The sequence below is a fragment of the Paenibacillus sp. SEL3 genome, assembly GCF_054602585.1.
On record NZ_CM137725.1, the window covers coordinates 3,069,216 to 3,126,886 of the forward strand.

Sequence of the window (57,671 nt, forward strand, 5' to 3'; positions counted from 1 at the left end):
ATCTTCCAAGTTAAAGAATGTCCAGGGCATTTCGAGCTATATTTTTGCTGGTTTTGTGTTGACTTTAAGTATACTCCAAGTAGTACATTTAAAGCATGGTGGCCGCCAAATTTAAGAATAATGAAAAGAGGAATCATTCATGACCATTGGGAAAACAGTTCTTATTACTGGGGCCAACAAAGGCATCGGGTATGAAACAGCCAGACAATTGGGCGGTATGGGTTTTACAATCCTGGTTGGCTCACGGAATGAGCAGAGCGGCCGGGAAGCGGTGGCTAAGTTGGCTAATGAGGGAGTAAAAGCCCGATTGATTTTGTTAGACGTGACGAATCAAAGTACGATTGATTCCGCAGCCCATCAGATCAAACAAGAATCCGGTTCCCTTGATGTACTCATCAACAATGCCGGCATATCTTTGGGAGGAGCCACTCCTCCAAGTCAGTTTTCTTTGGACGATTTAAGAGAAACGTATGAAACAAACTTTTTCGGTTTGGTCGCCGTGACGCAAGCCATGCTGCCTTTATTGCAAGAATCTCCATGCGGTAGAATCGTTAACTTGTCGAGTGGCCTTGGTTCATTAACCTATAATAGCGATCCTGAACATGAGCATGCCCAATTTAATTTGCTTGCCTACAATAGTAGCAAAGCAGCGGTTAATATGTTCACCGTCACCCTTGCCAAGGAACTCCAAGACTCACCTCTCAAAGTTAATTCGGCTGATCCTGGCTTTACCGCCACTGACTTAAATGGCTTTACAGGACCGGGTTCGGTACAACAAGCTGCTGCTGTCGTTGTTCGTTTAGCCACTTTAAATAATGACGGGCCGTCAGGAGGGTTTTTCGACGCGAATGGAGAAGTTCCTTGGTAATCGTTACAATTAAGGAGTGGGATACTTTGCAGGAAATTCCGGAGACCATAACCTCTATTAGTCAAGCTGCAGAACTAACAGGTTTAACAGAGGATACCATACGCTACTATGAGCGAATTGGCTTGCTGCCCTATGCAGAACGAAGGGCTAACGGACACAGGTTCTACAGTAGAGATCAGGTTCTGGGGATTATCTTTTTAACCCGATTAAAAGCCACTGGAATGACCATAGAGGAAATGAAGCATTATCGAGAACTTTCGATGCAAGGCAACAGCACCATTCCGATTAGACACTCCTTACTTGAAAAACATAATCAGAAGATTCAACAAGAAATCTCCAGACTGATGGAGACCCAAAAAATTATTGAATATAAGCTCAGCCATTATCGCGACCTCTCTACCAATCCTGATCTTAGCGACACGAATTGTAACCCTACAACCCCCAGCACCAATCCCCTTTTTTAAGGGGTTATTTTCATTTTCAGTGAGAGATTGATCGAACCCTCTTAATTCCCTATAATCCAAATATAGCATGAATTTCTAGGGGGGGGAATAACGGTGATCACCTATATGAGTTGCAATGACGTCAGCATGGAACACATTTTTCAGGCATTTTCGCTTGGGTTCTCGGATTATTCCATTCGCCTGACCACGGATCAGGACGATTTCGCAGCACGTTTTTTTGGTCCAGAGGGTAATACACTGGATCACTCTTTCGTTGCCATGGATGAGGATCAACCGATCGGCTTAATTCTCGGCGGTGCCCGGCAGTTCGACGGGTACAAGACCATGCGTTGCGGCACGCTATGCATCGCCCCGGCTTACCGTGGTCAGGGGATTAGCAACAAGTTACTGGAATTACATAAACAAACAGCCATCTCCGCGGACTGCCAGCAGCTATGGCTCGAAGTCATCAAGGATAATCATCGGGCCGTCAAATTATATAAAAAACATGGCTATCAGCCACGCTATACGCTGAAATACTACAACGGCACTCTGCCATCCGCTGCTGCCCTCTCATCTTCGTATATTCTTAAGGAAGTTACATTTGATGACGTCGCAGCTTTTCGTAAGAACCTCACCGACTGCCACATCCATTGGCAAAGTGACACACCCTATTACGCCACCAGTACACAGGAAGCTTTTCTCGGCATCTACGAAGTGAATCAAACGTGTCTTGGCATGGTAAGCATGAGTGCTCAGGGTAAAATCAACTTTCTTTGGATCGATCCTAAGCATCGCAACCAAGGATTAGGATGCACCCTCCTTCATAGAGCAGCAGAGATCCAAAAGATTGAGAAGGTGTACATTTGTCTGTCCGACAATGACTCTCTTGAAGGATTTATCCAAAAAATTGGTCTCTCGAAAGACCCCATTGAGCAATATGAAATGTGTATGCCGCTTTAACGATAATGGTTCACCACATTTAAATCAAAACCTACATCTATCATTTCTGAGAACGATTGATATACTCTGATTTGACCAATGCGCACATGTAAAGATCATCATATTTCCCGGACGTAAACTCATATTGGGCGAGGAGCCCTTCCTGTCGAAAGCCGGCTTTTTCAAGCAAACGCAGGGATTGCGCATTCTCAGGCTCTACTAGCGCCTGAATGCGGTTCAATGAGAGAGTATTAAACCCATAGTCGATTACAGCTGCAAGTACCTCCGACATTAACCCTCGGCCCCAATAGTCTCTGGACAATTCATAGCCTATTTCTGCCCGGTGATGACGTTGATCCCAGTTATGAAATCCGCAAGAACCGATGATTTTACCTTCCTTCGTTTGAAGAGCCCAGCGTATTCCCTGATCTGTCTCAAAAATCCGATCATACCAACTGATCTCATCCATTGCATCCTGTTCAGACTCAAACGGGCTCAGTCCATAAAACTTCATAACCTGCTCATCTGAAAAGTATTCCAACATGTCCTTGCTGTCCGTCGCCACCATTTTTCGTAATACGAGACGTTTGGTCGTTATAACCGGAAACTCGCCTTTCACATTCTCACCTCTTGCCGCCTTGTTCACTTTTGTCACCTTTTCTTGCATACCTATGCCTCCTGAGTCTATCGTTACTTTCTTCTTCCAATTATAGAGGAAATGAGAGGAAGGGATATTTATAATAATTTCTTTGTTTATAGAATGTTTTCCTAAACATGGATTATAAAATGACCGTTAATATAAGGAGTGTGTTTTTAATTATTAAGAAGAGGTGTATTTTTTGGACGAACAGCACGTATCACACAATCCGCAGGAATCTTCAAGACAGATGTACATTCGGCATGGCCAAAATTATGGGGCAGACACCAATAGGATGGCCGAAATATCAAAAACGTACGGGAATTCTACTCTGTTTAGACGGTGGGGAGCAACGGTTTTTGATTGCATATTTTTTTATCTTGGGTATATTTGTTTTTTTATTTCAGTCATTCAAATAACGGATAGATGGTTTTTGCCTTTAGCGATTGCATCCCGTTGTATTCTGCTTATTGCTTTCTTCAGCTATTATTTGCTTTTGGAAGGTTACACAGGCTATACGCTGGGTAAGTTCGTCTTTCGTATTAAGGTGGTTAACGGAGAAGGTAAGCCTCCTGGTTTTCTTAAATCACTCATTCGTACGCTGCTCAGGCTAATCGACACCAATCCGTTGCTAATGGGTGGGATACCTGCTGGTATCAGCGTGTTAGTAACTGCATCAAGACAACGAATTGGTGATTTAGCTGCAGGTACATATGTTGTAAAGGTACGGGATTTAGAGCCGATTAGCAAAAAGACAATGAAACGTTCGCTGTTTATATTTTTTACCGCCATAGTGATCTTGGGAGCCTCGTTTGTAAATGCTATTTTTATACTGGCAAACAATTACGTGCCTTCTGAAGCTCCGGTGAGCAAGAAAGAGCAAAGCTATGTGAGTAAAGATGGACGATTTCAAATCACGGCCCCACTAGACTGGTCAACAGACCCGGACCGTGAAGGAAAAGCAGAGATTGCGATATTTAATCCGTACATTCAAAAGTCCGTTGTGGTACTATCCCACTCGAAAAAGCAATTGGGCAATATAACTCTCCAACAGTATGGTAAGAAAGCTGAAAATAACTTAACCAAAGAGTGGAACCTGTCCAGTGTAGGACCTGTCTCTAATACAACCATTCATGGATATCCTGCCCTTGAGTTCGTGATTAAAGGCAAAAAAGATGTGGATAAATATATCACCCACGTAGCGATTATAGAGACCGAAAAGAATTACTACCAGGTGCTAGGATATGCACCAGCGTCTAAAGACGGCCGTTTAAAGAAAGAACTGCACGACATTATCTATAGCTTCCGCGAAGTTCTTCATTAGTCAGCGTGGCTGGCAATAAAAAGGATAGACACAAAAGGCAGGTGCTCCTCAGAGCCCTGTTTTTTTTGCGTACAACTATACTCTCCTCCATAGATTACAACTCAATACTAAAATATATAACATCGTCTAATGGATTAACATAATACGCTGCATTTTCACATCTATGATAAAATTGACTGACATGCTCGGCGACCTGCCTTATCATATTGTTCAGATGCACAATAAATTGGAAACCCTTTCATAAAGGTAGTACATTAAGGTACACTATATCACGATAGATAAAGGAGGAATCCGGATTTGTTTCAGCTCTCCGAAAAACAAGCCCAAGACATCGTAGACAAAATGATGAAGGATATTCCATACAATATCAATATTATGAATGAACGAGGCATCATCATTGGCAGCGGCGAGAGTGAACGAATCGGAACCATTCACCAAGGAGCTGTTCAGGCGCTCGAAACCGGCAAAATGATCGAAGTGTGGCAGGACGGCCACTATGAGAAAAAGGGAACCAATGAACCGATTGTCATTCATCATGAGTTAGTTGGCGTGATTGGTATTTCAGGCAATCCCGATGAAGTGCGTCCTTTTTGCAATATTGTTAAAACTACAGTATCTCTCCTGATTGAACAGCGCATCTCCTTGGAGCATCTGGCCCACGAAGCCAACCGCAAAAAATCTGTGCTGGAAATGTTGTTAAATCATCAGGGAGCCTACACGCAAAAAATAAAAAAAGAAGCAGCTCAATATCACATTGATTTGCTTCTAAAAACTTCGGCTGTATATGTAAAGTATCTGCCTGCTGATCCAGCTCATCTAGCTGAGTTGTCCAATATATTCATGCAGCATCCATCCTTTCGTATGGAGGAAGACTGCTATCTCATCCTGATGCAAAATCAGGAACCGACAGACAAACTGCTAGAGCCACTTGTGCGCAGCCATCCCGATGTGCTAATTACGGTCAGCAGACAAGAGCACAACATTGCGGATGTTTATATGCAAGCCAAGTCAGCTATGAATGTTTTACTGGCTTTGCGCCCGCCTGTGCAAAAAATTTCTTTTGCGGAAGTCGAATTTCTGGTCAAATTGAGTCAAACGAACCTGACGAACACGATCTATCTGGTGAGCAAGCTGGAAGATACCGTGGATTTGCTGGATACGCTGCGAAGCTTTATTAACCATAACGGCAGTGTCTCCTTTACCGCAGATGAATTAAATATTCACCGAAATACGCTGCAATACCGCCTGAAGCGCATCCATACCTTAACCGGTAAAGATCCCCGGAATCTCCTTCAGCTTTTTGAGCTTACGCACGGCTTATTGGCACTGTATCAATGAACAGCTTTATCACGTCAGACCATGCGCCAGTAATATCATATTTTCGCTCGCCGTCACTCCCAATCTCTCAGTCAATCTGGCTTTGGCTAAACGCGGGGCTACAGGCGAGCGCTCGTATAATATGGTATCTGTATTATGCCGTTTTGTGTTTATAATCGCTTCTCCATCTGTTCATTTCTCGCTGAATTGAAGTACTCTTGCGATATTCTCGCACGTACGCTCTACATTTTGCGGCCCTTCGGCCAGCAGCTTACCGAGCTCCGAGGCTCCCGGTACGATGCCGAACACCGCATCTATTCCTTCCTTGTACAACGTGTCGATCCCTTCCCCGATATAACCTGCAACCGCAATAACCTTTTTGCCAGACTGTTTGGCCGCCTGAGCTACTCCATAAGGAGTTTTACCGAATTTAGTCTGAAAATCAATACCGCCTTCCCCCGTCAAAACGATATCGGCCGTGGCAAGCTTTTGTTTTAAACCGGTGTATTCAATCACAATTTCAATGCCTTTTTGCAGCGCCGCTTGAGTGAAAATCAATAAGCCCGCACCCAATCCACCTGCTGCGCCTGCGCCTGGGAGATCGCGCACATCCTTGCCTAGTTGCTGCTTCACCACATCGGCATAATGGGCAAGATTGGCATCCAATTGCTGCACCATCTCCGGGGTTGCCCCTTTTTGTGGCCCGAATACTTGAGAGGCCCCATGCTCTCCGCACAGCGGATTTGTCACATCACAGGCTACAATCAGTTGTACCTGCTGCAACCGGTCATCCAGTGATGAAATATCGACACTGGCCAGCTCGCCCAGACTACCGCCACCGCGCGGAAGAGTATTGCCTGTTGCATCCAGAAATCTGGCGCCCAGTGCTTCCGCCATTCCTGTACCGCCATCATTCGTCGCGCTTCCGCCAATGCCGATGATAATTTTTCGAATTCCCTGGTTCAGACATTCACGGATTAACTCCCCTGTACCGTAGGTGGTTGTCTTTAACGGGTTCTTGTTATCCTTGTTAACCAGATGGATTCCACTGGCGGATGCCATCTCGATTGCCGCCGTGGTGCCGTCTCCCAGCAAGCCGTATGCAGCAGTTACAGGTTCTCCAAGTGGTCCTGTCACCTCAATATAACGAACCTGTCCGCCTGTCGCATCCACCAGTGACTGCACCGTTCCTTCACCGCCGTCCGCCATCGGTACGTGGACGTAATTCGCTGCTGGATAGACCTTGCGCAGTCCTTTCTCCATCGCGATACACACTTCTTTAGCCGTCATGCTTTCTTTAAAAGAATCTGGTGCCAGCACAAATGTTTTCTCTCTCATCTTCTCACCCCATTGTAAATATTAAAGTAAAAATCCATACATGAGTGTCGCTACAATTGCCATCGTCCCACCCACAATAGCTTCGTAAGGAATCAATCCCATCCGTTGTTTAATGCTCATTTTCATGCTGTCTGCCGTGACGTGAAAATAGTTGCCCTGCGGCAAGGAATCAATGACTGTAGCTCCTGTATGCACCATCACAGCTGCGGCGAGCGGGGCCGTCCCCATGTTCAGAATGGCTTCCCCAAACGAGCCTGTCGCCAAAATAACTCCCGTCGAGGTGGACGCCGTGGCGGCTGCCATCAGAATACCTGCAAGCGGTGCCAAAAATGTACCGGAAACTCCCGAAGCTTCAATCAGGCCAACCACCTGTGCAGACAAGTTGGAGGCAGAGATCAGACCGGCAATCCCGCCTGCACCGATCAAAATCAGCACAGTCGCTGTCATTTTATTTAAACCGGAGGCCGAATACTTCAGGATATTGCGCCCTTGTCCCATGGCCAGCATACCCACAATCCCGGCGATCGGCAAAATGTACATCGCATCCACCTTGAAACTCGAAAGTGCTTCAATGCCGGAGATGGAACCAATCGGGTTAATCATCAGCAAAATAACAGCTACCAGCGGGGCTACAATCGCCCGTCCCAACGCTGGATATTTCGATGTATCGACATCACTGTCCATAATATCCTGGTCGGACACCTTCACACCTTTGGTTTTCAACATAGATGCCACCAATACAGTCATGATTAAACCGCATATCGCAGGAACCACGCCCGCCAACATCACGTGGCTTAAATCCAGATTAAATCCGCGCGCCGCCGCAATCGTATTAGGATTGGGAGAGATGATGTTCCCCGCTTTTCCGCCTCCAGACAAAGCCAACAGGAGCGCCAGCTTGGAAATCCCCATTTTGTTACCGACCGACAATGCAATAGGTGCCACAATCAGCACGGCAACGGGAATAAATACACCTACCGCCGTAATAATCATCGTCGCTAAGGCTAGTGCGAGTATCGCTTTACTACCGCCAAATTTCTTTACAATAGCCTGCGCAATCGTCTCCGCCGCCCCGGATTCCATCATTACGCCTGCCAATACACCTGCGGCAAGCACACGAATGACCGTCCCCATCACACTTTGCGTACCGCTTATTAACACGCTGATCGTCTGCTCCAGATTGGCTCCGCCCAATAAAGCGCCTACAATAGCTCCCAAAAATAAAGCATAAACCGGATTCAGCTTTCTTAATATCAGAATAATTGCAATAGCCAGCCCTGCCAGAGCCCCTATCCAACTGATCGTCAATCCTTCCATCTGTCTAACCCCCCGGGCAATTTTTGATTACGCTTTCATTATATCGATTGCTGTATGTGAAAAATATTGAAGAACAGACGAAATTGATTGTGCATTTGCACAAAAAAGTCCGAACAGGCTTACAAAACAAATTTAATGAATACGCTTGCAAATTTAAAATTTAAGATTATAATACCTGTATACAAGTATACTTGATTAATTGAGAAGGTGAAATGATGGTCGAATCAGAATTCCTATATCCCTCCAAATGGCTTTTAAAAGCCTCAGCTGGTGATCGCGTAACTTCCGAGCTTAGAATGCGCATTATTTCTGGCGGGATTGAAAGCGGTACCATATTATCTGAAAATAAACTAGCTGCTGATTTCACTGTAAGTCGCTCACCCATTCGTGAAGCGTTAAAAATACTGGCATCCGAAAATATCATTCGATTAGAAAGAATGGGAGCCGTTGTTATTGGTTTATCAGAAAAAGAAATAGAAGAAATTTATGATGTCCGTCTGCTCATAGAATCCTTCGTATTTGAACGTCTTGTAAAGATGGACACTGATGATTTGGCGAAGGAACTTAGTAAAATACTCGAAATGATGAAAGTCGCCATTAAATATGGTGATGCTGATGAGTTTTCATATCAAGATGTCTTATTCCATGAAACGATTATTCGTGCAGTCAATCATTCTCATATTCTGATGATTTGGAATAATCTAAAGCCTGTTATGGAAAGTCTCATTCTTTTGTCGATGCGTATGCGTTTCAAAGAAAAGTATGAAGATTTTACACGGATTATAAACAATCACGAACTTTATATTGAAGCAATCAAAGCAAAAGATAGAGACCTCATGATCAAGTCTTTACATGAAAACTTTGATGATGTTCAAGGTAAAGTAGAAGACCTATGGATGTCACAACAAATGCTATCTAAAGGAGTCGTGCAACCAAATGACTAACTATATGTTGGGTGTAGATATCGGGACCACAAGTACGAAAGCCGTTCTATTTAGCGAAAAGGGCGAAGTCATCCAACAAGAGAATATTGGATACCCGCTTTATACACCGGACATAGCGACAGCTGAACAAAATCCAGAAGAGATATTTCAGGCTGTCCTACAGGCCATTTCGAATATCATGAAACATCACTCACAAAAAAAGCTATCGTTTGTTTCATTTAGCAGTGCCATGCATAGTGTCATTGCGATGGATGAACATGACCTCCCACTTACGTCTTGTATCACTTGGGCAGATAATCGAAGTGAAGCATGGGCACATAAAATAAAAGATGAGCTGAATGGCCATGAAGTCTATAAACGAACAGGAACACCCATTCACCCCATGTCACCCTTAACAAAAATAGCTTGGATTGTGAATGATCTTTCTGAAACCGCTGTCAAGGTTAAAAAGTATATCGGAATTAAAGAATATATTTTCAAAAAGTTCTTTGATCAATATGTAGTGGATTATTCCCTAGCTTCTGCCATGGGCATGATGAATCTAGAAAAATTAGATTGGGATGAAGAAGCATTAAAAATTGCGGGTATAACCCCTTCTCAATTATCTGAGCTCGTGCCAACAACCCAGATATTTACCAACTGTGATTCAGATTTAGCAAAAAAGATGGGGATCGATCCACAAACATCGTTTGTTATTGGAGCTAGCGATGGAGTCCTTTCTAATCTAGGTGTAAATGCGATACGAAAAGGCGAGGTTGCCGTCACAATTGGGACAAGCGGTGCCATTCGAACCATTATAGACAAGCCTCAAACAGACGAAAAGGGAAGAATATTTTGTTATGCCTTAACAGAAAAGCACTGGGTTATTGGGGGGCCGGTGAACAATGGCGGGATGGTCCTTCGCTGGATCCGTGACGAACTTGCCTCATCAGAAGTAGAAACAGCGAAAAGACTAGGAATTGATCCATATGATGTACTAACCAAGATTGCTGAACGTGTAAGACCAGGATCTGACGGATTGTTATTCCATCCATACCTGGCTGGTGAACGTGCGCCATTATGGAATCCAGATGTACGTGGCTCATTCTTCGGTTTGACGATGTCACACAAGAAAGAACATATGATTCGCGCAGCCCTAGAAGGAGTCATTTACAATTTGTACACCGTATTTTTGGCATTAACTGAATGCATGGACGGTCCCGTGACCCGAATTCAAGCTACTGGAGGCTTCGCGAGGTCAGATGTTTGGCGGCAAATGATGTCCGATATATTCGCATCTGAAGTCGTCGTTCCAGAAAGCTACGAAAGTTCTTGTCTAGGAGCTTGTATTTTAGGCTTGTATGCCACCGGAAAAATCCAGTCCTTTGAAGTCGTCTCTGAAATGGTTGGCAGTACCAACAAACATACACCAAAAGAAGAAGCAACCAAGGAATACAGGAAATTGCTGCCGATTTTCATTAACCTATCCAGAGTATTAGAAGACGATTATACACGGATTTCCAATTATCAAAGAAGCTTAATTAAACACTAAAAAGATAAAAAGCAGGGGGTAATTACAATGCCATTAGTTATCGTAGCGATTGGAATTTTAGCATTACTCGTTTTAATCATGGGCTTCAAATTGAACACCTTTATTTCATTAATCATTGTATCGTTCGGTGTCGCTCTAGCACTTGGAATGCCATTAGAGGAAATTGTCAAAACCATCGAAGCCGGATTAGGCGGAACCCTTGGTCACTTAGCGTTAATCTTTGGACTTGGAGCGATGTTAGGTAAGTTGATCGCTGATTCTGGTGGTGCTCAACGAATTGCCATGACCCTCGTAGACAAATTTGGTGAAAAAAATATTCAATGGGCGGTCGTAGCTGCTTCATTCATTATCGGTGTAGCGCTATTTTTTGAAGTAGGATTAGTATTATTAATTCCAATCGTATTTGCCATTTCAAAACAATTAAAGGTTTCTATCTTACATCTCGGTATTCCGATGATTGCAGCTTTATCCGTAACACACGGTTTCTTACCTCCACACCCAGGGCCGACAGTTATTGCCCGTGAATATGGCGCGAACCTTGGTGAGGTTTTACTTTACGGTTTCATTATTGCCATTCCAACCGTTATCTTAGCTGGACCTGTATTTACGAAGCTTGCCAAAAAACTCGTACCTGCATCATTTACGAAAACTGGTAATATTGCCTCTTTAGGTGAACAAAAAGTATTTAAGTCCGAGGAAACTCCTGGATTTGGAATCAGTGTATTTACTGCAATGCTTCCTGTCATTTTAATGTCTATTGCTACGATTATAACTTTGCTTCAAAAAACAATGGGATTTGAAGATAATAGTTTACTAGCAGCGATCCGTTTTATTGGTGATGCATCAACTTCCATGTTAATTTCCTTACTGGTAGCTGTCTACACCATGGGAATAGCAAGAAAAATCCCAATCAAAAATGTAATGGCATCTTGTACAACGGCTATTACTCATATTGGGATGATGCTCTTAATCATTGGGGGCGGCGGAGCCTTCAAACAAGTACTGATTAATGGCGGCGTAGGCGACTATGTAGCTGAATTATTCAATGGAACTACATTATCACCCATTTTACTTGCCTGGATCATCGCTGCAATCTTACGTATTTCCTTAGGTTCTGCAACTGTTGCAGCTTTAACAACCGCTGGTTTAGTTATACCGATGTTAGGACAATCCGACGTTAATCTTGCTTTAGTTGTGCTCGCCACGGGAGCGGGTAGTTTAATAGCTTCACATGTTAACGATGCTGGTTTCTGGATGTTTAAAGAGTATTTTGGTTTAAGCATGAAAGAAACATTTGCAACATGGACATTGCTTGAGACCATCATTTCGGTAGCCGGATTAGGATTTATTTTAGTACTAAGTTTATTCGTATAAACCACGATTCCCGGGCGGTAGATCCCCCACTTATTTTTCTTAGAATCTTCTAAGTTTATAAGTGAGGATCTACGGCCTATTCATTTCAAACAAAAGGAGCAGAAAAAATGTCCAACACAATTGGTGTCATTGGTTTAGGGGTAATGGGCCGTAATATCGCCTTAAACATGGCTGGTAAAGGCGAGCAAGTCGCTGTCTATAATTATACGAGGGATTTAACGGACGATCTTGTCAAAAAAAGTGAAGGTCACTCCATCCATCCCTACTACGAAATTCAAGATTTTGTCTGCTCCTTAAAAACTCCAAGGAAAATTTTCCTTATGGTAACAGCGGGCAAACCGGTTGATTCGGTAATAGGTACATTAGTACCCTTCCTTGAAGCAGGCGATGTGATCATGGACGGTGGTAACTCCCATTACAAAGATACGGAACGTAGATATGATGAATTGAAGTCAAAAGGAATCGGTTATTTAGGAATCGGTATTTCCGGCGGCGAAGTTGGGGCTTTACATGGACCTTCGATCATGCCTGGTGGAGATAAAGACGTATATGAAAAAGCATCTCCTATTCTAACAAAAATAGCAGCCCAAGTGGGCGGAGATCCTTGCTGTGTTTATATGGGTCCAAAAGGATCCGGTCACTTTGTAAAAATGGTACATAACGGAATCGAGTACGCAGATATGCAATTAATCGCAGAAACCTATACATTTTTAAGAAAAAGGTTACGTTTATCTGTGAATGAAGTTGCTGATATCTTTGAAATATGGAATCAAGGGGAACTGAAAAGTTATTTAATCCAAATCACAGCAGAGATTTTACGGAAAAAGGATGATGTAACAGGCTTACCATTAATCGATGTGATTCTGGATAAAACGGGGCAAAAAGGCACAGGTAAATGGACAAGTATTCAAGCAATTGATCATGGAATCCCATCATCCATTATTACAGAGTCATTGTTTGCCCGTTACATCTCCTCTTTAAAAGAGGAACGAGTTTATGCAGAAAATATCCTGACAGGCCCAGAGATTGATCAGCGAAGTTTAGATAAAAATGTGTGGATTGAGTACATTAGACAAGCTTTTTATATGGGTAAAATTTGTGCCTACGCGCAAGGATTTATACAATATAAAATGACTTCTGAGCTTTACGGATGGAATTTACCTTTACAGGATATTGCCCTTATTTTCCGTGGTGGTTGCATCATTCGTGCCGAATTCTTGAATGTAATAAGCGAAACATATCAAGAACAGCCGAATTTGGCTAATCTATTAATCGCCCCGTATTTTGCTGAAAAGGTTAAAGAATATCAATTGGGATTGCGAAAAGTAGTCTGTGAGGGTATTAATTCTGCTATTTCGTTTCCATGTTTAGGTGCTTCACTTACTTATTTCGATAGTTACCGGACAGGCATTTCAAATGCTAACCTTTTGCAAGCACAAAGGGATTATTTTGGTGCCCATACTTATGAACGAAGTGATGCAGCAGGGTCCTTTCATACAAACTGGCAGTGATCGATAGTGGTAGTAAATCTCCAGTGCCCTAATGAAGTGGTTCCTTCCCTTCATTAGGGCACTCCTCGTTTAAGCTAAATAAAAAGAAGCCTTGGGCGTATAACATTTCATCCAAGACTTCTTCAAATAAACATCTACCCAGCCCAGACATTTGGCAAAAGTTCGCATCTGTTGGGGTTTAAGTGCCACCCATAGCTTATCTTTGCAGATATTGTCTCAGCCATTGGAGCGCGGGACGTTCCGTGCCGTTAGAGTTCAGCAGATGTGTGTTCGGCTTCCAAGTTTGCCCCTGGATATATCCCCAGAGCGTAACTCCCTTCACTGAGGAATGTTGCCAGAGTACCGGAAATTTCTCCTTGTATCTGGCAAGCTGGGTGTTGTCGTCGCCAGTTATATCCAGTTCTGACACATAGATTGGCAATCCTGTTGCCGCTAGCTTGTTCAGTACAGTGTTCATCGTGTTAACTGAAACAGTGTCCATGCTAAACTGGTGGCATTGGATACCAATTCCGTCAATCAGGCCTCTGCTCTTGAGCTGATTAATAATATTGACATATTGGTCGGTTAACGAAGGATCATTGATAATTCCATATTCATTGATCAGCAGCTTAGCATTGGGGAAGGCTTGTCTGGCCTGTTGGAACGACCATATGACCCAATCCCATCCGGTCGACCCGTCACCACCAATGGCATTGCGATAGGACGGCTTCTGATGCAGCGGCTCATTCACCACATCTACAAACTCCGCATTCGGATAGCGTTGACCTGCTGCTTTAATCCACTGAGTCACTTCCGCTTTCTGATCAGCAGCCGACAGCCCCCTAACCCAACCTGGCTCCTGGGCACCCCATACCAACGTATGGAACTTGAACGGGAAGCCATTGCTACGGGCATAATTGTAGGCGGTATCGGCCTGTGACCAGTTCATGTTGTTACGGTTGCCTTCAACCGATTCCCACTTAGTCGAGTTTTCCGGCGTCACTTGATTCCAGTATGTCCCGTAACTAGGAGGGACACTGCCCGCAATGACATTCCCCAGGAATTTGCTACCGTTCGCCATACTGGCACTAGCCGGGTTTATCAGAACTGATGATAACAACACACCCGCCAACGCCAAGCCGCTTACCAACTTGCCCACTTTAAATTTCGACATACAATCTCCTCCTCATACGTATAGTTTTTTAATATTCCTACTCTTAAATAAATCGCTTACATTTCCAATTATAAGAATGTAAGGTTATTATCTGCTACATGTAAAAGTAAAGATTTTACCCGAAAAACTTTACATCATTGCGGGGCGACTGAAAACCTGGTGCTCCTTTATCCCAAACAACTCCGAAATGACAAAAAAAGGTTGATGCAAAAAGTGATATGCTCCCCTTACAGTAGCAAGTTTTAACCTGCCTACTCTTTTGGGAACATATCACTTTGGAGACTGCCTATTTAATAGTTTAAGGATTAAGGGCTCTTGCAATTGCGTCTACATAACTTTGGCTAGCACGTTGGCTTACTTCTGCTTGTGGAACTATTCCCTCAAAATTGTGGAATGTGCCGGGATACAGATGGAATTCGACGTCCACCCCCGCTTGGGCAAGGCGTCCCACATATTCGATCGTCTCATCTCGGAATAGATCGAGCTGGCCTACGCACGTATAAGCCGGCGGCAGCCCAGCCAAGCTTTCTGCTCTCGACGGCACCGCATATGGGGACACCTCGCTATCTTCGGTACGATTGCCTAAGTACATGTTCCAGGCCGCCAAGTTGTTCTTCCGGTTCCATGGTGCGTTATCGGCCGTAATTTCATGACTTGACGCCGTAATACTGCGGTCATCGATCATCGGATACAGCGGCATTTGGAAAATGAGGGCTGGCCCACCTTTGTCACGAGCCATTAAAGCAAGTGCTGCGGTCAGCCCGCCGCCCCCACTTGCTCCTGCAATGGCGACCCGATCTAAGTCAATGCCCAGCAGCTCCGCTTCGTCGGTCATCCACGTCAAAGCGGCATAACAGTCATCGATGGCAGCCGGGTAGGGATGCTCAGGAGCAAGTCGGTAATCGACCGATACGACGACGCATTTGGCCGCCTGCACGAAGCGTTCGCACAAAGCATCGTCCATATCAGGATGCCCCATCACATAGCCTCCCCCGTGAATCCACAGCATGGCCGGTAGCCTAACGTCAGTTCGCTGAGCAGGTTCGTAGATTTTGACTAATATCTCGCCTGCTACACTCGGAATCATCCGGCTTGTCGTGCGTACGTGCTCCGACTGCTCAATAGGAGGACTAGACAAATAGCTTCTGCTCAGCTCTAAATTCTCTTCCAGTTGAAAACCAGGAAATTGTGCGATTACTGACCTTAATTCTGGTAATAAACGATTTTCAAAATCCATGCAAGTCACTCCTATGTTTGGTTTTTACAATCTTTTCTCCGTCTCCGCTTCCCACTTGGCTATTTCCTTCCGAACTCGGGGTGCTACCTCTGTTCCTAGCAGCTCAATGGCTCTCATCACTTCGGCATGCGGCATCGTGCTTAACGGAACATACAGCATAAAGCGAGTAACACCTACATGTTTGCGAAGGTGAATGATCTTCTGGGCAACAGTCTCTGGATCGCCGACATACAGCGCACCTTCAAAGCTGCGCGCGGCATCGTAGCTAGAACGATCATAATGTGCCCAGCCCCGCTCCCTGCCCAATCTATTCATACCTGCCATCGTAGAAGGGAAATATGTATCTGCAGCTTGCTCATTATTCTCTCCGACAAATCCTATCGAGTGCGACCCAACCCTAAGCTTTGATTCATCATGACCGGCGTGCGCTGCTGCCTTCTTATAAAGCTGGACAAGTGGTGCAAAATTTACCGGATTCCCGCCAATGATCGCGAGTATCAAGGGCAGTCCTAACAGACCTGCCCGGATAGCAGAATCCTGCCTGCCCCCGCTGCCAACCCATATGGGTAAAGGATTCTGAACCGGCCGTGGATACACACCCAAATTGTTAATTGCTGGCCGATGTCCGCCTTTCCAGGTTACTTTTTCGGACTCCCGTATTTTAAGGAGCAATTCCAAATGTTGTTCAAACAGCTCATCATAGTCTTCCAAGTCATAGCCGAACAGTGGAAAAGATTCAATAAAGGAACCTCGACCCGCCATAATCTCCGCACGTCCATTCGAAATACCATCCAGCGTAGCAAAATCCTGAAAAACGCGAACGGGATCAGCTGAAGAAAGCACTGTCACTGCACTGGTCAGCCGAATCCGTTTCGTCTGCGCTGCAGCCGCTGACAGCACAACTGCTGGTGAAGATGCCGAATAATCCTTCCGATGATGCTCACCTACACCAAACACATCAAGCCCCACTTGATCAGCAAGGATAATTTCCTCGACAACTTCGCGCAATCGCTGTGCGTGACTTATCACTTCACCTGTCTGAACGTCGGGCTTTGTTTCTACAAACGAAGTAATACCTATCTCCATCGTCCATCTCTCCTATTCTAATAGCTTTCTTTGTATGTTAATTAAATACCGGTAAAATATCATACCGATCGGTAAAATATTTTTCCCAGTAAATATAACTCATTAAAAAGAGTAATGTCAATAAATATAGTAAAAATCTTTGATTTATCCTCATACTGATATCTCCTTGGTGCGATAAACCAATCTGCATTTGACAATATAACGGGCTAATTATAAGATAATAACATACTAACTGGTACGCAAATAAAGACCCCTAACAATTATGATCAGAGTCATGGAATTAAGAATAAAATTACGAACAATGAGAGGTATTGATTATGGGACGAATCCGCGAATTTGACGAAGATAAAGTATTAGATGCAGCTATGCAAATATTTTGGGAGAAGGGATATGAAGCTACCTCATTAAGTGATTTAACGTCCAGAATGGAGATTCAACGACCCAGTATATATTCCACTTTTGGAGGCAAAAAAGAATTGTTCGAGGTTGCGCTGCGCAAATACATGATGTCCCGTGCTTCTCTGATCCGAACCAAACTTCAAAGCAATCCATCTGTAAAAGAAGCATTTCGGACTTTCTTTGAAGGTGTGGTCGATGAGGAATATGCGGAAAATCCTAGAAAAGGATGCTTTTGCATTAATACAATGGTTGAACTTGCGCCCCATGATGAGAAGTTTGAAATTCTTACAAGGGAGCATCAAATGTACCTAGCGGTTATATTTCAAGAAACCATTGAAAGAGGTATACAATCAGGTGAGCTTGAGATCGGGCTCAATGCGAAGGCTGTATCACAGGCGCTAGTCGTATCGTTAATTGGACTGACCGTAATGATAAAGTCTCGTCCAGAACGATCATTTATTAATAACACGATAGAGGTGACACTTACACTGCTTAAGTAATTTGGAGTCATTCATTTTAGCGGATACCAATCTCTATATGACAGTTTAAAGGGCACCCAGTCGGGTGCCCTTTGTGCGTAACACATATTTTTACATATGCTGATATAAAACATGCGTAACAATTGCGGATAAGGATGGAAGTTTTATTAATGCCCGCGATGTTTTTCTTTCGCTTTCTTCTCCTTTAATTCCCTTATCCGTGCCTTCATGGATTCCCTTTGCTGTTTAGAGTAAGCATGTTTCTCCAACTTGCGCTTCTCATACTCTAACTTTAAGGCCTCTTGTGCATTGGAAGAGACCCCCTTCTGCCTTAATTCATACGCTGCCTGTCTTGCTAGCCGCTTCGGATTGACCTTCTTCGTTTCAGACCACTTTACAGCCACCTCTTGTGAGAGCCGACTAACAAGTTCCCACATTTCCTCACGGATAAAATGGAGAATTTCCTCGTCCTTAGGCTCTGTACCAAAGATGTGCCTAGCTGCCTTCAATTTCCCTTGGTCCTGCTCTTCCACGACTCCAACCCAATACTGTCCATCATGATAAACTGTAAGCTTCATTTTAAACCCCCTCATTTTAAATCGAAACGATGGACATCCCGAGGGGGGAAGGTTACTGACATGGTACTCTTGGAATCTGAGAGTCATTCATGCGTCTGGACTACCAACCAGACTGTGTTTTTTCGTCCCAGAAAAAGTATAGTTGCCTTACTGGAAAACAGCAAGTTAATCGCTGATATGTATTAGAGTGAACCTGGATATAGAGTATACTAGATGAGTATAAGTTCGGTACACGATGACATGATATATGTAATGGTACTTAAATACAGCACAGAAGAGGTTGAAAATGAGTCAGAAGCATTTTACAGATTACGCATTAAGTGAAGAAATTGTAAGAGCGCTGAATAGCCTGGGCTATGAGACGCCAACAGAGATTCAGACGGAAGTCATTCCTGTGGCGCTTGAAAAGAAGGATCTTGTCGCCAAATCGCAAACAGGTAGCGGCAAAACAGCAGCATACGGCATTCCAATCTGTGAGCTAGTAGATTGGAATGAGAATAAGCCCCAAGCTTTAATCCTGACGCCAACCCGTGAACTCGCGTTACAGGTCACCGAAGACATCACGAATATTGGACGCTTTAAGCGGATCAAAGCAACACCCCTTTATGGGAAACATCCTTTTCATATCCAAAAGGCCGAGTTAAAACAAAGGACACATGTGGCTGTAGGTACGCCAGGACGTGTACTGGACCATATTGAACGAGGGACGTTACCGTTAGATCGGATTGCCTATCTCGTGATTGATGAAGCTGATGAGATGCTGAATATGGGCTTTATCGAGCAAGTTCAGTCGATTATTCAAGCGCTGCCTAGTGATCGGGTTACCATGTTATTCTCCGCTACCTTCCCTGAGGACGTAGCCACACTGTCACGTAAATATATGAAAGATCCTGTTAGAATTGAGATTAAAGCGACTGGTATAACGACCGCTACAATTGATCACTCTCTTATTCAGGTGAAGGAGTCAGACAAGCTGGCACTACTGCAAGATCTGCTCATTGTTGAGAATCCTGACAGCTGCATTATTTTCTGTCGTACGCAGGAGAATGTAGATACATTATTCAGGGCATTGGCTGATCTTGAATATCCATGTGATCGCATTCATGGTGGCATGGAGCAAGACGAGCGATTTGAGGTAATGAATGCATTCAGAAGGGGTCAATTTCGTTACTTGATTGCAACAGATGTTGCCGCACGAGGAATTGATATCACGAATATCACCCATGTCATTAACTACGATATTCCCCTTGAGAAGGAAAGCTATGTTCACCGCACAGGACGTACGGGACGTGCTGGCAAAACGGGGAAGGCCATTTCCCTCATCACTCCTAAGGATGGCCGAAGATTAGCTGATATCGAAGCATATATTGGATTCGCGATTCCGCAGGTAAAGGCTCCCTCAGAAGAGGCTGTTGACCTCCGTAGAGAAGATTTTGAGCAAAAACTGCATGTAAAAACCGCACTCAAAAAAGATAAGCGCGAGCAATTAAACCAACAGATTATGAAGCTGAACTTTAACGGCGGTAAGAAGAAAAAACTTAGAGCTGTCGACTTCGTGGGGACCATCGCTAAGCTTGACGGAGTCAACGCAGATGATATCGGGATCATTACGATTCTAGATAATGTGACAGATGTCGAGATTCTGAATGGCAAGGGTCCATTGGTGCTTGAGATTATGAAGAATACAACCGTAAAGGGTAAGCTGTTAAAGGTACGCAAAGGGAATAATAAGTAGAAGTATGCTGCATAAAAGAAGGTGAGGCAACCCGCCCGTACAGCCGATAGTTTTCGTTAGCTAACGGGCGGGATTGCCGAGTTTACCTCTTGATCGTTTAATTCATCTTTCCATTTATCGATATCATAAATCACTTTAAATTTTTCTGTTAACTGAGTATCATCTTCAATTGGCACAAAGCTGTTTAATTCTATATGGAAGTCCGAAACATCTTTTTTATGGTCATACATCTCTTCTAGGATATCGATAATTGAGGAAAGTCTAGATTTAAATGATAACTTATAGTCATCTTCGTCCTTGAGTATACATCGATTTTCTACCCCTCTAAAAAAGGAGTTCTCTTCAAAATATAGCTTGTTACAGGTCATTTGGATCTGCATCAATGGTTCGCATATTTGCCAATCCGCTTGCTGCATAGCGGTTCTGAGTGATATATGTGCTCCACTAATGTAATAATAATCCCGATAAAAACACATTGAACAAGAAGCCTTCATCATTTTAATTTTTGAATCTACAGCAGGGTACCCTAATACAAATCCTTCAGCTAACAATTTCCTGGAAAAGTAATCTAACGATTTTACGAATAATTGGTATCCATGCTCCTTACCTTCCTCATCATCTTTATGACAGCAGTAATGAATAATATCTTCATTCACTTGTTTATTTTCATATTGATATCCCATCCCAGCCTCTAAATGACCAATATGAATTTCGACTCCTGCAAATAAGTCATTTAAACTTGTTATTCTGGAATGATTGCCTTTCAAATTTATGTTCAAGTCAGCAGTACATTCTCTATAAAGTATGCAGGTGTCTTTGATATTCAGGTTTATATCTTGTCTTTTCATAAAATCAGCGATTCTCTTGAGATGCAAGTAATCAATTCCTATAAAAATTATTTTCTCATATTCAATAGCCCCAGCAGCAGATTGATTAAAATGAACAGCAATACAAACATCCTCATCGTATGCTATTAATGTCTCAATACTCTCAGCCACCCTATTCCGTAGCGCAACTTGTCGAGGAAATGGCATGGTTAATCCAATGTATTTTGATTCTAGGTTAGGCAGCAGCTTCATTTGATCATGAAGGTAAAGCATCACATTATCAAAATTATATTTCTTAGCACTTACATTCATTAGAAACCGTATCCTCTCCTATTTATTTACGAGATGGCCCCAAAGCGTCCTCATAAGGCTTTTTATGAAGAATTCCGTAGACCTCCTTCTTATCAATATCTTAATTTCATTTTAACACCCCCCACTTCCACAATATACCTTTAACTCTATAAAACTAACTACGTGAGTGATTATTGTTCTGCTTTATCGTACTCTCTTAGAGAGTAGATTTAATACTAAAAAAATTTAGAAAAGGTGTCCCTTTCGGTCATCTTCATTTGTTATACAGATATAATTTTCTTTTTGATCAGAGGAGGTGCCTAAATTTTTGAATGAGGAAATCGAATACAAAATCAAACGAGTTCAAGCTGGCGAAATCCAGGATTACGCCTACATTGTGAAGGAGTATCAGCGTCAGATATTTGTGTATTGCTGGCGGCTATTAGGAAGTGAGCATGAGGCAGAAGAAGCCGTACAGGATATTTTGGTCAAAGCTTTTGAAAAAATTAACATGTACAAACCGACAATGGGCTTCTCCTCCTGGCTGTATAAAATGGCTTATCATCACTGCCTGAACTTGATTCGCAGGAAGAATCTACAGCGCAAATTTAAGATTACCCTGTTCACCTCAACTAATATGACTTCAGACAGTGCTGCGCAGGTTTTGGAACGTCAGCTTTTCAGTGAACCGCTGAGCCGGGCATTAGACCAACTGAATGCAGAAGAACGAAACCTGTTGGTGCTGCGCATTTTTGAAGAAAAAACGTTTGGAGAAATCGGGGAAATTATGAACAAGAGCGAGGAAGCTATCAAGAAAAAATACGGCAGAACAAAAACAAAGCTTAAAAAAATAATGGAACCCTTAAAGGAGGACCCGAAATGCGTGAATTACAAGGCAGAAATCAGGAACAAAATCTGAAATACACCGATCCAAAAGACAAAGACTTAAAAAACATGGACAAGCTGACAGAACCAGAAAGTGTCCTAAAAATCCAAGCTTTTGACGTTTCTGACAAAGTGATGGAACAGGTCTACCAAAAGGTGACGCCCAAAAAGGGGTTCATTGTAAAAATGCGTCTTCAACCGCGCATTACCGCTCCCATTATGATCTTACTTTTTGTGTTAGGGGCTTCTGTGACCGGATACGCCGCTTCGCAATATCTTGAATTCCGCAACAGTAAGGGCGACGTTGTATTAAATACCGCCAAAACACCTGCCGAAACGGACGCCTCGAAAACGTATACCTCCACCTACGCACAGTGGAACGAAAAAGTGAAAGATCGCTTGCAGCCCGGAGAGTATGCTGCCTATTACGTCAAGGACGATTCTATGAATCAGAACAACCTATCTAATCCGGCCCTGTTTGCGTACAAGCCAGCTGAACTTTCAAGTTTCAACAGCTTACAAGATGAAATCAAGCGAACTGAGGCTCCATTATTCAGCAACCCCACTCATCTACCAGATGGCTATCAGTTTGAATTCGGATACGTCTATCCAAGCGCTGCATATCCTAGGATGATGGATAAAAAGGAATATCGAGCTTTAACCGATAAACTGATGCAACAGGCCCAAGCTGCACCGGAGGGTGAACATCTGTTTATTCAAAAGCTGAGCTGGGACAAGTCAGACACCTCCTTTGCCCGGTATGCGAGAGGAAACGACTATGTAAACATTACCGTCACCAAATACACTTCTGAAGTCACAAAGACAACCATCATGCAAAATGAACAGGATTCGGCTGAGCAACTGACAATTAAAGGAACCAAGGCCTATTACATCAGGGCAAGCAAAACAAGCAATCCCTTGGAGGCCGGAAAAAACCGACTGGGCTGGCTTGATGAAAAAAGACGGTTACACTTCAACATATCTGATAACCAGGACAGTCCACTGACCAAGGAAGACCTGGTAAAAATAGCCGAGGATCTGCTTAACGCTTCACCGCAATAGCTATAAAAGAAAAGCTTTGAAGAGAGACCATCCTTTTTTAGGGGTGGTCTCTTTTTGGAGAATAGTCCTTATACCTTTTCCTCACAAACTATTACGGCATGTTCCACAATCTTTTCACCTCAACTAATTCCTGATCATTGAATTCCATTCTGTATACGTCTGGCTTGGATGTGTGTAGTAAAAAATCCAAATCGTACTGCTTGTCATAATGCCCCATCATTAAAGTCATTACAGCTCCATGAGTGCCTAATGCGACTTTCCGTCCTCGGTAGATTATTAGCAATTCCTTTAAGACTGTTATACTTCGATTCTGACAAACTGCATTAGACTCTCCTCCCGTTAAAGCAAAGTTGGGATCAGAAAATGACTTATCTAACAAAGGGAATAATTCATCATCGGGCATTCGGTTGTCTTCATTCAAAAAAATTCTTTCTTTAAGATCCTCGAGTATTAAAACTTCTTGTCCTGAGCATTGAGCTAATTCTTGAATGGTTAGGATTGCCCGTTGATATGGACTTGAAACGAAAACCTCGATCCCCTCTCCTCTCAATAACTCAGTTATTTGAAAAGCATCTGACTTACCTTTATCAGTCAAACCTCTTGTTCTTTCATTTCCTTCCGTCTTTGGTGATTCGCCATGTCTCACCATGTAAATGAAAGTTTTCATATTAACCTCCACGGATCACCCGATAAACTTCTCAATCAACTGAGACACTAAGAGAATTACGCAAATGTTTAACATCACTCATCGGTGGCCGTCCAAACATGCGTCCATATTCTCGGCTGAACTGCGAAGGACTCTCATAGCCAACGCGAAAGCCTACAGTGGCGGCCTCCAATCCCTCCGAGAGCAGTAAGCGGCGTGCAGCCTGCAGTCGAATGGCCTTCTGATACTGCAGAGGACTTATAGCCGTTACCTTTTTAAAGTGCTTGTGTAAGGAAGAAGGGCTCATGTTTACTTCCTTCGCCAATTCCTCGATCACAAGAGGCTTAGAGTAATCGCAGGTAATCAGATGGATCGCTTTGGAGATGCTATGTGCATAGCTGCCAACTACGGCAAATTGCCTGATTAAAGCTCCCTGCTCACCTTGTAATACACGATAAAGGATCTCGTGCGTGATAAGCGGCGCAAGAAACTGAATATCCGCAGGCGTATCCGAAAGTCTGACAAGCCGAAGCAGCGCATCAAGCAGCAGAGGGTCAAATTGGCTCACCAGTATGCCGCGTCCAGTCTTAACGTTACATGGAGGAGGACTCTTCTTGATAATGTCCAGGATGGCGTCTGGACTAATGGATAATTGAAGACTGAGATAAGGAAGCTCCGACGAGGCTTGAGTTATTTTACCAGTTACTGGAAGTTGAACTGATGTGACCATGTAGGTTGTTGGATCGTACACATAGTTTTCTCCAGCCAGCATTGCTGTCTTTGAGCCTTGCGCAACCACGTACAGGGAGGGCATATGGACCGTATGATTCAGCTCGGACACATGGCTTGCACGTCTGAAATAAAGTCCTGGCACAGACGAAACAAACGTACCGTCCGAAGACGCGCGTTGATCAATCAGACGAATCAGTTCTTGTAGATTCGTAGAAATATCAGAGGGGGGAGGAGACGAAACCATTCATGCTTCACCTTCCTTTCCGTTGAACGCTAATATTGATGTGCTAATTATATGCACGCCGAATAGGATTAGGCAAGAATTGGACTTGATCGGTCTACCTGTCTCAACTGAATTCTACTTAAAATTTACTTGCAAGGCCAACAAAGGGCCTAAGGCAAATAGATCAAAGAAAGAAGGATGGGGCTATGAGTTTGGAAGGAAGAATAGAGAACAAAGTCGTCGTGATTACAGGTGCAAGCAGCGGAATTGGAGAAGCAACAGCACTGTTGCTTGCCGAGCGTGGAGCAAAAGTCGTGCTTGGGGCGCGCGGGGTGGACCGCCTTGAAGCACTGGCGACACGTATTACGAATAGGGGTGGCGAAGCTGTCTATGCACGCACTGACGTTAGACGGCGCGAGGATCTGTGCAACCTCGTTACTTTGGCTTGCGAACGATACGGGAAGCTGGATGTTCTCGTCAGCAACGCTGGCGTTATGCCTATATCCCCTCTCGATGATCTGCGCGTGGAAGATTGGGAGCACATGATTGACGTCAACATTAAAGGCGTTTTGTATGGCATTGCTGCAGCGTTGCCTGTCTTTCGCAAACAGGGTTTCGGACATTTCGTGAACACTGCTTCTACAGCAGGACACAAGACCGTTCCGAACCAGTCGGTCTACTCTGGTACGAAGTTCGCCGTACGCGCCATCTCAGAGGGGTTGCGCCAGGAGGCTGGCGATAAGCTGCGCGTAACCATCATTTCGCCAGGTATTGTGCAGACAAATTTCACCGAAAGTTTAACAGACCCGGCTATAAGAGATCAACTCGCCGTCATCCGGGATAAACTAGCCATGACACCAGACGCGGTAGCCCGCGCAATTGGATTCGCAATTGAACAACCGGCTGACATTGATGTGAACGAAATCGTGATCCGTCCAACCGCACAAATATAACATAAATAGATAGGGGCACCTCCTCTTGTGAGTGCGCCCCTATCTATTCATACATAAAGCTTTACCATGGAAGCTGTTCATCCATGTGACATCGAAAATGCAGAAGGATTGCAAAACTTTGTTTTGTTAAACAAACATTTTTAGCGGTGGGGATTTTCTTCCCACCGCTTGGTGTTGTTGCTTATTGGGCTCTAAAATATATCGTAAGATTACTGTGCTTTTTATTAAAAATATTTGGATGATCGAGTTACTAGCCATGTAAAAATTAACGATGAAGCGGTTCCCTTTCGCCCAGACCGAGCACCTCCGTTGTGGAGTCATAAATTTCTTGGTAAAGCTCTGGGTTTTCCGCTAGTGACACCCCATAAGAAGGAATCATTTCTTTTATTTTTGGTTCCCACTCTTCCATATGTTGTGGGAAGCATTTTTCCAATACTTCCAGCATAACGTGAACAGCAGTAGAAGCACCCGGAGAAGCGCCGAGCAGTGCAGCTATCGAACCATCAGCGGCACTAACCACTTCTGTACCAAATTGAAGTGTTCCTTTACCGCCCTCCGTATCTTTGATCACCTGCACACGTTGACCCGCTACCACGATCCCCCAGTCCTCGATTTTGGCGTTCGGAATAAACTCGCGTAATTCTTCCAGACGCTTTTCATTCGATAACATCACTTGCTGAATCAGGTATTTGGTCAATGCCATCTCTTTTGCGCCTGCCGCCAACATCGTGATGAGATTATTGGGTTTTACAGATCCGATCAAATCCAAATTTGAGCCCGTTTTCAAGAACTTCGGTGAGAAGCCGGCAAACGGTCCAAATAGCAGTGCTTTTTGGTTACCGATATATCTTGTATCCAGATGCGGAACAGACATGGGAGGAGCACCAACCTTAGCTTTACCGTATACTTTCGCATGATGCTGGGCGACAACCTTAGGATTGTTACATACCATAAATAGTCCACTTACCGGGAATCCCCCGATATATTTGGACTCAGGAATACCGGTTCTTTGTAGCAAAGGTAGACTTCCACCCCCACCACCGATAAAGACAAATTTGGCAGTATGGTATTCGATTTTACCGTTATCCAGATTATGGACTTTGACTTTCCACGAGCCGTCGCTCGCACGTTTAATATCCTTTACACTATGCTTGTAATTGATCTCAACGTTTTTACTTTTTAAATGCTCAAACAACATGCGTGTTAAAGCACCAAAGTTGACATCTGTTCCAGAGTCGATTTTGGTTGCCGCGATTGGTTCATTCAATGTACGGCCTTCCATAATTAGCGGAATCCATTCCTTCAGCTTTTCAGGGTCGTTGGAAAATTCCATGCCTTGAAATAGAGAAATAGTTGAAAGCGCTTTAAACCTTTTTTTCAAAAAAGATACATTTTTCTCTCCTGTTACCAAACTCATATGAGGTATTGGCTTGATAAAGTCCTGAGGATTACGAATCAAATGGCTGTTTACAAGAAAAGACCAAAACTGTCTTGAAAGCTGAAACTGCTCATTAATGTCTACAGCTTTACGAATATCTATAGATCCATCAGCTTTTTCGGATGTATAGTTCAGTTCGCACAGTGCAGCATGGCCTGTACCTGCATTATTCCATTCGTTAGAGCTTTCTTCTCCTGCGTTTGCGAGTTTCTCAAACACTTTAATTTCCCATTCTGGTGCTAACTCTTTTAGCAATGATCCCAGAGTCGCGCTCATGACTCCGGCACCAATTAAGATAACGTCTGTATTTTTCTGAATGCTATTCATAAAAACCTTCCTTATCTCTTATATTTGCAAAAAAGAGCAGGCCCTCCTGCTTAGGTGATACAAGAAGCAAGGCTCCACTCAGGAACATATCTTTTCTGTCTCTATTATAACTAAAATATAATCTTTTAAAAATTATATTGTCTATTATCTGATAATTATAAATCATTTCTGCTAAAAAGTGAGAATTTTCTTTGCAAAATAATAAGAATGGATCTCAACACGCTGTATTATTGGGGCTTCACTTACTAGCAGTAATAACAGACACTGACAATTCTTCGGTAAACACACCCGTGGAGTCCATATCTAGTAGAACAGATGTTAAATCATTTTCAAATCGTACTAAATTATCACCAAAAAGGCGTCTTGAAGCAAATGATGTAGAGTACAGATTTCCAATGATCGAATCAACAGTCCATGTATATGAATAACTCGGTAAAATATGTCTTTGGACATTTTTGAATCCAGATTTTCTTACAATATCCTCATACCTCTCCTTTGGGGGAGTGTAAGTGCTATTACCAGCTCTTCTTGCGTCTCCTAGCCAACGTCTCACTACTTCGTTGACCTTGAGTTGCCAAAGTAAGGGTTCCTGCTTCCCAGTATTATCAATAATAGCTACGCCACCATTAGTATCAGAACTGTTATACAGAATGTCAAGAATGGACTCTCTATCCATCCAATGAAATGCTTTCGCAATTATAACTAGGCGAAAGACACCCCTGTCACATACGCGCTCTTCCGCCCTTCCTTGTACCCATTTAACATTGTCCAACCTTTTATCACTGGACAAACGGTTTGCTTCATCTAGCATTTCTGATTCAGTATCTACACCTACTATTTCTTCAAACCAATCACTAAATCTTAGAGCTAGCTGACCCGTTCCACATCCTAAGTCAAGCAAGCGACCTTCCCCATTCAGAGAAAACTTGTTAACTAAAAACCGAATAAGCGACGAAGGATAAGGAGGTCGATACCTAGAGTAGTACCAAGCGGTACCTTTAAATAGATCTGGACCATAATCACTCATAGCTTATAACCTTCTCTCTACTGAACTTTTAAAACATGAGAGTCACAGGGCTGCCTGTAACGGCAAGTTTTTGGGCCAATCTTTACGGGACAGGCCCTTTCTAATTGCACTAACGTTTCCTCGAATGAGCTTCATGGTTTATAAATACTTCATCATGATATTCGAAACAGTCTGTTGTTGATTCACCCAATCATAATCGGAGTTATCCATAACAAACGATTGAAAAGGAAGTTGCTCAATAATTTGTAATTCTAGCTCTCGTCGATATTCAAGGAACTGAATATATCCCTCGTACCCATGAAGCCCCTTCTTCTTTCCATAATCTTGCTCTGTATGGTACCAAATCGTGAAATCTAACCATTCTTGAGATCTCATCGTTTTTACTCGCTCAATCGTCTCACGCACATCAGGTTGCTTCAAATAGAACAAAATTGGATTTAACTCCTGAATTTGCTCCGCAATCTGTAATACATGCCGAACAAATCGATCATTTCCAGCATCATGCCGGGCGAGTAATGCACACCCTGGGTTCTGTAAAAAACAGCATTCGAGTATGATTAGCTTTTCCTTTTCTCGCTGATCTTTAACAAAAGACTTCCAACGTTGGATCATCAATTCGCAGTACTTTTCCACGGGTACTCCATCGTAGATTTCATAACGCTGGATTTCCTCATACAAACTAGAAGGAATTTTATTTTGGGCTGATTGCTGCGCAAGCGCATATGCGATTAAAGAGTCGTTGCCATTCAAAGATACGAACGGATCAATGTAATGAAACACCTCGGAATAGATTGATCGGAGCCGATCAAGTTCTTCGTTCGGCATACATGCAACCGATTCATAATCAGCGGGATGCCGTAAATTTCCTTCTAAAAATAGTTCCGATTCTATTTGATGTGTATTTAACATGTCATGTATGTATCTAGATAATGTGGATTTGCCAGAACCAGGTATGCCTTCGACGATAACCAATTTCGTTTTCGTAGCTGGTACATTCGCCATAGTATCACATCCTTATGAATTAAATGATTACCTTAAGGAGAATCCAATTATCTCGTTATATCGCCAGATAGCTTAGGAACCTTTCCTTTATCTCGACATCCTTAGAAAACCAATAAAAAGCATTGGATCCTAAGGACTGACCCAATGCTTTTATAGATGGCTATCTTCTAGTTATTTAATAATTACGTATTCCAGGTTAACCAGTTTTGCATAAGTCACAATTTGGTCTGTGGTTAGATTCAAGGAAACCACAGTATGGTGACCGCCACCGTTCTCAATCCATGCCTTAACTCCATCCTGGAAGTTAGGCTTCACGTTCCACAGTACACGGGCTACCGGAAGATTTGGAGCAGGAACTGTCGGTTCAAATGCAGTAACCTCATTGATCAGCAGTTTATAATGGGTGCCAAAGTCAGCCATAGAAACCACCACACCGTCTCCTGCCTTGCCGTCAAATACCAGACGGGCTGGATCTTCACGATCGCCGATACCTAACGGAGAAACGATGACTTTAGGCTTGTTGCTCGCCAACGTTGGGTCAACTTCAAGCATATGGGATTGAAGGATCGATTCCTGACCAGCCGCTAATTCATAGGTGTAGTCTTCCATAAAGCCAGTGGATTGGTTATGGCTCATGACTTTAAGCAGGCGATCGAGCGCTGCAGTCTTCCAGTCTCCTTCACCAGCAAATCCGTATCCTTGTGCCATCAAACGTTGAACGGCAAGACCAGGGAGCTGTTTCATACCATAGAGGTCTTCGAAGTTCGTAGTGAAGGCAGTATAGCCGCCATGATCCAGGAATCGTTTAATAGCAATTTCATAGCTTGCTTGCACTCTTACACTGGCTTCCCAAGCTTCCTTGCTATAAGTACCATAATCGAATTCATAAAGTTCAGAGTATTCCGCAAACAAAGCATCAATCTCTTCTTCTTTCACAGCATTGACGTACTGAACGAGGTCGCCAATTCCGAAGTAGTCAACAGTCCATCCAAATTGAATTTGGGCTTCGACCTTATCACCTTCCGTAACGCCAACATTACGCATATTGTCGCCAAAGCGGGCGACTTTGATATTGAAGCTTTCGTTATAAGCAACCGCTACATCCATCCACTCCGCGATTTGTTTTTGCACTTCTGCACGTTCCCAGTAACCTACAACCACTTTATTCTGTTTCTTCAAGCGGGCGTTGATAAACCCATATTCACGGTCACCATGAGCTGCCTGATTGAGGTTCATGAAGTCCATGTCAATTGTAGCCCAAGGAATGCTTTCATTGTACTGTGTGGCCAAATGAAGTAGCGGCTTTTGCAGCAATTTAGTACCGCGAATCCACATTTTTGCAGGTGAGAAAGTATGCATCCAAGTGATGACACCAGCAACCTCATCACGATAGTTGACTTCTTTCATAAGGCTGGTGATTTTGTCTGCACTAACCGCCAGATCTTGCAATACAAGCGGATAAGGCAGAACGCCGCTCTTATTTAGGGCATCGGTCATTTCTTGTGCGTGTGCTTTGACTTCTGCTAATGCTTCTTCTCCATACAGATGTTGTGAACCTACGACAAACCAGAACTGTTTTGTACCTACTGTTGACATAACATTCATCCTCTTTTCTTCGTTTGTTAGTTTAGTTGGTCTTACTTTTGCCCGTAGTAGGCGTCTTTCCCATGTTTGCGCAAATAGTGTTTATCTAGAATGCGCTGCGGCAATTCTTCGGCAAAATGATTCAATTCCCGTGCGAATAAATTCATTTTCGAAACTTCTTCCAATACGACGCTATTCATGACTGCAGATTTCGCATCCTTACCCCAAGTGAAAGGAGCATGACCCTTAAGCAGGACACCTGGCACTGCTAAAATATCCAGCCCGCGCTGCTCAAAAGTTTCGATGATGACACGGCCGGTTTCGGCTTCGTAGCCACGATCAATCTCCTCTTGTGTCAAGAAACGAGCACAGGGAACAGAACCATAGAAGGTGTCTGCATGAGTAGTCCCCATTACAGGTACATCCAGGCCTGCCTGAGCCCAAATCGTCGCCCAAGTCGAATGCGTATGCACAATACCGCCGATCTCTGCGTAGTGCTTGTAAAGTACGGCATGAGTCGGTGTATCCGATGAAGGTCTCATCTCTCCTTCAACAACATTGCCGTCAAAATCAACAACCACCATATCGCTAGGTTTCATCGTGTCATAACTAACACCACTCGGTTTGATAACGAATAAGCCACGCTCACGATCAACAGCGCTTACGTTACCCCAGGTGTATTTCACGAGTCCATGTTTAGGCAAATCCAGATTGGCTTGAAATACTTCTTCTTTCAGCTGCTCTAACACGTCAATTCCTCCAGTTTTCCACTAGATTATCTACAGCAGCCTGCTCAATCGCCAGGCCTTGTGTATAGCGTTCTAAGAATGTTTCGAATCCCTTAACATCGGAACCGTCAGGATGAATTTCTTGTCCCTCAACATCTCTAAATACTTTTTGGTCGAGGAAGTCTTCCAGACTTTCTTGTTGATCCTTGTTCATCATGTAAGAAGCCAGAATAGCCATACCCCACGCTCCGCCTTCTCCAGCTGTTGACATCACGGATACCGGGACATTCATAGCAGCCGCAACAATCTTTTGTCCGACGATAGGGGTTTTAAATAAACCACCGTGAGCCAGAATGCTGTCAATTGCGACGTATTCTTTCTTCGTCAAAATATCCATTCCGATTTTCAAAGCAGCAAATGCAGTGAACAGATGCGTCCGCATGAAATTGGCCAAATTGAAACGGCTCTCAGGAGAGCGGACAAACAACGGTCTGCCTTTCTCTATTCCGGTGATATTCTCCCCTGACAAATAGCCATAGCTGAGTAAACCACCGCCATCTGGATCCGCTTCCAAAGCCTTATTCAGCAACACACTGAACAATTGATTCGGATCCGCCTTGTGCCCCATGGCCTCATAGAATTCACGGAACAAGCCCAGCCAAGCATTGAGATCACTTGAACAGTTGTTGGCATGAACCATGCCGACCGGATTACCATTCGGTGTGGTCACCAGATCAATTTCCGGATATACCGCTGAAAGGTCCTTCTCTAATACAATCATGGCAAAAACCGAAGTTCCCACAGACACGTTGCCAGTACGTTTTCTCACACTATTCGTAGCGACCATTCCTGTTCCCGCATCACCTTCTGGAGGACAAAGCGGAATACCAGGTTGTAAGTCTCCGGATTTATCTAAGATTTTCGCTCCCGCTGCGGTTAGTACACCTGCCTGCTCGCCTGAGATATGAACTTTAGGAATAATGTCTTGTAACTTCCAATCGTAGCCTTTGGCTGCAATGAGTTCATCAAACTGCTTAACCATCGACTCGTTATAATCATGTGTAGTCTCATCAATTGGGAAAATCCCCGAAGCGTCTCCGATACCAATTGCCTTATCGCCAGTCAGCAGCCAGTGGATATATCCAGCCAACGTCGTCATAAAATCAATATGAGGGACATGTTGCTCTTCGTTCAATATCGCTTGATACAAGTGAGCAATACTCCATCGCTCAGGAATGTTGAATTGAAATTTATCAGTTAAAGCTTTTGCTGCAGCCCCGGTTGTCGCATTCCGCCAAGTCCGGAACGGAACAAGCAACTCACCCTTGCTGTCAAAAGCCATATAGCCGTGCATCATTGCAGAGAATCCTATAGAACCAACCGTACGAAGGGTGACTCCATATTTTTGCTCAACCTCTTGCTTCATTTCACGATAAGCCTCTTGCAGGCCCATAATAATACTCTCTAAGTTGTACGTCCAATATCCATCTACCAGGAGGTTTTCCCACTCATAGCTTCCAGATGCGATGGTTTCAAAACGATGATCAATCAGCACTGCCTTGATACGTGTGGATCCAAATTCGATACCAAGTGAGGTTTCTCCCTTAGTAATCGCTTGTTTAATGTCTTGATCCATGCTCACGTTACTCCTCTCTCTGAACAACTGTTATAATCGCATTAATTGAAAGAAGGCGCTTTCTTTTGTTTACAGCCTTAGTATATTTTTTGTGCGTACATTTGTCAACACAAAACCGTAGTTATACTTACAAATAATTTGACAAACCGAGTGTTTTTCTAGTTTTAACTTTAGTATTTATACAGATAGGACAATAGATTATAATAAACTCATAATTATGCTAAAATATGTACATACAAATATTATAGATGCATTAATTAGTATTAGAACAACTTGGAAAGAAGGAATAAAGTGAAACCAAAGTATCAGGTCATCCTTGAGGATATAAAAAGCAATATTCTTTCAGGGGCATACAGCGTAGGAGAACAAATTCCAACGGAATTCGCTTTGCAGGATAAGTATAAAGTTAGTCGCCAGACGGTTCGGAAGGCTATTTTGGAACTATCCAACGAAGGTTTCTTAAGAAGTGAAAAAGGATCTGGCACCTATGTCAGTAACCAATTCCGCTCAAAGACTGGTGGGAACTCCAGTAATAAAACCATCGGAGTCATCACGACCTACATCTCTGATTACATCTTCCCCTCGATAATTCGCGGGATTGAAGCCAGATTAAATGAAGATAATTATTCATTACTATTAGCGAGTACCAATAATGATGTCGCCCAGGAAAAGAAAGCCTTGGAGATGATGCTGTCCTTTGGTGTGGATGGTTTGATCATTGAGCCTACGAAGAGCAATCTATATAATCCCAATATCGCTTATTATCTGACGTTCAAGGAACAGGATGTTCCCTTCATCATGATTAATGCCTATTATGAAGAGTTGGAAGTTCCTTACTTCTGCCTCGATGACGTACAATCCAGCTATCTGGCAACCAAAGAATTGATCGCTAACGGACACACACAGATTGGTATCATTGCCAAAATGGACGATTTACAAGGAAAGTATCGAATGAAAGGCTATATCAAAGCGCTTGGAGAAGCCAAATTACGGTTTCACCCCGAGCAAGTGCTCTCATTCTATACTGAAACGAAGCAGGATTTGTCCACCAATTTGAGGAAATTTCTGACCGAACAAAGAGACGAGTTAAGCGCAATTGTCTGCTATAACGACGAGGTAGGATTAGAAGTTGTACATGTATGCAGACAACTTGGGATATCTGTGCCCGAAGACTTATCCATTATTGGTCAAGATAATTCCTATATTTCCAAGAATGCAAACATCAAACTAACGACATTAACGCACCCCCAGGAACAAATGGGACGTGATGCCGCCGATTGGGTTATTAAGAAACTTCAAGGGAAAAAGGATCTACGTAACCACACCTATTATCAGCCTGTGTTAATTGAAGGAGAGACGGTTAAGAAGAACTGAGGTAAAAAAGGATATGTAACTGTGGTGAATTTCCGTTTTTTCTGAATGACCCATTGCCCTTTAAACCTAGTGCCTAATTGTCATATGACACTTTGGAGTGACTTGGTATGGTGGGTGGCGAAATGTAACTTGTTGGTATGACAAGTCCTTTGCCATACTTGGTTTTGCCGGACGCTATAAGGCAAAAATACATTTCAAGGAGAAATCATTCATGAAAAAAATGATTCACACCAGTCTCGCGGTTCTACTATTATCTGCTACGGTAACTACCGCGTGTATGGCACCCAACGGCGCATCAGTTGCCGCACCCGTTAACGTACCAGTTGCATCTGAGAAGGCTAGCTTGGAGGGACCGCGAGATGCTAAGGAACTGGAAGCTTTTGCAGATGGCGTTTTTGCGGACAAGATGAAGAAGTATAATACAGTTGGTTCTAATTTTGTGGTCGTTGCAGGTGGGAAAGTGATGCTAAGCAAAGGTTACGGGTATGCCGACAAGGGCAAAAAAATTCCTGTTGATAAAAATACCGTTTTCCAAATCGGCTCTGTTACAAAGTCATTCACTGCATTGGCAGCTATGCAGTTGGTCGATAAGGGGAAAATGGATTTAAAACGCGATATCCAAGAGTATTTAGGAGGAATAAAGGTTCCGAATAAAACAGGAAAAAAACTGACGATGTTTGATCTACTTACATATTCAAGTGGATTTGATGAACCAGATATTTCCATGGAAATGCATCCAGAATACGCGGACAAATATTTTCCGATGAAGAAGTTCATTGCATCAAATATGCCAACTGTTGTCAGGACTCCAGGAGAAGCGTACACTTATGACAATTTTGGTTTCATGCTAGCGGGATATGCTGTAGCAAACGTAACGGGTATGTCATATTCCAAATATATGGAAAAGAATATTTTCAAACCGTTAGGCATGAATTCGACGAATGTGCGGTTTCCCCCCCAATTGTTAAGCAGAATGGCTGCTCACTATGGACCAACAGGCGAACTGATACCCTTGGACGGGTTTAAACCAACGGAAAAACCTGAAGGCGGTATCGTCTCAACAGCAGATGACATGGCGAAGTACCTCATTATGCACCTGAACAAAGGCAAGTACAAAGGTAAAGAAGTGGTGAGTCCAAAGAGCATAGAGCAAATGCACACATACCAATTATTCCCTGACAAGGAGTTCCCGGTTACAACAATTGGATTCGAAGGCTACTTCAAAGAGAAAATGAATAATCAGCATGTGATTCTAAAAGGAGGAAATGTTACAGGGCATTCTTCCTTGATTGTTATTCTGCCTGAGAAGAATACAGCGATGTACATGTCCTACAATAACGACTCCATGATGAGTCTTGACGTGTATGAAGAATTTATGAATCATTATTATCCGAGAAAATCAGAACTTCCAAAGTCAACCTACGCGACAATAAGTGAGCAGCAGGCCCAAGACTACGTGGGATTATACCAAAATACGCGTTTTGCTGCCTTAAGAACGAAGGTTTCGTATTCGGATGGGAAATTAATAATGGAGACAGGAACATCAGGCAAACATACACTAAAAATGATCCACCCTTTATTATTTGAAGATGAATCAGGTAATAAATTGACGTTTAATAAAAATCAAGCAGGCCATATTGCATATTTGTATTACATGCAACTCCCAGACCTCGTTGCTTATGCGCAAAAAATAAACATTAATTCACCATTTTCTGATGTACCTGCGGATAGTAAATATATTTCATATATAAACAACCTTAATGCTTTGAAAGTCATGAGTGGAAAGTCAGCCAACCTCTTCGATCCAAAAGGAACGATGACTCAGAGAGAATTCTCAGAAGTGCTACTGCGTGCCCACGGGTGGTATAAACAACCTTTCATGATTGAACCGAATAAAAAGCAGATGATGGCCGGACTACGTAATTATCAGCCTAATTCTCCTATCACTAGACAAATGGCGGCGGTAATGATCCAGAACCTGAAACAGGTTGAGCCTGGAATTAAGGTTAAATTGGGTGGCGAAACGGATGCTTGGGCAGTTAAAGCCATCACAGCTCTTGTTTCCCAAGGTATCATGGACCCGAATACCAAGATCAATTTAGACGGCTCCATAGACTTCCGCTCCAAACAGCTTTTGAAGCGTCAAGAAGCCAGTGCCTTGTTGGATCAAGCATTTAATTACTATACGTTGCCAATCAGTCACTAATTCAAAAGGATTAAGTAAATTTTCTACCGTAAAGGACAGTGCTTACTTCGGGATTAACGAAAAAAAGCGCGAGTGCAGGGGGGATTTCCCCATGACTCGCGCTTTTTGGTTCATCTCGCCCATTTAAGAATGTTATGGGCAAGCAAAACCAACCGATAAGGGCACGGTACTAGCAGGCACCTAAGGAGGCGTACCGAAAGTTATTCCATAAGCCCTGCCTCCCGGGCCTTTTGCACTGCTTCCTCTCGGTTGCGAACCCCCAGCTTCAGATAGACCGATGACGCATAGTTTCTAACCGTACCATCGGATAAATACAATTTGGAAGCAATGGTTTTATATCGCAGTCCTTTCGACACGAGCTGTAAAATTTCAAGCTCCCGTGAAGTTAAATCATAGGTCGCAGCCACTTTGGTTGTCGACGGAACGTCTCCGCTCTTGGCGGCTTCCAGCTGAGCAAACAATTTGTGCGACATCTCCTGATCGATCAGCGTGCCTCCGCGATAGACCGTACGTATTGTTTCGGCAAGCTCTACCGGCTTCATCGACTTCAATAGGTATCCGTCCGCTCCGCTTCGCAGCGCTTCCAGAGCCTGTCCAGTATCTTCGAACGTGGTGAGAATCAAGATGCGGATGTGGGGCCACGTTTGTTTTATGGTACGGGATGCGGAGATTCCGTCCAGGTTCGGCATGTCCAAATCCATGAGCACCAGCTGAGGCTGAACCTGTCTGCACAGTTCGATGGCTTGCTCGCCATCTTCTGCCACCCCTACGACTTGCAAATCTTGCTGCTCCTCGAGAAGAATCCGTAGACTTTCACGGATAAAAGGCTGGTCATCGACGACCAACAGACGGATGACATCATCCTTAAGCTCCGTTTGTCGTGGCAGGGTGCAGGTAACGAGGGTGCCTTCGCCCGGTTGGGTATAGACGCCAACATGACCTTGCAAATTCATCGCTCGCTCTTTCATGGCGTTCAAGCCGAAACCATCCCGTCCATGTTCCATCCCACGGCCGTTATCTTGAATTTCCAGCCTCGTCTGCTGAGGCTCGAATTGCACTGAAACCGTAATCTCCGTCGAGTGTCCATGACGCACGGCATTCGTCAATGATTCTTGCAAGCAGCGATACAGCGCTATCTTCGCTTGCTTCGTTACAGGGTATTCCTCCCCGAAGGCCTGGAAACGAACCGACACCTTAGCATGCTCCTGAAACTCCTCTGCCAGCTTCCGCAAAGACTGAAGCAGTGGGAGTTCTTCATGCGGCGATTCGATTTGATGCACATAGCCTCTCACTTCATCCATATTTTCCCGGGCCAGGTTCAATAGGGAATCGAGCCGTTTCGTTCCTGTATCCGTCTCTAGCTCAGGGCGCAAGGTTTCCAACCCCATAATGAGGGAAGTGTACGCATGACCGACGGTATCATGGAGCTCTTTGGAGAGCCGATTCCGCTCTTCGGCCAGCGTGATGCGCTCGATTTGGGACAAGTACTGCTCCAGCACCGCATTTTGCTCGCGTATAATTTCACTTTGACGATGATTGACCATCAATAAATGGAAGGAAAATCCGAATGCATAAGCCGTCCCGAATTGAATGGTCATAATCCAAAAATCAATCTGCTCTGCAAGCAGCTTAACTATAGCGGGTAGGAGCAGTATGGATAAAGGACCTGACCAAAGATATGTTCTTTGTTTGCTATTAGAGGCAATCAAAAATGCATATACCAGGAATGTGAGGTAGGCTTCTGGAAAGAACAAAACTAAATACAGGCAGAGCCCGCCCGGGATCACAATCTCGGTAAGCAGGTAGTATCTATAATTGAGCTGCAAGCACAGCCAGGGAACGGAAAAAGCAATAAGCTGCCAAAACACAAGAACCCAAAGCGGCAGCGTGAAATGAGCTTGCCGCTCTATGATAGTGAGCAGGAGAGAAGTACTGCAAATCAGGCGGATCATAAGCATGAACCAGTCGTACCAGAACCACTGCTTTACCATATCGAACAAAACCATCAACCCCTAAGAACTATCAGTATGACATTACGTAACTATTATAGAGCAGATCATTATCCAACAATACTTTTAAATCCAGACCGGGACATTCCGGCTACCGGTTCACACTCTTGATCATACGACGGGTGTAGCCTCCTAGCATGCGCGTGAAGCTGTTCGCAAGCCTGTAGCTCACCATAGTGAATATGACTCCTGAGGCCGAAACCAGTACGGATTTTATCACAGTATCTATAGGTACACCCATAAAATAATAATTAAATAGTGGAAAGAGGAGCGGGGCCGCAATCATTGCGAGTGGAGTTATATAAAGCAAGGCTGCACTAATGAGGCTTAAAATCCCCACCGGAAGCTTCAGCATCAGCCAGCCGATAGCGATCCAGTTGCGCCGATTTAGCAGCTCCTTCCTTGCTTGAAGCCAGATAGAGGCATCGGTGTTTATTGGTTTAACGTAAAGCTCTGTGGTAATATCCGTATAGATCTTGGTCTGTGTGCGTTCAAATTGCAGGAAGGTGTTTGTAGTTCGCAAAATGCGAGTAATCAGAGGAACGCCCGCGACGGTAAACGAAAGACTCAAGCCTAATGTAAGAGCGACCAGATAAAAGCAAAAGTAAAACAATCCGGTAGCGAAAGTAAGCAGTAGGAAATAGCCATTTTGAATAAAGCTGACGACGGTTCTTGTCATCAAAGAGCTCACATCCTTTACAAGTAGTCATCGTATCCTACGGCTCTTGATGTCAAATCCGCCAGTGCCATAATGTCATATGACACAAAGCGAAAGCGGTCTGCGAACCTAATGGGGAAAAACAACAGTAGTTACTGTGTGTACGGCAATTTTGGATCGCACGGCTAAACAAAAACTGCCCACCAAAAACTTAGAAGCTTGAAATTTACACTATCCATATATTGAGCTTGTCATTATAAATTGAATAACATTTAGAGATACGTAGAAACCTTATCCCTTGACATTTTATGGAGAATACTATATATATTCAAAGCCAATACGAAAGACAGGAAGGGAGGATCTGCACGCACAGAGTGATCAAAATCAAATTTACGCTCTTTTACGGTGAAGTTCCTGAAGCAAAATTTATGGGTACTTGGAGTTGAATCAGGATGGCAATATGATCGCGCTCTACAATAGGTACGGTGAGGAAATAGACATGTATGGCGGACATGAATTTGTTAGGGTAAGGACACTTGGCAAATTTGATGACCAAGACCGTGATAATTTTTATTCTTTGTTAGAAAGTGATGGTGTAGGATAATCTGCACGATAGGCTGACGATTCCAGTGCCAAGGCACTACGAAAAGTCAGCCTTTTTGATTTTATTTGCCTTATAGAGTTGACCGGCACGTTATCATAATCCCCTAACCTCATCTTGTCAAGAAATAATGCGCGAATGAGCGACACCGTGGTGGAGCCCCCCTTATGCTTTCGAAATATGAATGAATTTCCGAGTATGATGGGCAATTTCACTTTTTCCAATTAATCCCACTTCACGTAAAATGATCTTCAAGGCGTTGCGGGTTAAGCGATATACAAACAATGGACGGAACGTAATGAACAATCGGGAGGTAGAAGATGGACAATCAGGATCAAGATGCAAGAGGAATGAAGAGAGGGGCAATATTAACCGCTCTACTCATCGGTACATTTGTCGCGTTTCTTAACGAAAATTTACTTACCCATGCGTTTCCTGCGTTGATGAGAGAATTTAGCGTTGCTGCTTCGACCATACAATGGTTATCGACGGGATATATGCTCGTGATCGGCGTACTGGTGCCGGTGACCGCATTACTACAGCAATGGTTCACGACTCGCCAGATGTTTATGTCTGCGATGGCGTTATTTTTGGCCGGTACCTGCTTGTGTGCAGTATCCCCGGGATTCGGAATCTTGCTGATGGGCAGGGTTGTTCAGGCTTGCGGGACAGGATTATTGATCCCGTCGATGATGAATACGATTCTCGCTCTCTATCCTCCAGAACGTCGGGGTGCCGCCATGGGTCTCATGGGGCTGGTCATCATGGTCGCCCCTGTCATCGGGCCGGCTTTGTCTGGCTTAATTATCGATACCTTTCAATGGCGATGGCTGTTCTACATGGTGATTCCTGTCGCACTGTTTTCGATGATTTATGCATTCGTGTACTTAAAGAACGTGACAGAACTGACCAAGCCAAGGGTCGATCTTGTATCCATTGTGATGTCAACCGTCGGTTTCGGCTGCGTCACCTATGGCTTCAGCCAAACAAGTGTCTCTCTTGAGCCAGAAGGTTACGGATCGATTGCAATAGGTAGCCTTTTCTTGCTCTTGCTTGTATGGCGCCAGCTTAAGATCAAAGAGCCGTTGATCAATCTTTCCGTATTCCGGCATTCCACTTTTTCTCTGGTTGCGGTATTGATTGTAATTCTGACGATGGTTCTATTCGCCACAACAACATTGCTGCCGTTCTATATGCAGGATGTGATGAAGTTGACAGCATTCGCGACAGGCTTACTTCTAATGCCGGGTAGCATTTTGAACGGAATGCTGATGCCGGTATCGGGGAAATTACTCGATAAATTCGGGCCGAGACTCGTCATTGTGCCCGCGCTATTCCTGATCGCCATATCGTTGTGGCTGTTTACCGGCATCGACAGTGATACAACACAAGGCTCCGTTCTGTTCAATCATATCCTCTTATTCTTAGGCATGTCATTCGTCGTCATGCCGGCTCAGACGACAGGATTGAATCAACTTCCACGTCACCTGGTTCCTCATGGCACAGCCATATATAATACGCTCCAACAGATTGCAGGGGGAATTGGCATCGCATTGTTCGTCGGCATCATGTCGTCTGGAGCCAATCGTTATCTTCACCATTCGCTCAATCCCACTGTGATGCATGAGAAGACACAAAGCATGGTTTCCGGTCTACAAACGGTTTTTTGGATTGAATTTATTCTGGCAATACTTATTCTGGCGCTGGGTTGGTTTATAAAAAAGCCACCTGAACATAATTAATTCATTACTAGGCACAGATTGAATCATAAGTTTAAAACCGTACAAGAAGCATGGGCTGTCTCATAAGGGGCGGCCTTTTATTTCGTTGTACCTTAGAACCGCTAACTATAAGGAGAGCTGATTTCTGCCTAAAGTTTATTTTCGAGAATCAAGGATAAACATAGATGCATCTTGTCCCATGAATATTTTACTTCCGTTAAAAAAAGTTTTGGACTGAATATCTCTATATCCTATTTTAGTCATAATGTCAGTCAGCTCTTCTTGATGAAATCCGTTATGAACTATATCTGAAACTACCTTTTCATTTTTATTAAAATCTACGATTAGTAAATGTCCTCCTTCATTTAGAACATCAAATAGCCTTGATAAAACGATTTCAACATCATGAATATGGAGTAGAACCTGAGCCATAAAAATATAGTCCGCATGTAAATCCGTTAGACCTTCCTTTTCAAAGTCAAAACATAATGTATCTGCATTCTGAATGTGAAGATCAGTAATTTTTTGCTTTATTTGATTAATCATGTTTTGTGAAGTATCCAGAAAAAGCATAGAATTAAAATCGTTTAACAAGCTCAGTCCGACAAGACCCGTTCCACACCCAAAATCAATAGCATTCTTACTATTAGCGTCAACTACATACTCACGAATGGCATCAGATGATGCCTTTGCAATTTGAATTCTTTCAGAAGTGTCATATACATTAGCTATCATTTCAAACTTATCCGTATTTCCCATGATTACCTCCCCAATCCGCCTTAATAAAAAACACAACAATATAGAATGATATTCTATCGAAGCATTAGCATTTAGTCCACATTCTAATTCATGCTTATGGAAAACAAAACTGTTTTGCTTCAAAATTTCCGCCCTTATTTGTGATACGGTTCACCGCCCTACCTGTAACGGCAAGTTTAAAGACCACCCCGCTAAAAGGATGGCCTTTAGGACTGCTATTCTATTCTAATTGCCTCGATATAAAGCTCGATTCTCACTTCATTTCCGACGATAACCCCGCCTTTTTCCAGAGGCGAGTTGAATGTCAAGCCAAATTCATTGCGGTCAATACTGGCTGTTGAATGAAATCCTACACGTTCCCGGCCACGAGGGTCTTTGTTTAGTCCTTCAAAAAAGGTATGAAAAGTGATGGGTTTGGTTACTCCATGCAGAGTTAGATTGCCCGTAAGTTCATATTGCCTTTCGCCAGCAAGGACGCAGCTGGTGCTTTGAAACGTAATGGTTGGATACTTGGCTGCATGAAGGAAGTCGTCACTCTTCAGGTGTTCATCTCGTTGCGATTGGCGAGTTGTAATACTATTTGCATCTATGGAAGCCTGAATGCCCATGGTTTTTAAATTGTTGGGGTCAAAACTCAAGATCGCTTGGAAATGCTCGAATACTCCTTTAATTCTACTAATCATTAAATGCGTCACCGAAAACTCGACGGAGCTGTGGTCCGGGTCCACTTCCCACTTGATATTGCTCATGAATAAATTCCACCTCTATGATAAGATTTGAGAAAGGTCGCCCTATCTCCAAAACACTGCGATATTCGCATACCCCTAATATACAAAAACGCTACTGACAACGGGATGTCAGTAGCGTTTCAGCATTTTTTGGCTTCCTCGTAAATCCGATTTCGGAATGTTCAGGCTCCGCCGCGTCATAATTAAATCGAAGGTGATCTCGCAGGTGCCGATCATCTGAGGGTGATACTCTAAACCTTATTGGTTTACATTTTATAGATAATTAATGCACACCTTCTTCACGATTCGTCTTTGTCGAAATAATCATCGGGCAAATGCAGTTCTCGCAAACAACCGATAAATTTTTCTCTGAAATTCGGATTGCTTTTGTATTTCGGCCATACCTCCTTATAATAAGACAGCAGCTTCTCATGTGGAATAATGCCCCAGTATAAAATCAAGTTATTCAGAACCTGCGGGCCGCCCCCCATCAACATCTGTTCAATGATCTGCCAGCTTCCCAGCTTGTTTTCGCAACTGCGCGCGGCATAGATGGCAGTGGTATGCATTTTCGGGTCGGCGTGACACAAGAAAGGTGCAAAGTTCTGGAGCGTAATCGCACCGTACTCTTCCAAGATATACCCTGCATAACGCAACGTTTCCGGGTCGTGAATCCGGTCAAGCCTTTGCAAGATCACTGGAATAAACTCCGTTAAATCCTCAGTTTTACTGGTAGCGTGCAGAATCTGTAAAGCTTGCAGAAAATCCCCGTGTTCATCCGATTGCAACAGCCCCAGAAGATATTTTCTACCCGTGTCAAAAGAAGTTTGGCAGATGAGCCAAATGGCTGTGGTCCGATTTTTGGGGCTTTGCTCCGCAATTTTTTTCAAAAAAGCAAGGGTTAGCTGAGAGACTTTCTTAAACTTGAACATTCCATCAAGCGCTTTGGCTTGGATTTCTTCGTTTGGAGCGCTCTGATAAATCTGGATCAGCGCATTCTCATCACCCGGCATTCGACTGCCAAACCACCCGATATCATAATCCAGAATAATTTCATCCAGCCAGCGCTCGTACCAGTCCAGAAAGCTGTCTTCATAGACAAAGAAAAAAGGATGATCAGGATGAAAATCGGAGGTGTACACAATTCTCCCCCTATATTTCCCCTCAAGTACGAGATACATGTCGTATTCGCAGCCTTGGGTGCCTATGCACAACATGCCGCCCAACACCTTATTACAGGTGTCGTCGTATTCCTCATCGGGAATGTCCTCGTCCTTGGTCAGGGGCTCAATTAGACGGTTCCATTCCTCTTTGGTCATCCCGGGGTACAGAACGGATTTTGCAAGGAGCGCTTGGCACTCGGTGTAGGAAGTTGCCTTTCCAATTGAATATATTCCATAATAAGGTCCGGCGCCTCCATTGCCGATGTTCGTTAAAAACAGCGCATAAGGCTCAGGAAGTGTGACCTGATTGTGGGCTTGCCAGTCCGCCAGCTCTTTTGCTGTAAGCTTCTCTTTAACCCTGTATTGATGTGAGGATGATCCAAACACTGAGAAATCCGCGTCTTTGCGCATAGCTTGGCTCAGTTTGTTTTTTATTCGATCCATTTGCGTTTCTTTCTTGCCAAACCACATATTTGAACCCTCCTGTTGACCATAGCCAGGTTTCCTTTGTTTGCTTATCCAGCAATTTTATTATTTTTTCTATGGGACGTACCTCTTTAAAGTGTTATGTATCTAGAGACTCATCAAACGCAGCTCATTTTAAACAACATATCGTGAGGGAGAAAATAATGAAAAGCCAATTAAGAAATATTACGGTCGACGGTTATGCCTTCGTTTATTGGTACTCAGGCGGGTCTCGCTTCATCCTAAACCTATCTCCGAAAGAGAATAAAAACATCAAAATCACGCTCATCTTTCAGGCGAATCCTCCTGAAGAAGAGCCTCATACTTTTTGGTCCTTTTATGACATTTCAGCCCAAAATAATGAAATAGAAACTGTCATCCATCTAGGTAAACCCAAACATATTGCTGAAATCATCTCTTTCTTGATGGCAAAACGACAAGAACTTTGGGTCCAGGGGAAGCCTCACGTTCTGGATCATGCCTGGGATTTACTAAAGGAAATGGGCTATTCCGAGTTAAAACCGATTTGGATTAGACAGTGGTAGTGATAATGGTTTGTGGACTAGCCCCCTTTGACCACTCAAAGGGAGCTTACAGTTCACAGATATACGATTATTCGTTATCCGGCGTGGCCGGACTGGCCGGGGGCATCAAGCCTTTAACGGCGCCGAGAAACGGGCGAATGGACTTGATCATGCCGTAGCCCATCTTCACGACCGGGACAAATTTCTGGATCATGCCGAACAGCCGCAAGCCGCCGCCGAGCATACCGCCAAGCCCTCCTGCGCCTGCAGTGGAGCCGCCAAGGCCGCCTAACAGCGAGCCCATCATCGGCAGGAATGCCGACACCTTGGCGTCCGGCTTGCGGGAGCGCGAACGGCCAGACGGTTTACGTGCGCCGCTTTTCCGGTTGCCGAGACGGACGCCCGGGGCATGCGAACTGGCTCTGCGTTTGAGAGATTGGGAATTTTGCCTCCCGGAAGAAGCGCGTGGAGGAGCCCCAGCACTGGCAAGTATCAACCCGCCGCGATTAACGTCGGTGATGTAGCCGACGTAGGTCTCTCCGCTGTGCAGGGTGACACAGACCGGACGGCCTTGAAATTTCTTAGCCCGTGCACGCATCTCCTTCGATTGTGCCATGGAAGTTCACCTCGCTCACTGATTATAATTCAGTTTACGCCAGGGGCGGGTTGCCTGCTTGTGCGAATAGGACATACGCACGCCAAAAATCGTTTGGCGGGCTCACCGCCGTTCAAGTCCGCCCAACGGTCCCCACGCTAAATCAAGAGAATTGCCAAAAACCTGCTACTGGATGTTGTATCTCATTCGTCCCCACTTTGGCGAAAACATATAGTGATCCAAAACCAAAAGGATAATTGTAATCCTCTTGAAGCAACGTTTCGGGGTAGCCATCTTCATCTACCTGAAATAAAAAAGAGAATGACTCCTCCTTCAGCTTCGCAAAATAATAGTCTTCATTTTGAATAAGTCTCGGGTTTCCGCCTACTTTGATCAAAAAAGGCTGATCCATCGACTTTTCGTCATGGCTTAGTTCCCCGTTTGAAATTACATGCTTTATAAGACCCGGGTTAGTAAACATATCTTTGACGCTTTCAGTCGAAATGGGATGCTCAATCACCTTGATCGGGCAATTAGGATACATGTTGTTTTCCAAATACTCCTCATAGTCTTCAGGGATGAAGATCGAAATCATGCTCTCCGGTTTAAAGGGATGGACGAGGCTCAAGTAAAAGACATATTTTTGGTTACCTTCGTGAATGAGGTCTGGTTGATCATCAAAAAACTCGGGTGCATTCCCGCCGATCCAGCCTGCACTATGTTCGTTCGATAGAGGCGATCCCGCATAATAAAGAATACAATCTGTTCTCTCAACTAAAATATTCATTTGATTTTCATTAGGCATTTTACAACTCTCCCTCAAGAAACACGAATACCTTACTCTGCCGCTTCTGCCAGCCATGCTTGCATTGCCGGAGACTCCGCCTGATTCAAACGCAGGGCGATTTCGGTGTTGATCTCATCCGGCGGCATGACCTCGACAAGGACGCATACAGCCTCTCGCGGTTGATTCAAGGCAAACACGCCTTCATCATCGAGCATTTTCATCGCCAGCTCCATGGCCTTCAGCCTCGAATCAAATTCACGATTCCATTCATCAGCTTCAAGCTCCGCAATGGAAGGACGCTCCATAAACAATTGTTTAACGTCATCGAAGTCCTCATCCCTGAAACAACAATAGGGTGAATCGGCATAGGACCATTTGATGAGTTCCGCAATCGTTGACCCCGGCGTGTCACTTTCTTCTCCTTGCCTGGCCGCTTCCCTCTCCAAGGCCTCCCATGACCAGGCGGAGATGCTTGGCGCATGTCCCTCTCCAGTAGTAAATAGCGTGCAGTAATAGTAACGTTCACCATTTTCAAAAAGAGTGCGAAAGGACGTCCTAGCCACATCAGCAATTTCTGCCGCCAGCGCCTGTATTTCATGCATCGGTTCCATGACAATCGCCCCTTAGCCCTATAAAATATATATCTTATTTCCATTATAAAAATTGTTTGTCCTAAATCTACCTTCTTTCTACCTGAATCCTGGAAATATGCGCGATTAAGGTTCTAATTCAAGGTGCATCTTGGCTTCCGCCTCATCCCATGGCACCGAGTAACCCGCCCCCTTGGCGCAAAAGATGGAGGAGGATGTATACAGTGGGTCTGCTCCTTTGCGGTAGCCCATCCGCTCTATGACTTCCTCCGTATTATGGCAGCGGTCGTAGCCGCTGAACACGCAGCGGATACTGCCTCGTCCATGCGTAAAGGATGCAAATTCGGCACTGTAGTTCATGAAAGTCGACACGGGCACCCTGCCCGTGACCACCGCTTGCGTTCCGGTTGTCTGCGGCGGATTAAAAATACCTGAAGCACGCTGAATATCGGACAGTACCCTGCCCATTTCATCAATAGCGACCTTGATTTTGAAATCGTAATAGGGCTCCAGCAGCACGTTGTCCGCCTTCTCCAGTCCCTGCCGTAGTGCTCGAAAGGTAGCCTCACGAAAATCGCCGCCGTGGGTATGTTCTTTATGCGCGCGGCCCCTCAGTAGCGTAATGTTCACGTCGGTGACCGGCATGCCGGTCAGCAGTCCGTGATGCTCCCGTTCATAGAGATGACTCCGAATCAGATTCTGATAGCTGACATTCAGATCATCGGCATGACATCTGCTATCGAACATGATGCCGTTGCCCCTTGCTCCCGGTTCAATAAGCAAATGCACTTCCGCATAATGCCTGAGCGGTTCGAAGTGGCCGTACCCTTTCACAGCCGATTGAATCGTTTCCTTATACAAGATTTCCGGTTGTCCAAAAGAGATAGCAAAGCCAAACCGCTCTCTAACAAGCTGCTCCAGCACTTCCAGTTGAATCAATCCCATGACGCGGATAGAAATCTCCTGCAATTTCTCATCCCAAACGACGTTCAGAGACGGCTCCTCCGCCTCCAGCGTGCGAAAAGTACCGAGCACCTTCTGTACATGTATCGAATTGTCGAATACTACCTTCGATTGTAGCGTCGGTTCCGAATCGTAAGCTAACTTGTCCGATATCGCCCCCAGGCCTTGTCCCGCCTCGGCGGCAGACAAGCCCGCAACCGCAAACAAATCGCCAGCTTCCACTTGTTCCACCGGCTGCGATTTAAGTCCGTTAAACAAGAAAATCCGCGTAATTTTGTCGTCATATTGAACCCCGCCGCTCTCATAACTAAGCTGTTCTCTCACCTTCAGCCGACCACCCAGCGCCTTAATGAATGTGAGTCTCGCTCCGCCTGCATCGTGACGAATTTTATAAACCCGCCCCTGGAACGAAGCATTCTCGTCATAAGTGGTTGTTGTCAGCAGATGCAGCTGGTCCAGAAACTCAACGACGCCTGTATCCTGAAGTGCAGAGCCGTAAGCACAGGGGAAGAGGAGACTCGCCGCTATCATACTCTGCAGGGCCTCCAGCCAGAAGCCGGTATCCTCTCTCCCCTCCAGGAACGCTTCCAGCAAGGCTTCGTCCCGCTCCGCCATGCACTCCCGCAGCGGCTCGCCGACTATGCCGTCAGCGAAGCTCTGTGTAATGCAGCATACATCCCCCGTCAACTGCTGACGGATATCCTCCTCGGTTCTGCCTGCATCCGCGCCGATCCGATCCGTCTTGTTAATAAAGAAGAACGTCGGAATCCGATGCTTGCGCAGCAGCTGCCAGACCGTCTCCGTATGGCCCTGGACACCTTCAACTGCGCTTACAATCAGGATGGCATAATCAATGACCTGAATCGCCCGCTCCATCTCCGGGGAGAAATCGACGTGTCCAGGCGTGTCTATTATGTAATAGCTATCTCCCTTATATTCTATTACCGCCTGATCTGCGAAGACCGTAATACCCCTTGCCCGCTCAATATCGTGGCTGTCCAGAAACGCATCCTGATGATCCACCCGCCCCCGGGACCGGATACTGTTCGTATGGTACAGCAGCTGTTCCGCAAAAGTTGTCTTACCTGCATCCACATGGGCGAACAGGCCAATCGTTAGTCGCTTCATAGAATCCCACTTTCAACGCTTCTTGTTGATCCACTCATTTTATTAAAGCATAGAAATCGGGAGAGTGGGTAGGAGTTGGTCTTGATAGAGGTCCTTTTTTCATAGACAGAAGATAAAAGCAACGAGTTACATTTATACTGAGTGTTTCGGAGAATCATCTCGAATGTAGTCTTACAGGCATCGGATCTACACCATTTAAATCTGCATTAGTAATGTAAAGGAAAGACGGCAGTCAACGAAAAAGTTGAAGACTGCCGCTTTTTATAGTCCTGATAAATTTCGCAATTTCATGTTTCTCGCATTCATGGAAGGATGGATAGTTACTTTTTAGAAAAAAATTGAGCGTGCTAGCCTTCAGCACCCTCTACATTATATTATCTGTACCTCACCAGATATTAATCGCTTAACAATACTGTCATGAATAACTGCCACAAAAGTCTTATAGTTATCTTGATTTACAACGACAGTGCTCTCTGTATGGTTGAATTTCAACTTATCTTTTTCAAGCGACAACAAATTCATTACGCCTTCTATAGTTCTTACGGATTCAAGCGATTCAGCAACATTATACTTAGCGATACGATTTATGCTTCTAGCACTTTGTAAAATATTCGAAGAAACGGCGGCCTGATCTAACCCTTTTACTTTGTACCCTTCACTTCCTATAGTGAATTCTCCAAGAATAAATTTATGTATATTCTCGTTTGCTTTTAGTTTGGTAGCCTCATGTATAAAAAGCATTTTCTCAAATAAAAATGGATTATAAACGTAGAGCTTATCAGTATTGATTTCAAATATAGCTTCAACACTCTCAGGCAACGGAACCCCTTCAGTTATGTCAATCACTGCTGAACTTTTATTTAGACTCGCGTTCCACTCTAATAATTTTCTTTTTCTGACTAATGCCCTAGAATCAATTTTTGAATAAACAAAAAAATTCTCATTATTTCTTTCAATTTCAAAAATATAAAATCGAGGTCTTTCAGAACTAGCATCATAATCTTGCAACTTTTTTCTGAAAGTTATTACATTACTATTAAGTAAGGTTGCATAATTGTCAACAATCTTTGTGTAAAACTCCTCTAAGCCCAATAGCCTTAAACTTTCTGGATTGCTACGATCAGTTTCATAAAAATATGCATCTCCTTCAATTAAGGACTTCGGACTTCGTTCCATTATAGTATTATTACTCTGCAATGAATCTTCTATATTTTGAGACAATAATTTTTTGATAACCTCTCTACCGTCATTATCAATGAGAACCTTATAAAGGTTGTGCAATTTATTGTTTTTCGAAGTCACAATCCAAGTATAAACTACTGTTATCACATCTATATCCCCCATAAAGTATTTAAATGATATAGCCTATAAGATTTGAATTATCCCCAATACGAATGACTGTGACTGATTCAAAGTTTCCTATTATCTCTTCGTTAGAGATAATATAGTTTCCATTATCTAAAATGAACACATTCATATTAAATAAAATAGCCATAATATTGGGAAAAACTGAACTGCTTTTTGTAACCAATAAAAATATTATAAATTGTAGCCCTAGAAAGACAATCATACAGATTGCAATTGAATCTTCTATAAAAATTACAGCTGGTAATATTACACCTAGAAGAAAAGAAACAACATCTCCATTCACTTGAGTTATTTTTACTTCTCTCAGATTCAAGATGAGATGATTCTCTTGTCGCTTTGTCGCTATAAGCAAGAGCCTTTTGACGATCCATATCAAAGTAAATGACACTAATAAAATCACAAAGCTTATCAAAGGGAATTTTATGTCGAACACTTTAAGAATACCAATTTTATACTTAATAAACAATTGCAACGAGAAAAGAAGATATGCAGGCGTCATCGCGGTCAAATAATATAGCAATTTGAAATACAAACTGGTACCAAAGAACACATCGTTTCCCTCCCTTCTCTATTCATTGTTCGCTCATTACATTCAAATATCCATTACGAATCGATGCATATGAGTATATTATATCATGAATTCCAAAAACGGGAACGAATGTTCCTGTTTATTCAGCATCAATGACTGTTACAACGCAATATGCACTAAAGGCACCCATCGGGTGCCTTTAGTATGGATATTTCGTTTTTTGTCCGAAAATTTCTTTTTTCCTAGATGCCTCTAATCGACTCTTATCAACAATACGTTATGTTTTTACTGATTACTCCTTGTTTTAACCTTTACTTCAAAGCTACCATCAGGTTAACTATACTTCTGCTTGATCTCCGCCATCCACTTTGGAAGCTTGGTAGTTAGCGTCATATTATGCCTTAACAAGTTGCCAGCTGTTTGATTAGTTGCCTTACTAAAATCAACACTACTAATAAGCTCATTAATGTAAGGAACAACATCAGGCTGTGAAGTAGAATAGGAATTCACTGATTTGCCAAGTAACTCACTATCTAGTCCCCACTCCAAAGAAAAGTCAACAACCAAATTCTGCAGCTTACTTGCTTTCCAAACCTCAAATGCTTCATCAAAGTTCAGACTGCTCGATAAATTACCCGGCACAAGTTCAGTATCCACAAATTCCTTCAATAACCGTGCTTGCTCGTGTTCCCCCATATTACTCAACTCTTGAATTTGTCCATAAATAATACGGAGTGTTTCACTATCCACTGTTTGTACGCCGTTTGGTGAAGTAACTTTTGAACCAATCAAACTAAGAATATGATTCGCATCGATTACTTGTGTCCCCGCTAACTTAGTTTTTCCAACAAGTGTATTAGTTGGTGTAGGCGGAGGTGGAGCACCTGGCTTCCAAGTTAAGTTTTTATACGCACCAACATATTGCAGCCAAGTGTGCTCATCAATACCAAAAGCTATATCATCCCACTTAAATTCATAGTACTGTCCTACTAAATTTAGCTGCTCAGCGGCATCTTTAAAAGCAAGTACAAATGTTTCTTTTTTCTCCTCATCATGTTCAATTGTTTGCCATTCAGTAGGATCAGGTAAAGTTGGAACCATTTCAATAACTTTTATGGCTAATTTCTTTACAGCAGTTTCATAGGTATCAACAATTGCCTTACTGCTCTTACCACCGCTTCCATATAGCTTTAAAGCTTGATCTACGATTTGCTCGGTAAGCCGTGGATATTGGAAGTTGATAATCGTTCCAAACTCTTTATTTGAGCCAAACACACGATTTGTTCGTGAATAGGCTTGAATCAAACCTTGAAGTTCAAGTGAACGGTCAACATAAAGCGTATTAAGACGCTTAGAGTCATAACCTGTCAACAGTTGGTCTGCCACAATTACGAGGTCTATATTCTTAGGATTTCGTCCGCTGCCGCCTCGAGTGGCACGTTCCACGACATCTTCAAAGTAAGCATCCTCACCGTGTTTTTTATCACCAGCAACAAACTCAATCCCCGTAAATGCAGCGTAATCCTTAAACATAGCTTTGACAATTTCAGGGTCTAGTGGCATAGGATCATTTTCATTACCGAAACTAAACGTCATAGCCACGTTTAATTTTTCTCCACGAGCTACCAGTTGTTTCTTAAATTCATCATAATAAGCAATCACACGGTTTTTATAGGCCACTGTTAAAATAGCATTAAATTCTCTACCTTGTGATTGTGATTCCCAGTTAATCAGAATTTCTTCAACTACACGTGGGATATGCGTTTCATCTTGGTATTTGAACAATTCTCGTTTTTGAGCTTGCTTTTCAAGGTCAGCTTCTGACATTTCTTGAACTTGGCGTTCGATTTCTCTATCCGTCAATTCAGGGTGTTCTTCCTTCATCTTCTCAGCCAGTTGCTCTCTTAAATCTTCATAACTCTTGAACTCTCCAGTGTTGATATAGTCAACGTGAAACCCTAATACGTTTTTATCTGCAATCGCCTCGTCAATGGTATATTGATGTAACTTAGGTCCAAATAGCTTTTCCGTTGTATTGATGACTTCGCTTTTTTCATTGACCTTGCCTTTGATCTTATTTTCATCAAATAAAGGTGTTCCGGTAAAGCCATAGAAAAGTCCATTTTTCTTGAAATAACTCTTAATCGTCCCCATCATCTGACCCATTGTCGTACGATGAGCTTCATCGATGATAAACACGATTTTCTTAACTGCCAAACTATGATCATGAGCTTCTTCCAGGTCCTTAACTAAAGCATTCAGTTTGAATGTTGTCGTGACCACAATGCCATTTTTAGCTGACTTAAGTATCTTTTTTAGCTGGTAGGTATGCTTCGTATCATCAACGGAAACAGACTCGTATGCAGCATATGCTTTAAAGTTTTCACTAGTACGATTGTCTAACTCACGTCTATCAACAAGGAAGACGACCTTATCAAATCCTGCTCTAGTCGATAAGAACAAAGCAGTCTTAAAACTCGTGATCGTTTTCCCTGAGCCAGTCGTATGCCAAACAAATCCGCCGTGAGGAATTTTTTCATCATTGTCCCAACCGAAGGCAGCTCCTTCGACAGATTGTAGGGCATACACTTGATATGGACGCATGAGCATATGACGCCTGTTTTCTTCGTCTTTAGCTTCGTCAATCACCAAGTAATCGCCAACCATTTGATGAGCCATTGGAATCATCAGAAAATGCTCCACTACTTTTTGCCAGTTGTTAATCGGTTTGTTGTCTTTATCCGACCAATGAAACACGAAACTAGGGTTAAAATCTCCTACCGTTTTGGGAGTAGCAAAATATCGAGTGGCAATTTCGGAAGTGATGACCATCATCTGAGAAAAAGCCATGAAGTTATTACTGTATTCGCCGTCACGATAGTAGCGCATAAACTGTCCAAATGCCTCGTCGAGCGTTTTGTCCGTACGTTTTTGCTCGATATTTATTAATGGCAAGCCGTTGATCAGTAAAACAATATCAAAACGGTTATTGTTTGATGTCTGAACTTCTCTAGCAATCTTATAGCATGAGTCCCCACCACGCACTTCGGCTTTCTTAAAAATGGTCAACGTGATTTGTTTTCTCGTAACTTTCGGATTGTCGTCACGGTAAATGCCATCAATCTTTCCTTTTGATTCTTCAATGGCTAAAATTTTTGCTGCCTCGTAGCTGTTGCTAATCCGATTGACTTTTGCCATAACTTGCTTGAACTCGTTATCCGTTAATTCCACACCCTCCAGTTGGTCGACATTGATACGGTTGAGTTCGCCACGCCAGTGATTAACCAAATCAGCAACGGTTACTTTTTGAATATTTCCATTCAAAAAGTCGGGCGCCTTCCATTTATATTTTTTCAGTTCTTTAACAAAATTCTCTTGGAAAGTTTTTTCTGCCGCACTTTTTGGTGCATTGCTCATGCTTACGCTCCCCTCTAAATAAACATCTCATTTAGGTATGCTTTTTTAATATTTTGTAGTTTTTCCAGCTTACGCTGTTGAAGAGAGATAAGGTTGTCAAGATTGTCAAAAAAGTTACCCAGTTTATATTGTTCATCACTTTCAGGAACAGCGATTGAGAGATTCCTAATTTTATTTAAAGATACAAATTTCTGCGTACCTCCATCCATTCCTTCTTCCAACTGTTTTGATATACTTGGAGATTGTAAGTAGTGATAAAGGAATAGATGATAAACCCTTTTCGTATCCTTGATTAAAGCTACATTTTTTATGGCAAAATCGGGAGTTTCCCGTACTAATGCGATGTTTCCGATAGTCCCAATCATCCCCATTAAAATGTCATTTTTATCAACCTTTGACCTTCTATTTATTGCTACAAAATCGGCATTCGAAATATATTGAATGTCATCATAATTGATATGTCCATCTTTAATATTTTTTGATGTAACAAATGGATGCCCCTCCAAAAAATATTGAGGAGAGTCGTGCGTTCCATCTCTAACATCTGTTATTGTATTCAACTCACGCTGTTCCCAAGCGCGAGTAAATCCTGCAAATCTCCGTTTTGGCAAACGCTCACCTTCAGCGAGAAACATTTCAGAAAGATAAGCAGATTTTAGAGCTTTCGTCTTTTCTAATTTATGCTGATGAAGGGTGATAAGGTTGTCAAGATGGGCGAAAATCTTACCGATATTGCGTTGTTCTTCACTTGAAACAGGATATGAAACAGTAGTTTTCGCAAGATTTGACCTACTTATTGCTAAGACTTTAACACCTTGCATTAAAGGTAGTAATTGCCTGTGATATGCCGATGAGTTCATATAGTAGCCTAAATAGTTTTCCTGCATATCTGCCTTTGGTCTGCACACTATGGTATGCAATCCTGATACCACACATTCATCGCCTATTCCCACTATTTCAGTAGCTTTTCCAACGGTTTCGTCTTCTGCTGTGTCAGCTAATATAATATCTCCATTCTTAAGTAAATGGCTCTTGTACTTCGTAATATCTCCATTAGTGATAAACGGTATTTCATCTTTTGCTACATCAGTTACAGCACCATATTTGATAAGGATATCGCCATAATGAACACTCTTTATTTCGCCAATACCATAGTTCAATTCAGCTCTTGAAAGAGTATTGTTTGGTATTGAATAATCAAACATATCCTCAAACTTACGTTGTTCCCAAGCCTGAGTGTTTTGAAACTCCTTAAATCGCCTTTTTGGCACTAAATTTGTTTGTTCCGTCATTATCTTACCACCAATTCATTCATCAAGGCTTCAAACACTGATTCCAAACCACGACTTTCTTCGTCAAGCGCTGACAGAGTATCCACATAACGATTGTGCAACATCTGCAACGTACTTAACTCTGTTTTTAGCGGTATCTCTACTAAACCAACCATAGCATCCACTATGTTGCCGAACCATTTTTCATGCATCAAGTTGTCAATCTCTTCGTTAGTCAAAGTTAAGATACGTTGTTGCACGGCTTCTTTGAGCGCTTTTTCATCAGCTTTCACGGCTTTGCTAAGCGCTGATTTATCCGCAAATAACTTCTCAACTTTACTCAGCAGGTCATATTCAATCGTTCCCTTGATTGCCTTCTTCAACTCTGCTTTGACTGATTTATGTTCAAAAGCATCACCAGCTTCATTCAAGATTTCACCTAAAGAATTGGCTTCATCGCTGTCTTCCACTTTTGCAGCCTCAATCAAGTCTGACAGCTCCGTTTCAATCTCTTGAATGCGGATATTTTTTGACTCGATTTCTTCTAGCTCATCCCTATATAAATGGTTCGCAATCAACTGATTCGGTACGATACTACCAACCCAGCCGTCTTGCTCTTCACGTTTCTTATCACCAGTTCCTTTAGTTACCATATTGGGCTCGCGAGTACGTCCTGCCGTATAGAAATCACTTAACGCAATAATTTCCGTATCATGTGTCAGTGCATTTTTCCAAATTTCAGCCACAATCTGATATCCGTCATAAACATCAATATATTTGAACTCTGACAAAATCACCTTAATTTCAATAAGCATTTCATCCATCAACCGAGTCAAATCACTTTTTACACCTATATTCCTCAAAATATCCCAGTATTTATCGATATAAGATTTTACTTTGCTTTCGATTTCTTTTGATTTTTCAGCAATACGTGAGTCGGTCAATATATCCACAGAAATTTCATCAATTGGTTTCAAAAGTTCAACATAGCCGTCACGAATTTCTTTCAAAGATTGTCCCAAAATATCTGGCACTGTAGACTGCAAAATCTTTAAGTCGTCAATGTTCCTTTGAGGAATCCCACCAAGGAGGTGAGCATCCACGTCATGAGGGATCTCTTCGTCAGTCGCCTCAATATAGCGAGGAATATTCATGTTATACTGATTTTCCAGTATTACCTCACGAGTTACTTTACGACTGTATCCTTCTTCCTCTCTACGTTCGACATACGTATCAACAAT

At 43.2% G+C, this 57,671-nt stretch carries 48 protein-coding genes and 1 pseudogene (1 of these 49 only partly in view); 19 read left to right on the forward strand and 30 right to left on the reverse strand.

From position 1 onward, the window contains the following. The first annotated feature begins 139 nt into the window (after window positions 1-139). From ACYCS5_RS14230 to ACYCS5_RS14240, 3 genes are all read left to right on the forward strand, one after another. The gene (locus ACYCS5_RS14230; RefSeq protein WP_459761238.1) at window positions 140-868 is read left to right on the forward strand and encodes an SDR family oxidoreductase; all 729 of its coding nucleotides are present in this window, start codon (window positions 140-142) and stop codon (window positions 866-868) included. After that, window positions 862-1,332 (forward strand): MerR family transcriptional regulator, encoded by a 471-nt coding sequence (locus ACYCS5_RS14235; protein ID WP_245249130.1) that lies wholly within the window; start codon window positions 862-864, stop codon window positions 1,330-1,332. The genes ACYCS5_RS14230 and ACYCS5_RS14235 overlap by 7 nt, the downstream gene beginning before the upstream one ends. 93 nt (window positions 1,333-1,425) lie before the next feature. Then, window positions 1,426-2,274, forward strand: coding sequence for a GNAT family N-acetyltransferase (locus ACYCS5_RS14240; RefSeq protein WP_459761239.1), 849 nt, complete (start codon window positions 1,426-1,428; stop codon window positions 2,272-2,274). A gap of 40 nt (window positions 2,275-2,314) precedes the next feature. Here ACYCS5_RS14240 and ACYCS5_RS14245 read toward each other — a convergent pair whose 3' ends face one another. Then, a complete protein-coding gene (locus ACYCS5_RS14245) occupies window positions 2,315-2,872 on the reverse strand; it encodes a GNAT family N-acetyltransferase (RefSeq protein WP_459761316.1) in 558 nt (185 codons plus the stop codon). A gap of 211 nt (window positions 2,873-3,083) precedes the next feature. On the opposite strand from ACYCS5_RS14245, the gene ACYCS5_RS14250 reads away from it, so the two are divergent. Both ACYCS5_RS14250 and ACYCS5_RS14255 read left to right on the forward strand, forming a co-directional pair. Further along, window positions 3,084-4,214: an RDD family protein gene (locus ACYCS5_RS14250; RefSeq protein WP_459761240.1), complete on the forward strand. Its 1,131-nt coding sequence runs from the start codon at window positions 3,084-3,086 to the stop codon at window positions 4,212-4,214. Between the two features lie 297 nt (window positions 4,215-4,511). Continuing rightward, window positions 4,512-5,552 carry a CdaR family transcriptional regulator gene (locus ACYCS5_RS14255; protein WP_459761241.1) on the forward strand — a complete coding sequence of 347 codons (1,041 nt, stop codon included), beginning with the start codon at window positions 4,512-4,514 and terminating at the stop codon, window positions 5,550-5,552. A 171-nt stretch (window positions 5,553-5,723) separates the two neighbouring features. Here ACYCS5_RS14255 and ACYCS5_RS14260 read toward each other — a convergent pair whose 3' ends face one another. Together ACYCS5_RS14260 and ACYCS5_RS14265 are read right to left on the reverse strand one after the other, a co-directional pair. After that, complete coding sequence (locus tag ACYCS5_RS14260) at window positions 5,724-6,869, reverse strand: glycerate kinase (RefSeq protein ID WP_069012311.1); 1,146 nt, start codon at window positions 6,867-6,869, stop codon at window positions 5,724-5,726. A gap of 21 nt (window positions 6,870-6,890) precedes the next feature. Beyond that, window positions 6,891-8,186, reverse strand: a complete 1,296-nt coding sequence (locus ACYCS5_RS14265; protein WP_025719225.1) for a GntP family permease — start codon at window positions 8,184-8,186, stop codon at window positions 6,891-6,893. Between the two features lie 212 nt (window positions 8,187-8,398). Here ACYCS5_RS14265 and ACYCS5_RS14270 point away from each other — a divergent pair, with 212 nt between their 5' ends. From ACYCS5_RS14270 to gnd, 4 genes are all read left to right on the forward strand, one after another. Next, complete coding sequence (locus ACYCS5_RS14270; protein WP_029518875.1) at window positions 8,399-9,130, forward strand: GntR family transcriptional regulator; 732 nt, start codon at window positions 8,399-8,401, stop codon at window positions 9,128-9,130. Continuing rightward, window positions 9,123-10,661 carry a gluconokinase gene (gene gntK / locus ACYCS5_RS14275; RefSeq protein ID WP_318627776.1) on the forward strand — a complete coding sequence of 513 codons (1,539 nt, stop codon included), beginning with the start codon at window positions 9,123-9,125 and terminating at the stop codon, window positions 10,659-10,661. The genes ACYCS5_RS14270 and gntK overlap by 8 nt, the downstream gene beginning before the upstream one ends. A gap of 27 nt (window positions 10,662-10,688) precedes the next feature. Then, a complete protein-coding gene (locus tag ACYCS5_RS14280; protein WP_029518877.1) occupies window positions 10,689-12,035 on the forward strand; it encodes a GntP family permease in 1,347 nt (448 codons plus the stop codon). A gap of 107 nt (window positions 12,036-12,142) precedes the next feature. Further along, window positions 12,143-13,546 carry a decarboxylating NADP(+)-dependent phosphogluconate dehydrogenase gene (gnd, locus tag ACYCS5_RS14285; protein ID WP_459761242.1) on the forward strand — a complete coding sequence of 468 codons (1,404 nt, stop codon included), beginning with the start codon at window positions 12,143-12,145 and terminating at the stop codon, window positions 13,544-13,546. 196 nt (window positions 13,547-13,742) lie between these two features. Here the strand turns inward: gnd and ACYCS5_RS14290 are convergent, their stop codons facing one another. The 3 genes from ACYCS5_RS14290 to ACYCS5_RS14300 all read right to left on the reverse strand — a co-directional run bounded on the left by ACYCS5_RS14290 (window position 13,743) and on the right by ACYCS5_RS14300 (window position 17,022). Beyond that, on the reverse strand, window positions 13,743-14,699 hold the full coding sequence (locus ACYCS5_RS14290) for an endo-1,4-beta-xylanase (RefSeq protein WP_459761243.1): 957 nt from the start codon (window positions 14,697-14,699) through the stop codon (window positions 13,743-13,745). A 298-nt stretch (window positions 14,700-14,997) separates the two neighbouring features. Continuing rightward, window positions 14,998-15,936, reverse strand: a complete 939-nt coding sequence (locus ACYCS5_RS14295) for an alpha/beta hydrolase (protein ID WP_165146376.1) — start codon at window positions 15,934-15,936, stop codon at window positions 14,998-15,000. 24 nt (window positions 15,937-15,960) lie between these two features. After that, window positions 15,961-17,022 carry an LLM class flavin-dependent oxidoreductase gene (locus ACYCS5_RS14300; RefSeq protein WP_025722808.1) on the reverse strand — a complete coding sequence of 354 codons (1,062 nt, stop codon included), beginning with the start codon at window positions 17,020-17,022 and terminating at the stop codon, window positions 15,961-15,963. A gap of 317 nt (window positions 17,023-17,339) precedes the next feature. On the opposite strand from ACYCS5_RS14300, the gene ACYCS5_RS14305 reads away from it, so the two are divergent. Next, window positions 17,340-17,921, forward strand: a complete 582-nt coding sequence (locus ACYCS5_RS14305; protein ID WP_459761244.1) for a TetR/AcrR family transcriptional regulator — start codon at window positions 17,340-17,342, stop codon at window positions 17,919-17,921. Between the two features lie 146 nt (window positions 17,922-18,067). Here ACYCS5_RS14305 and ACYCS5_RS14310 read toward each other — a convergent pair whose 3' ends face one another. Next, the gene (locus ACYCS5_RS14310; protein ID WP_459761245.1) at window positions 18,068-18,478 is read right to left on the reverse strand and encodes a YjdF family protein; all 411 of its coding nucleotides are present in this window, start codon (window positions 18,476-18,478) and stop codon (window positions 18,068-18,070) included. 286 nt (window positions 18,479-18,764) lie between these two features. Here ACYCS5_RS14310 and ACYCS5_RS14315 point away from each other — a divergent pair, with 286 nt between their 5' ends. Continuing rightward, a complete protein-coding gene (locus ACYCS5_RS14315) occupies window positions 18,765-20,213 on the forward strand; it encodes a DEAD/DEAH box helicase (RefSeq protein ID WP_029518884.1) in 1,449 nt (482 codons plus the stop codon). A gap of 56 nt (window positions 20,214-20,269) precedes the next feature. Here ACYCS5_RS14315 and ACYCS5_RS14320 read toward each other — a convergent pair whose 3' ends face one another. Continuing rightward, complete coding sequence (locus ACYCS5_RS14320; RefSeq protein ID WP_239645252.1) at window positions 20,270-21,352, reverse strand: elongation factor G; 1,083 nt, start codon at window positions 21,350-21,352, stop codon at window positions 20,270-20,272. A 307-nt stretch (window positions 21,353-21,659) separates the two neighbouring features. Between ACYCS5_RS14320 and ACYCS5_RS14325 the strand changes: the two genes are divergently transcribed. Continuing rightward, on the forward strand, window positions 21,660-22,250 hold the full coding sequence (locus tag ACYCS5_RS14325; protein ID WP_459761246.1) for an RNA polymerase sigma factor: 591 nt from the start codon (window positions 21,660-21,662) through the stop codon (window positions 22,248-22,250). Then, window positions 22,211-23,278, forward strand: a complete 1,068-nt coding sequence (locus tag ACYCS5_RS14330) for a DUF4367 domain-containing protein (protein WP_459761247.1) — start codon at window positions 22,211-22,213, stop codon at window positions 23,276-23,278. The genes ACYCS5_RS14325 and ACYCS5_RS14330 overlap by 40 nt, the downstream gene beginning before the upstream one ends. Before the next feature lie 91 nt (window positions 23,279-23,369). Here ACYCS5_RS14330 and ACYCS5_RS14335 read toward each other — a convergent pair whose 3' ends face one another. Together ACYCS5_RS14335 and ACYCS5_RS14340 are read right to left on the reverse strand one after the other, a co-directional pair. After that, the gene (locus ACYCS5_RS14335; protein ID WP_459761248.1) at window positions 23,370-23,945 is read right to left on the reverse strand and encodes a histidine phosphatase family protein; all 576 of its coding nucleotides are present in this window, start codon (window positions 23,943-23,945) and stop codon (window positions 23,370-23,372) included. A 31-nt stretch (window positions 23,946-23,976) separates the two neighbouring features. Beyond that, the gene (locus ACYCS5_RS14340) at window positions 23,977-24,900 is read right to left on the reverse strand and encodes an AraC family transcriptional regulator (protein ID WP_459761249.1); all 924 of its coding nucleotides are present in this window, start codon (window positions 24,898-24,900) and stop codon (window positions 23,977-23,979) included. Between the two features lie 185 nt (window positions 24,901-25,085). Between ACYCS5_RS14340 and ACYCS5_RS14345 the strand changes: the two genes are divergently transcribed. Continuing rightward, window positions 25,086-25,832: an SDR family oxidoreductase gene (locus tag ACYCS5_RS14345; RefSeq protein ID WP_049817054.1), complete on the forward strand. Its 747-nt coding sequence runs from the start codon at window positions 25,086-25,088 to the stop codon at window positions 25,830-25,832. A 265-nt stretch (window positions 25,833-26,097) separates the two neighbouring features. Here ACYCS5_RS14345 and ACYCS5_RS14350 read toward each other — a convergent pair whose 3' ends face one another. The 6 genes from ACYCS5_RS14350 to ACYCS5_RS14375 all read right to left on the reverse strand — a co-directional run bounded on the left by ACYCS5_RS14350 (window position 26,098) and on the right by ACYCS5_RS14375 (window position 33,574). After that, window positions 26,098-27,597, reverse strand: a complete 1,500-nt coding sequence (locus tag ACYCS5_RS14350; RefSeq protein WP_459761250.1) for a malate:quinone oxidoreductase — start codon at window positions 27,595-27,597, stop codon at window positions 26,098-26,100. Between the two features lie 238 nt (window positions 27,598-27,835). Beyond that, on the reverse strand, window positions 27,836-28,624 hold the full coding sequence (locus ACYCS5_RS14355) for a class I SAM-dependent methyltransferase (protein ID WP_459761251.1): 789 nt from the start codon (window positions 28,622-28,624) through the stop codon (window positions 27,836-27,838). A 138-nt stretch (window positions 28,625-28,762) separates the two neighbouring features. Next, window positions 28,763-29,626, reverse strand: a complete 864-nt coding sequence (locus tag ACYCS5_RS14360; protein ID WP_340957474.1) for a P-loop NTPase family protein — start codon at window positions 29,624-29,626, stop codon at window positions 28,763-28,765. Window positions 29,627-29,797: 171 nt separating this feature from the next. Then, window positions 29,798-31,222: an L-arabinose isomerase gene (gene araA / locus ACYCS5_RS14365; RefSeq protein ID WP_029518894.1), complete on the reverse strand. Its 1,425-nt coding sequence runs from the start codon at window positions 31,220-31,222 to the stop codon at window positions 29,798-29,800. A 41-nt stretch (window positions 31,223-31,263) separates the two neighbouring features. After that, complete coding sequence (locus ACYCS5_RS14370; protein WP_013373853.1) at window positions 31,264-31,959, reverse strand: L-ribulose-5-phosphate 4-epimerase; 696 nt, start codon at window positions 31,957-31,959, stop codon at window positions 31,264-31,266. A 1-nt stretch (window position 31,960) separates the two neighbouring features. After that, entirely contained in the window at window positions 31,961-33,574 is a 1,614-nt protein-coding gene (locus ACYCS5_RS14375; RefSeq protein ID WP_165145520.1) for a xylulokinase, read from the reverse strand. A 291-nt stretch (window positions 33,575-33,865) separates the two neighbouring features. Between ACYCS5_RS14375 and ACYCS5_RS14380 the strand changes: the two genes are divergently transcribed. Further along, window positions 33,866-34,948 (forward strand): GntR family transcriptional regulator, encoded by a 1,083-nt coding sequence (locus ACYCS5_RS14380; protein WP_318627784.1) that lies wholly within the window; start codon window positions 33,866-33,868, stop codon window positions 34,946-34,948. Window positions 34,949-35,159: 211 nt separating this feature from the next. Beyond that, window positions 35,160-37,154: a serine hydrolase gene (locus tag ACYCS5_RS14385; RefSeq protein ID WP_459761252.1), complete on the forward strand. Its 1,995-nt coding sequence runs from the start codon at window positions 35,160-35,162 to the stop codon at window positions 37,152-37,154. A 200-nt stretch (window positions 37,155-37,354) separates the two neighbouring features. Here the strand turns inward: ACYCS5_RS14385 and ACYCS5_RS14390 are convergent, their stop codons facing one another. Together ACYCS5_RS14390 and ACYCS5_RS14395 are read right to left on the reverse strand one after the other, a co-directional pair. Next, window positions 37,355-39,154: a response regulator gene (locus ACYCS5_RS14390; protein WP_459761253.1), complete on the reverse strand. Its 1,800-nt coding sequence runs from the start codon at window positions 39,152-39,154 to the stop codon at window positions 37,355-37,357. A gap of 100 nt (window positions 39,155-39,254) precedes the next feature. Further along, complete coding sequence (locus tag ACYCS5_RS14395) at window positions 39,255-39,842, reverse strand: sensor domain-containing protein (protein ID WP_165146374.1); 588 nt, start codon at window positions 39,840-39,842, stop codon at window positions 39,255-39,257. 287 nt (window positions 39,843-40,129) lie between these two features. On the opposite strand from ACYCS5_RS14395, the pseudogene ACYCS5_RS14400 reads away from it, so the two are divergent. After that, window positions 40,130-40,425: pseudogene (locus ACYCS5_RS14400) on the forward strand (hypothetical protein). A 317-nt stretch (window positions 40,426-40,742) separates the two neighbouring features. Then, window positions 40,743-42,164 carry an MDR family MFS transporter gene (locus tag ACYCS5_RS14405; RefSeq protein WP_459761254.1) on the forward strand — a complete coding sequence of 474 codons (1,422 nt, stop codon included), beginning with the start codon at window positions 40,743-40,745 and terminating at the stop codon, window positions 42,162-42,164. A 135-nt stretch (window positions 42,165-42,299) separates the two neighbouring features. Here the strand turns inward: ACYCS5_RS14405 and ACYCS5_RS14410 are convergent, their stop codons facing one another. The 3 genes from ACYCS5_RS14410 to ACYCS5_RS14420 all read right to left on the reverse strand — a co-directional run bounded on the left by ACYCS5_RS14410 (window position 42,300) and on the right by ACYCS5_RS14420 (window position 45,264). Further along, window positions 42,300-42,902 carry a class I SAM-dependent methyltransferase gene (locus tag ACYCS5_RS14410; RefSeq protein ID WP_459761255.1) on the reverse strand — a complete coding sequence of 201 codons (603 nt, stop codon included), beginning with the start codon at window positions 42,900-42,902 and terminating at the stop codon, window positions 42,300-42,302. 215 nt (window positions 42,903-43,117) lie between these two features. Continuing rightward, window positions 43,118-43,651 (reverse strand): YceI family protein, encoded by a 534-nt coding sequence (locus tag ACYCS5_RS14415; protein WP_459761256.1) that lies wholly within the window; start codon window positions 43,649-43,651, stop codon window positions 43,118-43,120. A 278-nt stretch (window positions 43,652-43,929) separates the two neighbouring features. Beyond that, window positions 43,930-45,264: an SMI1/KNR4 family protein gene (locus ACYCS5_RS14420; protein WP_342425473.1), complete on the reverse strand. Its 1,335-nt coding sequence runs from the start codon at window positions 45,262-45,264 to the stop codon at window positions 43,930-43,932. 158 nt (window positions 45,265-45,422) lie between these two features. Here ACYCS5_RS14420 and ACYCS5_RS14425 point away from each other — a divergent pair, with 158 nt between their 5' ends. Then, complete coding sequence (locus tag ACYCS5_RS14425) at window positions 45,423-45,803, forward strand: hypothetical protein (RefSeq protein WP_165145499.1); 381 nt, start codon at window positions 45,423-45,425, stop codon at window positions 45,801-45,803. Window positions 45,804-45,870: 67 nt separating this feature from the next. Here ACYCS5_RS14425 and ACYCS5_RS14430 read toward each other — a convergent pair whose 3' ends face one another. The 9 genes from ACYCS5_RS14430 to ACYCS5_RS14470 form a co-directional block, all read right to left on the reverse strand. Then, window positions 45,871-46,398: a hypothetical protein gene (locus ACYCS5_RS14430; RefSeq protein ID WP_165145496.1), complete on the reverse strand. Its 528-nt coding sequence runs from the start codon at window positions 46,396-46,398 to the stop codon at window positions 45,871-45,873. A gap of 142 nt (window positions 46,399-46,540) precedes the next feature. Further along, the gene (locus ACYCS5_RS14435; RefSeq protein WP_165145493.1) at window positions 46,541-47,182 is read right to left on the reverse strand and encodes a hypothetical protein; all 642 of its coding nucleotides are present in this window, start codon (window positions 47,180-47,182) and stop codon (window positions 46,541-46,543) included. A gap of 32 nt (window positions 47,183-47,214) precedes the next feature. Continuing rightward, window positions 47,215-47,775 carry a DUF4303 domain-containing protein gene (locus ACYCS5_RS14440; protein WP_459761257.1) on the reverse strand — a complete coding sequence of 187 codons (561 nt, stop codon included), beginning with the start codon at window positions 47,773-47,775 and terminating at the stop codon, window positions 47,215-47,217. 105 nt (window positions 47,776-47,880) lie between these two features. Next, complete coding sequence (locus tag ACYCS5_RS14445) at window positions 47,881-49,845, reverse strand: GTP-binding protein (RefSeq protein WP_459761258.1); 1,965 nt, start codon at window positions 49,843-49,845, stop codon at window positions 47,881-47,883. 369 nt (window positions 49,846-50,214) lie between these two features. Next, entirely contained in the window at window positions 50,215-51,174 is a 960-nt protein-coding gene (locus tag ACYCS5_RS14450) for a hypothetical protein (RefSeq protein ID WP_459761259.1), read from the reverse strand. A 22-nt stretch (window positions 51,175-51,196) separates the two neighbouring features. Further along, window positions 51,197-51,526, reverse strand: coding sequence for a hypothetical protein (locus ACYCS5_RS14455; RefSeq protein WP_459761260.1), 330 nt, complete (start codon window positions 51,524-51,526; stop codon window positions 51,197-51,199). A 549-nt stretch (window positions 51,527-52,075) separates the two neighbouring features. Then, complete coding sequence (locus ACYCS5_RS14460; protein ID WP_459761261.1) at window positions 52,076-55,159, reverse strand: type I restriction endonuclease subunit R, EcoR124 family; 3,084 nt, start codon at window positions 55,157-55,159, stop codon at window positions 52,076-52,078. A 14-nt stretch (window positions 55,160-55,173) separates the two neighbouring features. Next, window positions 55,174-56,451 carry a restriction endonuclease subunit S gene (locus tag ACYCS5_RS14465; RefSeq protein WP_459761262.1) on the reverse strand — a complete coding sequence of 426 codons (1,278 nt, stop codon included), beginning with the start codon at window positions 56,449-56,451 and terminating at the stop codon, window positions 55,174-55,176. Continuing rightward, window positions 56,451-57,671: the end of a type I restriction-modification system subunit M gene (locus ACYCS5_RS14470; RefSeq protein ID WP_459761317.1), read on the reverse strand. It continues 1,341 nt past the right edge of the window; only the last 1,221 of its 2,562 coding nucleotides appear in the window; its start codon lies off the right edge, out of view — the gene reads right to left on this strand; its stop codon occupies window positions 56,451-56,453. The genes ACYCS5_RS14465 and ACYCS5_RS14470 overlap by 1 nt, the downstream gene beginning before the upstream one ends.

Bases quoted from the DNA above. Each gene is read 5' to 3' on its own strand.
- ACYCS5_RS14230 (WP_459761238.1), top strand. From the start codon at position 140: ATGACCATTGGGAAAACAGTTCTTATTACTGGGGCCAACAAAGGCATC.
- ACYCS5_RS14260 (WP_069012311.1), bottom strand. From the start codon at position 6,869: ATGAGAGAGAAAACATTTGTGCTGGCACCAGATTCTTTTAAAGAAAGC.
- ACYCS5_RS14265 (WP_025719225.1), bottom strand. From the start codon at position 8,186: ATGGAAGGATTGACGATCAGTTGGATAGGGGCTCTGGCAGGGCTGGCT.
- ACYCS5_RS14270 (WP_029518875.1), top strand. From the start codon at position 8,399: ATGATGGTCGAATCAGAATTCCTATATCCCTCCAAATGGCTTTTAAAA.
- gntK (WP_318627776.1), top strand. From the start codon at position 9,123: ATGACTAACTATATGTTGGGTGTAGATATCGGGACCACAAGTACGAAA.
- ACYCS5_RS14280 (WP_029518877.1), top strand. From the start codon at position 10,689: ATGCCATTAGTTATCGTAGCGATTGGAATTTTAGCATTACTCGTTTTA.
- gnd (WP_459761242.1), top strand. From the start codon at position 12,143: ATGTCCAACACAATTGGTGTCATTGGTTTAGGGGTAATGGGCCGTAAT.
- ACYCS5_RS14290 (WP_459761243.1), bottom strand. From the start codon at position 14,699: ATGTCGAAATTTAAAGTGGGCAAGTTGGTAAGCGGCTTGGCGTTGGCG.
- ACYCS5_RS14295 (WP_165146376.1), bottom strand. From the start codon at position 15,936: ATGGATTTTGAAAATCGTTTATTACCAGAATTAAGGTCAGTAATCGCA.
- ACYCS5_RS14300 (WP_025722808.1), bottom strand. From the start codon at position 17,022: ATGGAGATAGGTATTACTTCGTTTGTAGAAACAAAGCCCGACGTTCAG.
- ACYCS5_RS14305 (WP_459761244.1), top strand. From the start codon at position 17,340: ATGGGACGAATCCGCGAATTTGACGAAGATAAAGTATTAGATGCAGCT.
- ACYCS5_RS14310 (WP_459761245.1), bottom strand. From the start codon at position 18,478: ATGAAGCTTACAGTTTATCATGATGGACAGTATTGGGTTGGAGTCGTG.
- ACYCS5_RS14315 (WP_029518884.1), top strand. From the start codon at position 18,765: ATGAGTCAGAAGCATTTTACAGATTACGCATTAAGTGAAGAAATTGTA.
- ACYCS5_RS14320 (WP_239645252.1), bottom strand. From the start codon at position 21,352: ATGAATGTAAGTGCTAAGAAATATAATTTTGATAATGTGATGCTTTAC.
- ACYCS5_RS14330 (WP_459761247.1), top strand. From the start codon at position 22,211: ATGCGTGAATTACAAGGCAGAAATCAGGAACAAAATCTGAAATACACC.
- ACYCS5_RS14335 (WP_459761248.1), bottom strand. From the start codon at position 23,945: ATGAAAACTTTCATTTACATGGTGAGACATGGCGAATCACCAAAGACG.
- ACYCS5_RS14340 (WP_459761249.1), bottom strand. From the start codon at position 24,900: ATGGTTTCGTCTCCTCCCCCCTCTGATATTTCTACGAATCTACAAGAA.
- ACYCS5_RS14345 (WP_049817054.1), top strand. From the start codon at position 25,086: ATGAGTTTGGAAGGAAGAATAGAGAACAAAGTCGTCGTGATTACAGGT.
- ACYCS5_RS14350 (WP_459761250.1), bottom strand. From the start codon at position 27,597: ATGAATAGCATTCAGAAAAATACAGACGTTATCTTAATTGGTGCCGGA.
- ACYCS5_RS14355 (WP_459761251.1), bottom strand. From the start codon at position 28,624: ATGAGTGATTATGGTCCAGATCTATTTAAAGGTACCGCTTGGTACTAC.
- ACYCS5_RS14360 (WP_340957474.1), bottom strand. From the start codon at position 29,626: ATGGCGAATGTACCAGCTACGAAAACGAAATTGGTTATCGTCGAAGGC.
- araA (WP_029518894.1), bottom strand. From the start codon at position 31,222: ATGTCAACAGTAGGTACAAAACAGTTCTGGTTTGTCGTAGGTTCACAA.
- ACYCS5_RS14375 (WP_165145520.1), bottom strand. From the start codon at position 33,574: ATGGATCAAGACATTAAACAAGCGATTACTAAGGGAGAAACCTCACTT.
- ACYCS5_RS14385 (WP_459761252.1), top strand. From the start codon at position 35,160: ATGAAAAAAATGATTCACACCAGTCTCGCGGTTCTACTATTATCTGCT.
- ACYCS5_RS14395 (WP_165146374.1), bottom strand. From the start codon at position 39,842: ATGACAAGAACCGTCGTCAGCTTTATTCAAAATGGCTATTTCCTACTG.
- ACYCS5_RS14405 (WP_459761254.1), top strand. From the start codon at position 40,743: ATGGACAATCAGGATCAAGATGCAAGAGGAATGAAGAGAGGGGCAATA.
- ACYCS5_RS14410 (WP_459761255.1), bottom strand. From the start codon at position 42,902: ATGGGAAATACGGATAAGTTTGAAATGATAGCTAATGTATATGACACT.
- ACYCS5_RS14415 (WP_459761256.1), bottom strand. From the start codon at position 43,651: ATGAGCAATATCAAGTGGGAAGTGGACCCGGACCACAGCTCCGTCGAG.
- ACYCS5_RS14420 (WP_342425473.1), bottom strand. From the start codon at position 45,264: ATGTGGTTTGGCAAGAAAGAAACGCAAATGGATCGAATAAAAAACAAA.
- ACYCS5_RS14425 (WP_165145499.1), top strand. From the start codon at position 45,423: ATGAAAAGCCAATTAAGAAATATTACGGTCGACGGTTATGCCTTCGTT.
- ACYCS5_RS14430 (WP_165145496.1), bottom strand. From the start codon at position 46,398: ATGGCACAATCGAAGGAGATGCGTGCACGGGCTAAGAAATTTCAAGGC.
- ACYCS5_RS14435 (WP_165145493.1), bottom strand. From the start codon at position 47,182: ATGCCTAATGAAAATCAAATGAATATTTTAGTTGAGAGAACAGATTGT.
- ACYCS5_RS14440 (WP_459761257.1), bottom strand. From the start codon at position 47,775: ATGGAACCGATGCATGAAATACAGGCGCTGGCGGCAGAAATTGCTGAT.
- ACYCS5_RS14445 (WP_459761258.1), bottom strand. From the start codon at position 49,845: ATGAAGCGACTAACGATTGGCCTGTTCGCCCATGTGGATGCAGGTAAG.
- ACYCS5_RS14460 (WP_459761261.1), bottom strand. From the start codon at position 55,159: ATGAGCAATGCACCAAAAAGTGCGGCAGAAAAAACTTTCCAAGAGAAT.
- ACYCS5_RS14465 (WP_459761262.1), bottom strand. From the start codon at position 56,451: ATGACGGAACAAACAAATTTAGTGCCAAAAAGGCGATTTAAGGAGTTT.